The 57671-nt window shown below is 40.8% G+C and carries 41 protein-coding genes and 1 pseudogene; 20 read left to right on the forward strand and 22 right to left on the reverse strand.

Annotated elements, in window-relative coordinates:
• The 4 genes and pseudogenes from AACW45_RS35460 to AACW45_RS35475 all read left to right on the forward strand — a co-directional run.
• On the forward strand, positions 1 to 261 hold a 261-nt coding region (locus tag AACW45_RS35460), incomplete at its 5' end, for a GntR family transcriptional regulator (RefSeq protein ID WP_242045569.1).
• Between the two features lie 404 nt (positions 262 to 665).
• A pseudogene (locus AACW45_RS35465) lies at positions 666 to 2057 on the forward strand (cytochrome c oxidase subunit I); the annotation flags it as partial.
• A 371-nt stretch (positions 2058 to 2428) separates the two neighbouring features.
• Positions 2429 to 3031 carry a cytochrome c oxidase subunit 3 gene (locus AACW45_RS35470; RefSeq protein WP_190548659.1) on the forward strand — a complete coding sequence of 201 codons (603 nt, stop codon included), beginning with the start codon at positions 2429 to 2431 and terminating at the stop codon, positions 3029 to 3031.
• Positions 3032 to 3518: 487 nt separating this feature from the next.
• Positions 3519 to 4292, forward strand: coding sequence for a PEP-CTERM sorting domain-containing protein (locus AACW45_RS35475; protein WP_190630376.1), 774 nt, complete (start codon positions 3519 to 3521; stop codon positions 4290 to 4292).
• 395 nt (positions 4293 to 4687) lie between these two features.
• On the opposite strand, the gene AACW45_RS35480 is transcribed toward AACW45_RS35475, so the two are convergent.
• Positions 4688 to 4909 (reverse strand): hypothetical protein, encoded by a 222-nt coding sequence (locus tag AACW45_RS35480; RefSeq protein WP_190630706.1) that lies wholly within the window; start codon positions 4907 to 4909, stop codon positions 4688 to 4690.
• 854 nt (positions 4910 to 5763) lie between these two features.
• Entirely contained in the window at positions 5764 to 6393 is a 630-nt protein-coding gene (locus AACW45_RS35485) for a class I SAM-dependent methyltransferase (RefSeq protein ID WP_190630379.1), read from the reverse strand.
• 94 nt (positions 6394 to 6487) lie between these two features.
• Here AACW45_RS35485 and hemH point away from each other — a divergent pair, with 94 nt between their 5' ends.
• The gene (hemH, locus tag AACW45_RS35490) at positions 6488 to 7651 is read left to right on the forward strand and encodes a ferrochelatase (protein WP_190548662.1); all 1164 of its coding nucleotides are present in this window, start codon (positions 6488 to 6490) and stop codon (positions 7649 to 7651) included.
• 85 nt (positions 7652 to 7736) lie between these two features.
• The gene (locus tag AACW45_RS35495) at positions 7737 to 8789 is read left to right on the forward strand and encodes a WD40 repeat domain-containing protein (protein WP_190630381.1); all 1053 of its coding nucleotides are present in this window, start codon (positions 7737 to 7739) and stop codon (positions 8787 to 8789) included.
• 982 nt (positions 8790 to 9771) lie between these two features.
• Here AACW45_RS35495 and AACW45_RS35500 read toward each other — a convergent pair.
• From AACW45_RS35500 to AACW45_RS35510, 3 genes are all read right to left on the reverse strand, one after another.
• Positions 9772 to 10329 carry a DUF4126 family protein gene (locus AACW45_RS35500; RefSeq protein ID WP_190630660.1) on the reverse strand — a complete coding sequence of 186 codons (558 nt, stop codon included), beginning with the start codon at positions 10327 to 10329 and terminating at the stop codon, positions 9772 to 9774.
• A gap of 273 nt (positions 10330 to 10602) precedes the next feature.
• Positions 10603 to 11898, reverse strand: coding sequence for an adenylosuccinate lyase (gene purB / locus AACW45_RS35505; protein ID WP_190630383.1), 1296 nt, complete (start codon positions 11896 to 11898; stop codon positions 10603 to 10605).
• Between the two features lie 40 nt (positions 11899 to 11938).
• Positions 11939 to 12490 (reverse strand): DUF421 domain-containing protein, encoded by a 552-nt coding sequence (locus AACW45_RS35510; protein ID WP_190630385.1) that lies wholly within the window; start codon positions 12488 to 12490, stop codon positions 11939 to 11941.
• A 197-nt stretch (positions 12491 to 12687) separates the two neighbouring features.
• Between AACW45_RS35510 and AACW45_RS35515 the strand changes: the two genes are divergently transcribed.
• The 3 genes from AACW45_RS35515 to AACW45_RS35525 all read left to right on the forward strand — a co-directional run bounded on the left by AACW45_RS35515 (position 12688) and on the right by AACW45_RS35525 (position 17204).
• A complete protein-coding gene (locus tag AACW45_RS35515; protein ID WP_190630387.1) occupies positions 12688 to 13734 on the forward strand; it encodes a serine/threonine-protein kinase in 1047 nt (348 codons plus the stop codon).
• A 285-nt stretch (positions 13735 to 14019) separates the two neighbouring features.
• Complete coding sequence (locus AACW45_RS35520; RefSeq protein ID WP_190630389.1) at positions 14020 to 16062, forward strand: serine/threonine-protein kinase; 2043 nt, start codon at positions 14020 to 14022, stop codon at positions 16060 to 16062.
• Positions 16063 to 16175: 113 nt separating this feature from the next.
• Positions 16176 to 17204, forward strand: a complete 1029-nt coding sequence (locus AACW45_RS35525; RefSeq protein WP_190630390.1) for a WD40 repeat domain-containing protein — start codon at positions 16176 to 16178, stop codon at positions 17202 to 17204.
• A gap of 113 nt (positions 17205 to 17317) precedes the next feature.
• Here the strand turns inward: AACW45_RS35525 and AACW45_RS35530 are convergent, their stop codons facing one another.
• Positions 17318 to 18610: a PPC domain-containing protein gene (locus AACW45_RS35530; RefSeq protein WP_190630392.1), complete on the reverse strand. Its 1293-nt coding sequence runs from the start codon at positions 18608 to 18610 to the stop codon at positions 17318 to 17320.
• A 273-nt stretch (positions 18611 to 18883) separates the two neighbouring features.
• On the opposite strand from AACW45_RS35530, the gene AACW45_RS35535 reads away from it, so the two are divergent.
• Positions 18884 to 20899 carry a serine/threonine-protein kinase gene (locus AACW45_RS35535; protein WP_190630394.1) on the forward strand — a complete coding sequence of 672 codons (2016 nt, stop codon included), beginning with the start codon at positions 18884 to 18886 and terminating at the stop codon, positions 20897 to 20899.
• 232 nt (positions 20900 to 21131) lie between these two features.
• On the opposite strand, the gene AACW45_RS35540 is transcribed toward AACW45_RS35535, so the two are convergent.
• A complete protein-coding gene (locus AACW45_RS35540) occupies positions 21132 to 21932 on the reverse strand; it encodes an SDR family NAD(P)-dependent oxidoreductase (RefSeq protein WP_190630396.1) in 801 nt (266 codons plus the stop codon).
• A gap of 209 nt (positions 21933 to 22141) precedes the next feature.
• Here AACW45_RS35540 and AACW45_RS35545 point away from each other — a divergent pair, with 209 nt between their 5' ends.
• Both AACW45_RS35545 and AACW45_RS35550 read left to right on the forward strand, forming a co-directional pair.
• Positions 22142 to 22435: a WGxxGxxG family protein gene (locus tag AACW45_RS35545; RefSeq protein ID WP_190630399.1), complete on the forward strand. Its 294-nt coding sequence runs from the start codon at positions 22142 to 22144 to the stop codon at positions 22433 to 22435.
• 243 nt (positions 22436 to 22678) lie between these two features.
• A complete protein-coding gene (locus tag AACW45_RS35550) occupies positions 22679 to 22852 on the forward strand; it encodes a hypothetical protein (protein ID WP_190630401.1) in 174 nt (57 codons plus the stop codon).
• 345 nt (positions 22853 to 23197) lie between these two features.
• Here the strand turns inward: AACW45_RS35550 and AACW45_RS35555 are convergent, their stop codons facing one another.
• A complete protein-coding gene (locus AACW45_RS35555; RefSeq protein WP_190630403.1) occupies positions 23198 to 23356 on the reverse strand; it encodes a hypothetical protein in 159 nt (52 codons plus the stop codon).
• Between the two features lie 272 nt (positions 23357 to 23628).
• Positions 23629 to 26013, reverse strand: coding sequence for a penicillin-binding protein 1C (pbpC, locus tag AACW45_RS35560; RefSeq protein ID WP_190630405.1), 2385 nt, complete (start codon positions 26011 to 26013; stop codon positions 23629 to 23631).
• A gap of 350 nt (positions 26014 to 26363) precedes the next feature.
• On the opposite strand from pbpC, the gene AACW45_RS35565 reads away from it, so the two are divergent.
• Positions 26364 to 32084: an alpha-2-macroglobulin family protein gene (locus AACW45_RS35565; RefSeq protein WP_190630407.1), complete on the forward strand. Its 5721-nt coding sequence runs from the start codon at positions 26364 to 26366 to the stop codon at positions 32082 to 32084.
• 135 nt (positions 32085 to 32219) lie between these two features.
• Here AACW45_RS35565 and AACW45_RS35570 read toward each other — a convergent pair whose 3' ends face one another.
• Entirely contained in the window at positions 32220 to 35024 is a 2805-nt protein-coding gene (locus AACW45_RS35570) for a HEAT repeat domain-containing protein (protein WP_190630409.1), read from the reverse strand.
• 389 nt (positions 35025 to 35413) lie between these two features.
• Between AACW45_RS35570 and AACW45_RS35575 the strand changes: the two genes are divergently transcribed.
• Complete coding sequence (locus AACW45_RS35575; RefSeq protein WP_190630410.1) at positions 35414 to 35992, forward strand: hypothetical protein; 579 nt, start codon at positions 35414 to 35416, stop codon at positions 35990 to 35992.
• 125 nt (positions 35993 to 36117) lie between these two features.
• On the opposite strand, the gene AACW45_RS35580 is transcribed toward AACW45_RS35575, so the two are convergent.
• The 5 genes from AACW45_RS35580 to AACW45_RS35600 form a co-directional block, all read right to left on the reverse strand.
• The gene (locus AACW45_RS35580) at positions 36118 to 36603 is read right to left on the reverse strand and encodes a hypothetical protein (RefSeq protein ID WP_242045571.1); all 486 of its coding nucleotides are present in this window, start codon (positions 36601 to 36603) and stop codon (positions 36118 to 36120) included.
• Between the two features lie 447 nt (positions 36604 to 37050).
• Positions 37051 to 37824, reverse strand: a complete 774-nt coding sequence (locus AACW45_RS35585; protein WP_190630412.1) for a hypothetical protein — start codon at positions 37822 to 37824, stop codon at positions 37051 to 37053.
• A gap of 201 nt (positions 37825 to 38025) precedes the next feature.
• Positions 38026 to 38415: a hypothetical protein gene (locus AACW45_RS35590; RefSeq protein ID WP_190630665.1), complete on the reverse strand. Its 390-nt coding sequence runs from the start codon at positions 38413 to 38415 to the stop codon at positions 38026 to 38028.
• A gap of 559 nt (positions 38416 to 38974) precedes the next feature.
• The gene (locus AACW45_RS35595) at positions 38975 to 40678 is read right to left on the reverse strand and encodes a fasciclin domain-containing protein (protein WP_190630414.1); all 1704 of its coding nucleotides are present in this window, start codon (positions 40676 to 40678) and stop codon (positions 38975 to 38977) included.
• Positions 40679 to 41421: 743 nt separating this feature from the next.
• A complete protein-coding gene (locus AACW45_RS35600; RefSeq protein ID WP_190630416.1) occupies positions 41422 to 41559 on the reverse strand; it encodes a hypothetical protein in 138 nt (45 codons plus the stop codon).
• Between the two features lie 325 nt (positions 41560 to 41884).
• Here AACW45_RS35600 and AACW45_RS35605 point away from each other — a divergent pair, with 325 nt between their 5' ends.
• Positions 41885 to 42775: a 2OG-Fe(II) oxygenase gene (locus AACW45_RS35605; RefSeq protein WP_190630418.1), complete on the forward strand. Its 891-nt coding sequence runs from the start codon at positions 41885 to 41887 to the stop codon at positions 42773 to 42775.
• 428 nt (positions 42776 to 43203) lie between these two features.
• On the forward strand, positions 43204 to 45240 hold the full coding sequence (locus tag AACW45_RS35610; protein ID WP_190630420.1) for an FAD-dependent oxidoreductase: 2037 nt from the start codon (positions 43204 to 43206) through the stop codon (positions 45238 to 45240).
• A gap of 116 nt (positions 45241 to 45356) precedes the next feature.
• Here the strand turns inward: AACW45_RS35610 and AACW45_RS35615 are convergent, their stop codons facing one another.
• The 5 genes from AACW45_RS35615 to AACW45_RS35635 form a co-directional block, all read right to left on the reverse strand.
• Entirely contained in the window at positions 45357 to 46088 is a 732-nt protein-coding gene (locus tag AACW45_RS35615) for a hypothetical protein (RefSeq protein WP_190630422.1), read from the reverse strand.
• A 238-nt stretch (positions 46089 to 46326) separates the two neighbouring features.
• Positions 46327 to 46596: a hypothetical protein gene (locus AACW45_RS35620; RefSeq protein ID WP_190630708.1), complete on the reverse strand. Its 270-nt coding sequence runs from the start codon at positions 46594 to 46596 to the stop codon at positions 46327 to 46329.
• A 16-nt stretch (positions 46597 to 46612) separates the two neighbouring features.
• Positions 46613 to 48226, reverse strand: a complete 1614-nt coding sequence (locus tag AACW45_RS35625) for a hybrid sensor histidine kinase/response regulator (protein WP_190630424.1) — start codon at positions 48224 to 48226, stop codon at positions 46613 to 46615.
• Between the two features lie 60 nt (positions 48227 to 48286).
• Positions 48287 to 48895 (reverse strand): chemotaxis protein CheC, encoded by a 609-nt coding sequence (locus AACW45_RS35630; RefSeq protein WP_199331017.1) that lies wholly within the window; start codon positions 48893 to 48895, stop codon positions 48287 to 48289.
• Entirely contained in the window at positions 48892 to 49266 is a 375-nt protein-coding gene (locus tag AACW45_RS35635; RefSeq protein ID WP_096642065.1) for a response regulator, read from the reverse strand. Before AACW45_RS35635 ends, AACW45_RS35630 begins: the two co-directional genes overlap by 4 nt.
• Before the next feature lie 529 nt (positions 49267 to 49795).
• On the opposite strand from AACW45_RS35635, the gene AACW45_RS35640 reads away from it, so the two are divergent.
• The 3 genes from AACW45_RS35640 to AACW45_RS35650 are packed head-to-tail and all read left to right on the forward strand — an operon-like array spanning position 49796 to position 53720.
• Positions 49796 to 51931, forward strand: a complete 2136-nt coding sequence (locus tag AACW45_RS35640; RefSeq protein WP_190630426.1) for a chemotaxis protein CheA — start codon at positions 49796 to 49798, stop codon at positions 51929 to 51931.
• Entirely contained in the window at positions 51921 to 52394 is a 474-nt protein-coding gene (locus AACW45_RS35645) for a chemotaxis protein CheW (RefSeq protein WP_190630427.1), read from the forward strand. Before AACW45_RS35640 ends, AACW45_RS35645 begins: the two co-directional genes overlap by 11 nt.
• A 30-nt stretch (positions 52395 to 52424) precedes the next feature.
• Positions 52425 to 53720 carry a methyl-accepting chemotaxis protein gene (locus AACW45_RS35650; protein WP_190630428.1) on the forward strand — a complete coding sequence of 432 codons (1296 nt, stop codon included), beginning with the start codon at positions 52425 to 52427 and terminating at the stop codon, positions 53718 to 53720.
• 100 nt (positions 53721 to 53820) lie between these two features.
• Here AACW45_RS35650 and AACW45_RS35655 read toward each other — a convergent pair whose 3' ends face one another.
• A complete protein-coding gene (locus tag AACW45_RS35655) occupies positions 53821 to 54414 on the reverse strand; it encodes a hypothetical protein (protein WP_242045572.1) in 594 nt (197 codons plus the stop codon).
• A gap of 437 nt (positions 54415 to 54851) precedes the next feature.
• Complete coding sequence (locus tag AACW45_RS35660; RefSeq protein WP_190630430.1) at positions 54852 to 55733, reverse strand: 4-hydroxybenzoate solanesyltransferase; 882 nt, start codon at positions 55731 to 55733, stop codon at positions 54852 to 54854.
• Positions 55734 to 55984: 251 nt separating this feature from the next.
• Between AACW45_RS35660 and AACW45_RS35665 the strand changes: the two genes are divergently transcribed.
• Entirely contained in the window at positions 55985 to 57637 is a 1653-nt protein-coding gene (locus tag AACW45_RS35665) for a Ppx/GppA phosphatase family protein (protein WP_190630432.1), read from the forward strand.
• Positions 57638 to 57671 lie beyond the last annotated feature (34 nt).

Raw genomic sequence — 57671 nt, forward strand, 5'->3', positions numbered from 1 at the left:
CCAACGGAAACCAAGTTAGCGGAACAGTTTGCAGTCAATCGCCATACTATTAGACAAGCGATCGCACTCTTAAAAAATGAGGGATTATTACGAGTTGATAGGGGAAGAGGAACTTTTGTTGCAGCTAAAACTATCCGCTATGCGATTGGAAAGCGTGTGCGTTATAACCAAACTTTAAAAGCGCAGGGTTGGCAAGCGAGGTTTCAATTATTGCGTGTATTAGAATTACCTGCGGATAATGCGATGTTGACTGGTGACTGATGACTGATGACTGATGACTGGTGACGGTAAAGACTTGTTGAGTTAGTTTAGCAGTTAACTGTCAACCGTCAACCGTCAACTAAACCAACCACTTCCTAACTTTTGCAGAAACTACATCAATAGTGCCAGTAGCAACAATTAAAATAAGATTTTATATATTCCCCCATGTTGTCTTTACCTTGAGACAGCATGTTTAAAAGCAGAATTTTGTACTGTATACGAAAATATCTTGGAAAAACTCTGATCCAAAAAATTATTTGATAACTGGCGCTTAAAGTGACGTACTCCACACACTCCCCTTTCAGGGTGAGTGTGGGCTTCTCAATGACTTCTCTATGAGGACATTAATTGAGCTTTAAGACCGTTCTGTCTTGCAATATCTGGAGATGTCCCTTGTACGCTCATCTCTTGTAGGATTTGCTAACTATTTAGTGCCTCTGATGATTGGGGCGCGAGACATGGCCTTTCCCCGCCTAAATGCGATCGCCTTTTGGATGGTGCCAGTTGTTGGCATTCTCTTAATGGCTAGTTTCTTTGTTCCCGGCGGCCCTGCCCAAGCAGGTTGGTGGGCTTATCCACCAGTCAGTCTGCAAAATCCCACAGGTCATTTAATTAACGGTCAAGTCATCTGGTTATTAGCAGTTGCCATATCCGGTGTTTCCTCGATTATGGGGGCAGTTAACTTTGTCACCACCATCGTCAAAATGCGGGCCCCAGGCATGACCTTCTTCCGGATGCCCCTCTTCGTTTGGGCAGTATTAAGCGCCCAAATCATCCAACTTTTCGGTCTACCTGCCTTGACTGCTGGCGCAGTCATGCTGTTACTTGACCTCACTGCTGGTACAGCCTTTTTCGACCCCAGCAAAGGTGGGAATCCAGTTATGTTCCAGCATTACTTCTGGTTCTACTCCCACCCAGCCGTATATGTGATTATTCTGCCTATCTTTGGTATTTTCTCGGAAATCTTCCCCGTATATAGCCGTAAACCTTTATTCGGTTACAAAGTAGTTGCAGTTTCTTCTCTCTTAATTGCCGTAGTTAGTGCCATTGTTTGGGTACACCATCTATATGTCAGTGGTACACCTGCTTGGATGCGGATGCTGTTCATGTTGACGACGATGTTAGTATCCGTACCCACTGGTATCAAAGTCTTTGCTTGGGTAGCAACCATTTGGGGTGGTAAATTGCGACTCACCACACCCATGCTATTTGCCCTTGGGGGATTAATTTTGTTCGTCTTCGCCGGTATCGTTGGTATTATGCTTTCCTCCGTACCTGTAGACGTACATGTGAACAACACCTATTTTGTTGTCGGTCACTTCCACTATGTACTCTTCGGTACCGTGACAATGGGCTTGTATGCAGCCTTCTATCACTGGTTCCCCAAAATGACCGGTCGGATGTATTACGAAAGCTGGGGTAAATTGCACTTTTGGTTAACATTCATTGGCGTGAACCTCAACTTTTTACCCATGCACCCCTTAGGATTGCAAGGGATGTTACGCCGGGTTTCCTCCTACGCCCCAGAATATGAATTTTGGAACATCATCGCTAGTCTTGGTTCCTTCCTCTTAGGTATGTCTACTTTGCCCTTCATCTTCAACATGATTGTTTCTTGGATGCATGGGCCGAAAGCACTCAGCAATCCCTGGCGGGCGATTGGGTTGGAATGGTTAGTTTCTTCACCACCCCCAGTAGAAAACTTTGAAGAAATCCCCATCGTCATTAGCGAACCCTACGGCTACGGTAAGTCTGAACCCTTAACTCTTCAGGCTCATCAACAGTCCCAGTCATAAGTAATGCAATAGGGGCTAGTAGTCTGTCAGGGTTGAAATGAGGGACAGTAGTGTGAGCGTCTCGCTCACGCGGGCAAGACTTCGGCGTGAGCGCTCAGTCGAACGCTGCCCGCACTACCAAAAATTCCTCAAAACAAAATTGACAGACTACTAGTAGGTTGTGGAAAGTAAGCGCAACCCAACGAAGTTACGTAAATGTTGGGTTACCCTGCGGGAAGCCCCTACTCTACCCTTCGGGAACCCTCTTCGAGGGAACGAGAACGCTCCGCGAACAGGTCTACGTTCCTCAACCCAACCTACTAGCTAGCTCTGTTTCCTAGCCCCTAACCCCTAAATTGCCGCAGTCTGTAAGGTCAAGGAGAATTTAACCAATGGATAGTTATATTACCACTGAGGAGTTGCATCACCTAGATGGTGAGCATACTCACGATGAAGAAGGCAATAAAATGTTTGGCTTTATTGTCTTCTTAATCTCAGAAAGCGTCATTTTCTTGAGTTTTTTCGCTGGCTATATCGTTTACAAAATCACCACGCCTAATTGGTTACCAGCTGGGGTTTCTGGTTTAGAAATTAAAGACCCAGCAATCAATACAATTATTCTGGTTTCTAGTAGCTTTGTGATTTACCTGGCAGAACGCGCCCTACAACGCCATGATTTATTAAAATTTCGTCTGTTTCTCGCAGCCACAATGGCTATGGGTAGCTACTTTTTGCTAGGACAGGCGATTGAATGGCACGGACTAGCCTTTGGCTTTACTTCCGGGACGTTTGGTGGCATGTTCTATCTCCTAACAGGCTTCCACGGTTTGCACGTATTCACCGGTATTTTATTGCAGCTAATCATTTTGATTCGCTCTTTTCTTCCTGGTAATTACGACAACGGCCACTTTGGTGTAAATGCAACTTCACTGTTTTGGCACTTTGTCGATGTTATCTGGATTGTTTTGTTCATTCTGATCTATATCTGGCAATAAGCTTTACACTGTCTACGATCCAAGTCTTTCCCCCAAATCACTCCTCTGAGCTTAACTGCGTAGAGGAGTATTTTTTACCTTTTGTTAACTAGCAAATAACCTTCATATAACTAATTAATGGGTGCTAAACATAATTCAAAATTGTCTAAAAATAAAAAAATACTGTGTGTTTTTTTGATAAAGAAATTGTATAGACACAGTTTTATTGTTGTTAAACAAACGTACTTATCTATAAAATGATGTAAAGATACAGGGCTACCTGACCGAAATATTACTGAGATTCAGGAAATTTAGGTGAAACTAATTTTTTGGATTTATCTCAAACATCTCATCTACTTCACGACTTGCATCAAGATTTTCTCAGCCGTGATTTTTTGTGTAAGTAAGAAATTTTCTTACCACAGAATTGACAATGTATTTTCAGGTTACATATCAGCAGAATTTTCATTTCTGTTGTGAACAATTAGCAATTTGGAGAAATTAATTAATGATGAAACCCACTGTATTACTACAAGCTTTGGGTGTAAGTATCATGGCGATGTTCGCTGCATCTTCTGCCAATGCTGCTACCATCACCTTAACAGGCACAATTCGCGACTTTAACGATACCCATCCAGACTTTGAAAAATTAATTAAGAGCGATAAAGGTATTGTGCAATCAATACTAGGTGCAGACGGTAAGCCAGTATATGCAGGTCAAGCAGATAACCCAACAACTAGCGGTCAAGAAAACTTTGACCAATGGTATCGAGATGTTTCAGGTGTGAATCAAAGTAAACAGTATAGTATTACCTTAGACGATACTGGTAATCCTCCTGGTATTTACTCGTATACTAACAACAATTTCTTCCCCATTGATGGTGAGCTATTGGGTAATCAGGGACGTAAGCACAACTATCACTTTACTTACGAAATTGCTTCTAAGTTTACTTATCAACCTGGACAAATCTTTACATTTAGTGGAGATGACGATCTGTGGGTTTTCATTGATAAGAAACTAGCCATAGATCTCGGTGGCGTTCACCAAATACAGACAGGAAGCGTAAATCTTGATACTCTAGGTCTGATTGCTGGGAAAACTTATGATTTCAATCTCTTCTTTGCAGAACGACACACAACTAAATCTAATTTTTCAATTAGTACATCGATCGCGCTAGAACCACCATCGGTTCCTGAGCCTCTAACTATTGGTAGTACTATAGTTGCAGCTGGTTTGGGTTTGTGGATGAAGCGCAAGCAAAAAGCTGCGCACATAGCATAGTTGCGTAGTTGTTCTCATTTTCGTCAACAATTTTAATTTAATGCCCTTGGGGAGAACACAAGGGCAGTGAAGTACTCCGGCTTGCTTCGCTCTTTGCGTATCGCTCATCAAAACAACCATCAACGTTTCGCGTCTCATTCGCCGTTGCCACGTTGGGTATATCACAAGGATATTCGGGACTGAACCCGATTATGGTCTTACACAGCGTTTCTGGTATTGCTACCTTTATCTCCTCATGGGGAGAACCCGCGCAGCCGCCCGCCTCCCGCAGGCAGTTTTATTACTTGGACGTACACCTCTGTGTGGCTTATTTTTTACCGCAGAGCGCAATCATGCGAACCAGTGACCGAGGTCTTTCCCCCTTTCTCACGCTCTTAGACGAGGTCGCGATTAAACTAAGCCGCTCCGTCACCAGAGCGACTTGTCTTCAAAACCGGACGTGAAAGTTTCCCTTCATCCGGCTCCTCAGTAATTTGGTGCTTGTCCAAGTGCATACCTCCAGCTAAACCATCATTAACTGTTTTTGTGTCGTGGCAGTGCCCCAAGGCGTTCGCTTCTAATTCAATCTTTCCTAACTGTTGCATACGGTTAGCACCTGCTTGGTATCGACCATCCAAGAGCAAACAAGTAGGTTATTTCGTTCCGATTGACCATTGTTTTGAACTTTTAGAGTAATGCTCTATGCCGGGTTTATTGGGAGTGCTTGCTAGTCAATCTACGGTTGCTAGCCCTTTTATCCTTTGCCTTTTGGCTCCAGTGTGTAAGCCTTATTCCACTGGTTTAGCGTGACGACATCTCATATGCATTTTCGCTTGTGCTACTCTTAAGTTCCTGCTAGAAGGGAACCGATTTAGGCTATCAGTCTTACTCCTTTTCATCCCGCTTCAGGCGTTGATGGCTAGTCGCGAGCCTGGGGATGATGCTTTCACCTTTGCACCTAAGGGAAGGGACTTCTAATCCATACTTTAGGATTTCTGGGTTAGTCACCCTCATAGTCAATCAGTTATCAGGTTGTTTCTACCTGTCACTCATCCTTGAACATATATTCATTTCGAGTGAACGAATCGCACCGTCGAGCCGCTACTGTGACCGTTTGTTATGAGCCGTGTGGGTGGGTCAACAACCATTTATATATTAGCATAGAAATGGCGTAACGTGTACACACCCATGAAAGAGAAATCATTACGTTTTCGGATGTCTGAGCGTAGATACAACAAGCTTAAACTATATGCTAATAGCAAAGAAAAAACGATGACACAATTGATTGAAGACTGGATTGACCGACTACCAAGTCCAGCTATTGACGACTCCGACGCTCCTTCGTCGCTACCGCTTCGCTAACAACCATCTCACTCCCTAATCAACCTGACGGTTGATATCGCTCGGAGATGTTTTCGTCGTCGCAAGCGTCACTACCCCACCCTGCTGCGCTGAGGGTGGGGACTTCCGCGAACTGTTAAATTTTTGAGCTTCATGATGGTTTGTGTGCTTGAATTACCTGTAAACTACCACCTGCATATAACTTGGGTTCAGGGACTGTAAACCCGATTTCTGCTAATAAGCTAGGTAAATCAGTTTTTAATAACTGCCAAGCTGTCTCGGTTTCAAACAACAACAAAAATAGTGATAACCCAGGCCAAAATAGAGGATTAGTAGGAGCATGAAAATCTACTAAGGTAAATATACCCCCTGGTTTAAGTACTCGATAAACTTCCCTCAAAATATTGCCTAATTGCTCGCTTTCCATCTCATGTAGCGCCACACTCGTATGCACTACATCAAACTCACCATCTGTAAAGGGCATGTTTTCGGCAAAAGCTTCTACATAAACAGCACTAGGTACATTTTGCCGGGCCCGATTTAAAGATAAGGGAGAGGCATCTAATCCTGTTACATTTTGTGAAGATTTCACTAAAAATTGCGTCGCTTGACCGCTACCACAACATAAATCTAAAATTTGCGTCTGTGAGTTGATTGTTAACCCTTGCAAAGCTAATTGGCGAAACCGAGTTTCACCGCCTATACTTAACGCCGCTAAACCAGAAATGCCATCATATAGCCATTGATAGCGGTAACTCCATTCCCTTAAAATTGTTGCCATGACATCATTGCGTCCTGTTAACCTTTATATTTAATAAAGATATATTGTTAACATTAGTAAAAAAAACTGAAAAGGTTGGGGGAAAATAACTGCTATGGGTCGTGTAGGCGTCTTATTACTCAATCTCGGCGGGCCAGATAAGCTAGAAGATGTAGGGCCATTTTTATTTAACCTGTTTTCCGATCCGGAAATTATTCGCCTACCCTTTCGTTGGCTGCAAAAACCCCTAGCTTGGTTCATTGCTTCCCGGCGGACAAAGACATCGCAAGAAAACTACAAGCATATCGGGGGTGGTTCGCCACTGCGCCGGATTACAGAAGCGCAAGGCGAAGCGCTCAAAGAACAACTGAAAGATTTGGGGCAAGAAGCTAATATCTATGTGGGAATGCGTTATTGGCATCCTTATACCGAAGAAGCGATCGCGCTTTTAACTCAAGATAAAATTGAACAGTTGGTAATTTTACCTCTGTATCCCCAATTTTCTATTAGTACTAGTGGTTCTAGCTTCCGACTATTAGAAAGACTTTGGCAAGAAAATCCCAAACTTCAGCCTGCTGAATACACTGTTATTCCTTCTTGGTATAAACAAAGTAATTATCTCCAAGCAATGGCACAACTCATTGCGCAAGAACTCGATCAATTTCCTAACCCTGATGAAGTTCACATTTTCTTCAGCGCTCATGGCGTACCAAAAAGCTATGTTGAAGAAGCAGGCGATCCTTATCAGCAAGAAATTGAGGAATGTACAGTTCTGATTATGCGTACCCTCAACCGTCCTAATGCTCACACCTTGGCTTATCAAAGTCGTGTCGGCCCGGTAGAGTGGTTGCAGCCATACACAGAAGATGCGTTGAAAGAGTTAGGAGCCAAAGGCGTTCAGGATATAGTTGTCGTACCTATCAGTTTTGTCTCAGAGCATATTGAGACATTACAAGAAATCGACATTGAATATCGGGAAATTGCTGAAGAAGCGGGAATTCACAACTTCCGCCGCGCACCTGCTCCTAATACCCATCCCGTATTTATTAGAGCCTTGGCAGATTTAGTGATTGATTCCTTGCAGAAACCCAGTCTCAAGCTGTCCCAAGTCACTCAAATGAAGAAAAAGGTGAAAATGTATCCCCAAGAGCGTTGGGAATGGGGTATCACCACCAGCGCCGAAGTCTGGAATGGCCGGATTGCCATGCTCGGATTTATTGCTTTAATTATCGAGCTAGTTACCGGTCGCGGACTACTGCATATGATTGGACTGTTGTAACTGCAAAGCACAGTCAAGGTGACAACGGAACAGTGTGTTGTGGAATGAGTCGAGTCATATACAACCCTTGAGGTGCAAACCTACAATGACTCGCAACCAAATCTTTGGGAAAGTACTCACAGTATGGACTCTTACCTTAGTCACGACTACTGTTTGCGGTTGCACTACATTGACTGCCAAATTTCAGGACTCAGTTAGCCAATCTTCCCAAAATAGTCAACCACTACGCAAGCTTTCAACAGCATCAGATTCAGGTTACTCTGTTGCTTATTCTCCAGAAGTGGTGAAAGCAAACAATCCTGATGTTTCTACTCTTCTGGCCAGTGCTGGTACTAAAACCGTTAAACTTTGGCATCCCAGCACTGGAAAGCTTATCCGTACCTTTACCGGACAGGCTTGGGCTGTTAACTTTAGCCCAGATGGTAAAATTCTGGCTAGTGGGAGTCAGAATGGAAATCTAAATTTATGGAATGTTGACACAGGAAAACTAATCCGTACCCTTCAGCATTCCCAACCAGTCATTGATATAGTATTTAGCCCCGATGGGCAGACAATAGCTAGTGGTCTTGACCAAGGCGCTAACATAAGGTTGTGGAATTGGCGTACTGGAAAAATCATTCCTATCCCTGATGATTCTAATGCTGCCACAAAGGGATTTGATAACTTCAAATCTGTACCCATCGTTTTTAGCCCAGATGGTCAGACTTTATTTGCGAGAAATGGTTCAGGTAACGCGATTAATTTGTGGAATATTAATAGTGGTAAATTTCTCCGCAGTTTCGATGCTCAATCATTAATTAACGATGTCGCCATCAGTGCAGATGGAAAAATTTTAGCTATTGGTATTCGTGACAAGGCTATTAAGTTGTGGAATGTTAGTACTGGCAAACTTATCAATACTTTAACTGGTCATGAAGGTGAAGTGAGAGCGGTTGCTTTCAGTGCAGATGGAAAAACTCTCGCTAGTGGTAGCCAAGATGGAAGTATCAAGCTATGGAATCTTAGTACTGGCAAACTGATGAGTACGTTCATGGCGCAAAAAGAACAAGTTTGGTCTGTTGCTTTTAGCCCAGATGGAAAAACTCTTGCTAGTGGGAGTCAGGATGGCATCATCAAGATTTGGCAGGTATTACCATAGTCATACCCAATGCGATCGCTCAGTAGTAAGAAATCAAAAAATAAGAAACGCTTGTGGGATGAAAGTTACAACTTATTGATCGCAAGCATTTGGGGTAGGTAATGCTGGATAACCGTTTTGCGCGGTTGAGGTTTTCTCAGCAGTTTTAATGGTTTTTGGTTGACCTCAAAAAAATTATTGGGGCTACTTGACGGCGTTAGATTAATAATTTAGTATGTTTCTATTACCTGTATATTAGATAATGCCCTACGTATATCTTTTAAATTTATACCTAAATTCTTAGAAGCTTACGGTGGATTTCGCGTGTAATTTTTGGTACGGTAGTTTCTAGATAATTTTAAAGCAGAAACCCCGCTAAACTTGTGCTGCCAGGCTTTTGTGTAACGGGATTGCTTTAAATATTGTTTTTAACTTGCCCTGTCTATAAGGCAGAAGTATTTTATCATAGTGCCACAAAAATCAAAAAGAGTCAACCCTCGCGTGAGGGTTCGTTTTCGGCTGGTTGTCAGTAAAACTCTACTGAGTACAACCATTCCATTGCTGCTTTCGTTGGTTCGACCTCCGGCAACGACTCCACCTAATTGCCCTTGTCAAACTCCTCAACCGGAGAACGCAGAGGTACGTGTAATCAAGCCTAATAATTTTCAATAGGCTTTAATCTTTAGGTATTTGGGTTTACACTCAAATGCCTAACTTTCGTCATGCCCATTGCTGCTTTGACCTAAGATGCACATCGCTAACTGTTCTGTGCTTTCTAGCGCATAGGTTACAGCAGTTTTCACCTATTTGAACCACATCTGTGGTAGGGGCACGGCATTGACAATCTTTTGGTACACACAATAATTTTACTGGTGCCGTGCCCCTACAGCGTGGTCTATTTACAGGAAGATGCTGTAATATTTATTTAATGGAACCGCCAAGACGCCAAGTACGCCAAGAGAAAAGAAGCAAGTATTAAGTGCAAGTTTACAGAGAATTGGTATTACCTTTTTGACTGCTGACGGCGATATTGCCAATACCAGTCATACCATTGTTTAGCACTGTGAATTGCAAACCAAAGGAGGATAAAAGTAATTAATCCTCCTGGCCAAGGGGCACGAAAGGCAAAGATAATTAAAACTACACACAAAAAATCTTGCAGAAATGTTGCCCACAACGGTAAACCACGCAAGCGATAAAACCAGCCAACTTGCACGAGTTGGAATACCAAAGCTAATAAACCACAAATCACAGCAATTAGCCAATGGGGTAATATAGCTGTGGAACAAGCCGCTAAACCGAGAATTGCGCCGACAATTGGGGAAAATATTAACTCAAATATTTGTATAACTCTTTGCCCCAAGCGTCTTTTAGAAGCCACCAGTTCCACTAAAGACCAGATACTGAACAAGCCGATCAACAATGGTGGCGAAATATAGGACAAAATCGGGACTTTTGACCACAGCTGAACTCCGTGCAAAAATCCCATAATGAGTAGGGGTAAACCTATTCTGATGCCTGCTGCCGCAGAAGCAGAAAGTGCGGCTAGGATATCGATAATCACGGCACTAGAAGCGCTATTTAATAGGCTTTTAATAAAATTAATTGAAGTAGCAGATTTAAGCGGGTAAGTATATCAGCTATATAATATTTTACAACAAAAAATTCTGTTTGTGGGTAGAAGGGGGGAAGGGGGACAAGGGAAGGGGGACAAGGAGGACAAGGGGGACAAGGAGGACAAGGAGGAAAATAAATGATTATTGACTCTTGACCATTGACCATTGACCATTGACTCTTGACTCTTGACTCTTGACTCTTGCCCCATGCCCCATTCTTAAATCCCTAGTCGTTGATAAACTTGTTCTAAGTGCCGCAGATGTTGTTGGGGGTCAAAACATAACTCAATTTCTGCTGAGGTTAACTTTGCGGTGACGCGGGGGTCTTTGGTAATTAAGTCGTGGAAGTTTCCTTCTGGTTTATTCCAAGCGGCGTGTGCATTTGATTGGACAATCGCATAAGCTTCTTCCCGGTTAACTCCCTTTTCTACTAAGGCTAGTAGCACTTTCTGGCTAAATACTACCCCGCCATAGCAGTTGAGATTGCGTTGCATGTTCTCTGGATACACCAGCAGGTTGGTTACTAAGTCGGTAATTTCATGCAGCATGAAATGGGTTAAAATGCAAGCATCTGGCAAAATTACCCGTTCTACAGAGCTGTGAGAAATATCTCGTTCGTGCCATAGGGCTACATCTTCTAAAGCTGCACCTGCATGGCTTCTCACTAGTCGCGCCATCCCTGTTAGGCGTTCAGAACGGATGGGATTACGTTTGTGTGGCATAGCAGAGGAACCTTTTTGCCCTTTAGCGAAGAATTCTTCCACTTCCAGAACATCGGTTTTTTGCAGGTTACGAATTTCCACTGCAAACCGTTCAATTGATGCGGCGACTAAGGCTAATTGCTGTACATAGTCGGCGTGGATGTCGCGGGAGATAACTTGTGTAGAGGCGGTATCTGGTTTGAGTCCGAGTTTTTGACAAGCGATCGCTTCTACACGTGGTTCAATATTTGCATAGGTTCCCACTGCGCCAGAAATCTTACCTACAGCGATTGTTTTGCGCAGCGTTTGTAACCGTTCTTCGTGGCGCAATACCTCAGCTAACCACCCAGCTAGTTTAAAACCAAAGGTGATCGGTTCGGCATGAATCCCGTGAGAACGACCAATCATCACCGTATAACGGTGTTCTTTGGCTTTATTGCGAATAGCTTGAATTAAATCTTCTAGACGTTGCAGTATGACATCTAAACTGGCTACCAATTGCAATGCTAAAGCTGTATCTAACACATCCGAACTTGTTAAGCCCAGGTGAATATAACGTCCAGCATCACCAACATATTCATTGACATTTGTTAAAAAAGCAATCACATCGTGGCGGACTTCAGCCTCAATTTCTAACACCCGCTTGGGATCAAAATTCGCCTTGGCTTTAATTTCTGCAACCGCCTCAGCCGGAATGTAACCCAACTCAGCTTGTGCTTCACAAACAGCAATTTCTACTTGTAACCAAGTTTCTAGCTTATAGGCTTCACTCCAAAGATTACCCATTTCGGGCAAGGTATAACGATCAATCACAATCCGCCACAGAATACAACCGTCATATTTTACATTTTTATTAGGACAGATCGCTTTTTGATTTATTTTTTTCGGAAGTAATCAAATTAGTTTTGCTATCGGAGGTGATGACGCTAATGCTACCGTCAGCTTCCATAAATGCTAACTTCACATCTTCCAAATATTCGATACTTTGCTGGCGTAACTTACTCATTAACTCATCTTCTGTAATTAATTCTCGTTCGAGATGTCGGTGAATCATTTTGCCATTTTTTACCAACAGCAAGGGCGGGGGATTAAGTAAGCGCTGAAACTGCGGCAGTTTGTAACCCAACCAGTTAAGCAAATAGCTCCAAAAAATCACAGTTCCTACCAGAATTGCTCCTTCGGTAATCGATGTATAATTACTCGCCATTGCATTTTGGGCGGCTTCTGCAAACAATACAACTACCAGTAAGTCGGTAATTCCTAAAGTTCCCATTTGTCGGCTAGGTAGCCAGCGCAGTACCGAAAACAACGCCAAATAAACTAAAGATCCCCTGATAATCAATTCCAGCACGCTGATACTCGGAACAAAAATTGCGTGCCAATTGATAACTAACCAATTGTCCATTAGCGTACAATTCCTTTACTTTTCCACAGTTATATTTACAACCATAGTAAATTTACTCATGAATATGAATTTTTGATAGAGAATTTTGGCGTTAAGTGGGGGTATAAATCAGGATTCTGCAAAGATATAGTAATCATACTGACAGAGGATTACTTTTATAGATAAATTAAAGACTATCAAGATTGGCCTTTGTTGCGATGAATCGATTTCCGCCACAATTAACCCAGCTGCACGAGTGGATTTTACAGGAAACTCGGCTCGGTCGCATGTGTGGCTCTTCCGAAAGATTTCGCGATCGCTATGAAATTCTCAAAGTTTTAGGTAGAGGTGGCTTTGGGATTACCTTTTTAGCCAAGAATGCGGTATTACCTGGTAAGCCTTTGTGTGTAATTAAACAACTTTGCCCAAAGGTTACCAGTATCAAAAGTTGGGAAAGGGCTTGTCAGCGCTTTAAAAAAGAAGCCAAAGCTTTGGGCGAACTAGGTAGTCATCCGCAAATTCCCATGTTGTTAGACTACTTTGAAATTAAGGGAGAGTTTTATTTAGTTCAAGAATATATCCGTGGTTCTACTTTAGCGCGGGAAGTAAAGAAAAGCGGAACGAAGAGTGAAGCCGCAGTGAAACAATTTTTGCAGGAATTATTACCAGTATTAAAATATCTCCATCAACATGGCGTAATTCATCGCGATATCAAACCGCATAACTTGTTGCGTTGCGAAGATGATGAGCGAATTGTGTTAATTGATTTCGGTGCGGTGAAACAGGAATTAGTCAACGCTGAACAAAACTCAATTCATCGTCAAGCGACTACTAATTTTGTCGGCACAATGGGATATGCGCCACCAGAACAGTTTTCTTTAACTCCAGTTTATGCCAGTGATATTTATGCTTTGGGAGTGACTTGTATTTATTTACTCACTGGTAAAAGCCCTTTAGAACTTTCCTACGATCATGATACTGGTGAGATTTCCTGGCAAAAAGAAGTCAAGGTAAGTGATAGTTTTGCGCAGATATTGGGCAAAATGGTAAAAATTTCCCTAAAAGAGCGGTTTAAGTCGGCTCAAGAAGTACTGAGAGCCTTGGAATTAGAAAATTATTTACCGACTTTAACAAACTGTTTAACTACCCAACCACCGAGAACCAAGACATATAAACAACCAGAAGTTACGCAAACATACTTAACACCTGCGCAAAGAACTGCGATCGCTATTCGCGAATGGAAAGCGCGAGGAAATAAAAAATAAGGGCATGGGGCAGAGACGCGATTAATCGCGTCTCTACAAGTTGTCCTCCTAGCCCCTAACAAAAAATTTGATTATTATATCATCAACAAATAATTATTTTAGCTCTTGTAATTTTCCTCAATTAAGAGAAAATTGACTATAATCTACAAACGCTGACTATCTTAAGTAACTCCCCGTTTCCAAAACAGGGATAATCTACCATCAGTAAACAAAAGCTAGTCTAAAACTAGGGAAATTGCGGGTACAACTTAGCATAATTTGTCATGCAGTAGCGCCTGTCATCTCATGATCTGCTGCTTAAATCCTGATTGCTCAAATCCACTCAATGCCGATGAAAATAAGTTTTGCCAAGCCTGTAACACCCCACTCTCAGGACTGTTAAGAAATCGCTTCCGTGTTATTCGCGTCCTTTCGGATGAGGGGGGATTTGGTAGAACTTATTTATCTCAAGATGTCGATAAATTACACGAACGCTGTGTAGTGAAACAATTAGCTCCAAAGTTTCAAGGAACTTGGTCGCAAAAAAAAGCGATGGAGTTATTTGCTGAAGAAGCTAAACGACTACAACAACTCGGAGAACATCCGCAAATTCCGACTTTATTGGCTTATTTTGAACAAGACCATTGTTTGTATTTAGTACAACAATTTATCAATGGTCAGAATTTGTTAATGGAGTTACAGCAGGGTAAAACCTATAAAAATCAGGATATTCACGCATTTTTGCTGGATTTATTACCTATCCTGAAATATATTCACGAGCGCGGTGTAATTCATCGGGATCTCAAACCGGAAAATATTATTCGCCGTCACAGTGATGGAGGTTTATGTTTAATTGATTTTGGTTCTTCTAAGCAATTAACAGCTAGAGTCCAAAATAAAATTGGTACTTCCATTGGTTCTCATGGTTACTCCCCTATCGAACAAATTCGCGATGGGAAGGCTTATCCTGCTAGCGATTTATTTGGCTTGGGGACTACCTGTTTTCATTTACTGACGGGTATTTCTCCGTTTCAATTGTGGACGGAACATGGCTATTCTTGGGTGACAAATTGGCGACAATATTTGCGTAAACCCCTGTCTTCAGAATTAGATCGGGTAATGGATAAGCTGTTGCAAAAAGATATCCATAAGCGTTATCAATCTGCTGATGAAGTTATTCGTGATTTGTCACAAAAACAACAAAAGCGACTGTTACCTATAGTTAAATCTTCGGCTAAAATACCAAAGACTCAAACACAATATTTACCGAAAAAATATAGTTTTTTGAGGCTATTAGTCTTAACTTCTGCTGTTTTCTTGTTATTTGGCTTTGGTGACTTTTGGTATAAACCATTTCTCGATTTACAAAATATTTTATTGTCTCGCCTCAGTCAACAAAATAATCGTCCGCGAAATACCGAAGCTGTTTTAACTCAGCAGTCGCAAACATCGACCTCATTAGCGAAAATTTCTTTAGTTAATACCCTACAAGTCAGTACAAATGGGGTTTTATCGGTAGCGATTAGTCCTGATGGTCAATTGGTGGCTAGTAATAGCGATCGCATTATTAAATTATGGAATCTCGCCACAGGTCAAGTTATCTTTAACTTTAAGGGTCATTCCCAAAGAGTAAATGCGGTCATTTTTAGCCCTAATGGCAAAAAATTGGTCAGTGGGAGTGATGATAACACCATTAAAGTCTGGAATGTGGCAACAGGTAAGCTCATTCGCACCTTGGTGGGACATACTGACTCAATTCATGCTTTAACTATTAGCCCAGATGGTCACACTTTGGTTAGCGGTAGCGATGACAGCACCATCAAAGTTTGGAATTTAAACACCGGTAGAGAAATTACTACCTTGCTAGGACATGAATTCTGGGTGCGTTCTCTGGCTATGAGTCCAGATGGAAAAACTCTGGCTAGCGGTAGCTTTGATAAAACTATCAAATTATGGAATTTAGATAAAGGCTACATAATCCGCACTCTGAGAGGAGATAACAAAACGATTACATCTTTAGCGATTAGTCCTGATGGTCAAACTTTAGTTAGTGCAAACCGCGATTCCACAATTAAACTGTGGAATTTAACTACAGGTATGGAAATTCGGACACTAGTAGGGCATGATAATACAGTCACATCTTTAGCTATAAATCCCGATGGAAAAAGCCTTGCTAGCGGTAGCCGCGATCGCACAATTAAAGTATGGAATTTAACCACAGGTGCAGAAATTCTTACCCTAGACGCCCACACAAACACCGTCACTTCTCTCAGCTTTAGCCCAGATAGCAAAACCCTGATCAGTGGTAGCGAAGACAACAATATGAAGATTTGGCAAATGTCGCCATAGATAAAGTTAAGTAACCACACATCATAATAATTTAATATAATATTCAGTAATTTTAGCGATGTACCAGCTATGTTATTGTGCATTATTCGGGCAGTAATACTGGGAGATCTGCGATGTCTGTAAATCTCACTCACTCAAAATTAAAATTCTTAACAACCACAGCTTTCTTGGTGTTAGGATTCGGGGGGGTTTTGTCTTCGCAAGTTCCCTTAGCTGCCGGTAGTAGTTCGACTGATACTAATGAACGAGTATCAGAAATCTTAAATCTTAGTGAAAATTCTGGCTCAGTTAGAGCTGTAGCCATAAGTCCTGATGGTAACACCCTTGCTAGCGTCAGTACAGATAACACAATTAAATTGTGGAATTTGAATACTGGCTTGAAACTGCGTACCTTAGTTGGTCATACCAATTGGGTAAATTCCATCGCTTTTAGCCCTGATGGAAGTATCCTGGCTAGCGGTAGTATAGACAAAACTATCAAACTGTGGAATCTATCTACAGGTGCAGAACTTCATACTCTCACAGGACATAAACTTTCAATTCAGTCTGTCGCCTTCAGCCCCGATGGCAATACTTTAGCTAGTGGTGGTTGGGATCAGACGATTAAATTGTGGAATGTCACCACAGGAGAAGTTATCCGCACCCTAGAAGGGGATTGTGATATTATCAATTCCCTAGCTTTTAGCCCAGACGGCAACACCCTTGCTAGCACAAATCATTTTGAAAAGAAAATTAAACTATGGAATTTGGCTGATGGCTCTGTTAAGCAAAGTCTTGCAGGACATAGCGATGTAGTCAATGCCATAGCGATTAGTCCCAACGGCAAAATTATTGCCAGTGCGAGTTGGGATGGTACAATTAAACTGTGGAACTTGCGCACAGGGCGAGAACTCAGTACCCTCAAAGCCGATGCGAATAAAGTTTGGTCTGTAGCTTTCAGTCCCGATGGCAAAACCCTTGTCAGTGGAGGCTGGGATAACACTGTCAGACTCTGGAATGTGCTAGAAAGAAAACAAATCCGCTCTTTTAAAGGACATACCAATAAAATTTGGGCTGTAGCCTTTAACCCCAATGGTAAAACCATTGTCAGCGCCGGTAAAGACCGTCAAATTAAAGTTTGGCCAGTTGAGCAGTTAAATTAGATTAGGGACAAGAAATTTTAGATTTTAGATTTTAGATTTTAGATTCAAACCCAATCCAAAATCGCAAATCCAAAATCCAAAATTGTTTCAATGCCCAATGCCCAATGCCCAAATTAATATAAAGTCAATCTGTATCTACCCCTTTCCTGCGGATTAGCAGAGGTCACTACCACATAATAAGTATCATCTCCAGGTAATCTGGCACGGTCAATGAGGGCGCTAAATCTACCATCATTAGCATTATCAGCAGCGATAATTTGACCTTGAGAATTTAACAAAACTAAATAAGGGGAAAATTCCTCATACAAGCTATCTGCACGAATACTAACCAGTTGATTTTTTTTGCCCTCAAACTTGGTAATATCGTAAGGACTTTTATTTTGTTTTAAAGTCAGACTTTGGGCAGTTAGTTGCGCAGATTCGTCTAAAACATAGCTAGCGCGATCGTTCCTCAGTGCTAAACTATAGCGGCCTGTATCGCCAGGATTGCGACTAGTGACGGCGATAGTATAAGTACCGTCAACAGGTAATCTGACAAATACAAAGGCATCTTTAATACCATTTGTTGTTTGTGTACTGCTGCGCTTGACAATTACATTATTATCTGGGTCAAGCAGAAACATATAAGGATTGAGACTGAGATTATTTGAGCGTCGCGTATCAGTGCTACCACCAAGCCGAATTTGCACTAATTGATTTGCTCTGCCTTCAAATTGGTAGAAGTGATAATATCTACCTTGAGATTGAAAATCACCTTTGCTGAGAATCCCAAAAGCGAAATCAACAAAGTTAATTGGCTTGTAATTGAGATTTGCGGGTAGAGAAACAGGCGAAACTTCGCGAGTTGGCTGGTTATTTGTACGTGGTTTAGTTGTTGGTTGATACCGTCCTGACTCTGGACGGGGAGAACGATTATTTACAGGTTGAGATGGCGTAGTTTGTCTTGGTTGCGGTGCTGGATTTACAGGTTGAGATGGCGTAGTTTGTCTTGGTTGCGGTGCTGGATTTACAGGTTGAGATGGCGCAGTTTGTCTTGGCTGCGGTGCTGGATTTACAGGTTGAGGTGGTACAGTTTGTCTTGGCTGCGGTGCTGGATTTACAGGTTGAGATGGTGCTGTATTTGTAGTTGTCGGGGGTACGCGGGGAGGTAGAGGTGAATCAATAGATTGGCGAGGTTGCGGTGCTACAGGTGGTTGAGAGGTGGGAATTTGCTCAATTCCTTGTTCTACTGCTTCTGGTTGTCTTTCATCGGGTGGTTTAGCAATGATGAATTTTCGCAGAACTAGGGGAACTTCTACAGCATTGATAGGTAGAGAAAAACTACTTACCAAAAAACTGTTACCTATTGTCAAGAAAATCGCTAATTGAGCCAGGAAAGGGAATTTTTGATGTTTTGCTAGGGGCATTATCTCACACCTCTTAAATATATGTCTTTAGCAAGATGCGATCGCAGTTTGTTTAACCCCTGATTATTAAAAGTACATAGAAAGTTTCAATTAAATCCATAAGGATAGAAGATGCTATAAGCGATCGCTCTTTGACTAAGTTACTTTTAATTTTAAATTGTTGAGTTACCTATAGAATAATTTCTGAATGCAAAATAATCATTATCAGCAACTTTATAGCAAAATTATGTGTCATGAATTAATATATACACAATATGCATATGGATTTCCAGTATGCGCTGCTGTCTGAATCCCGATTGTCTCAGTCCGCAAAATCCTGACAGTAACAAGGTTTGCCAAAGTTGCAATACACCCTTGATCGAACTTTTACGAGGTCGTTATCGTGTAATAAAAGTCATTTCTGATGAAGGTGGATTTGGAAGAACCTATCTCGCGGAAGATGTAGATAAACTCAATGAATGGTGTGTAGTTAAACAATTCGCACCCAAAGTTCAGGGAACTGCTGCCTTAAAAAAAGCAGTAGAACTGTTTAAAGAAGAAGCGAAACAACTGCAAAAATTAGGCGAACATCCGCAAATTCCCACGCTTTTAGCTTACTTTGAACAAGACAATTATTTGTTTTTAGTCCAGCAATATATTGATGGGCAGAATTTGATGCAGGAATTACGCCGAGGTGCAATATATGATGAAACAAAAATCATCCAACTTTTGTTAGATTTACTTCCCATTCTCAAATTTATTCACGAGCGCGGAGTCATTCATCGAGATATTAAACCGCAAAATATTATCCGCCGTCAAAGCGATGGGCGATTAGTTTTAATAGATTTTGGCTCGTCTAAGCAATTAACAGCAACCGTACATACACAAATTGGTACAACCATCGGCTCTCATGGTTATACTCCGATGGAACAAATGCAGGATGGTAAAGCTTATCCATCAAGCGATTTATTTAGTTTAGGTGCAACTTGCTTTCATTTATTAACTAAAATTCGCCCATCCCAACTATTAATGCAAAAAGGCTATAGTTGGGTAAACTCTTGGCAGCAATATGTCAATCATAATCAGAGAAATGGTGTCTCTCCAAATGTCGATTTAGATCGAGTACTTAATAAGCTATTAACTACAGATATTAAGCAACGCTATCAATCTGCTGATGAAGTTATCAAAGATTTAACACCACAACAGACATCAGCAGCATTGCTACATACCATAATTTCCAGTTCTGCAACTACCCAAACAGCAAAGGTAAAAAATCCTTGGTTGATTGGTGCAGGGATTTTGCTATTGTTATTCGGATTCATTGGCTATTTCTACTCTCGCTCACAACCAGCAACTAGATTTTCTCAACCTATCAAGCCAATAAACATCACAGATAACCCTGAGCAAAGTAACACCCTTAAAGGACATGCTAGCGATGTGAATTCTGTCGCCTTTAGTCCTGATGGTAAAACCTTAGCTAGTGGGAGTGATGACAAGACAATCAAACTCTGGAATGTAGAAACTAAACAAGAAATTCGCACCCTAAAAGGTCATTTACAATGGATTTGGACTGTTGCCTTTAGTCCTGATGGTAAAACCTTGGCTAGTGGTGGTGCAGATAGAAATATCAAACTTTGGAATATTTCTACTGGGGAAGAGATTCGGACTTTAAAAGGACATAAAGATGGCATCGCGGCTGTAGCTTTTAGTCCTGATGGTAATACATTAGCTACAGCGAGTTTAGATAACACAATTAAACTATGGAATGTCTCTACAGGAGCAGTAATTAGTACCTTATCCGGACATAATAAAGCAGTTTCTACGATTAGTTTTAGCCCTGATGGACAGACTCTAGCTAGTGGCAGTTGGGATAATAAAATTAAACTGTGGAATGTCGCAACAGGTAAAGAAATTCGCACTTTTAGCGGACATACACAATTAATTCTGACCGTTGCTTTTAGTCCTGATGGTATGACTCTTGCTAGTGGTAGTAAGGACAAAACTATTAAATTATGGAATCTGGTAACGGGGGAGAATATGATAACCTTACAAGGTCATACAGATAAAGTTAATGCTGTTGCTTATTTACCGAAAATAGCAGTTAATAAAATATTCAATAATGGGAGTTTGATTAGTGGTAGTAATGATAATACAGTTAAATTATGGGATACAAAAACTGGCAAAGAAATTCGCACATTCAAGCGAGATTCGGGGTATATTTATTCTGTAGCTGCTAGCCCTGATGGTAAGAATATTGCTAGTGGTGGGAGTGCGGATAATATTATTAAAATTTGGCGTTTGTCAGATTAATTTCTAATTCGGGACTTACACATTATTTGGGCGGGCAAGATGCCCACCCCACAAGAGTTTGAGTAATGTTCTGTTTTAGTAGATGTAGGTTGGGTTGAGGAACGAAACCCAACATTTGCGGGAGTTTGTTGGGTTTACACAAGGTAATCCCAACCTATTAGTATGAATGTGGCGCTAACACCAAGGGTATTGGAATTAGTATTACAAATCAAATAAAATGTTTGGCATTCACTTATTTATTTGCTGAACCAGGTTCAGTCAGCTGACGGTGTTGTTCAGCATTCACGGTATCAGGTAAAACCTTGCTCACATTACCTTGAATCTTGGTTTTGAGAGAACCAGCAATTACATGATCCTTATCAGCCATTAATGCTTCAAAGCCTTGTTTCGCCACCAGCGCCGGATCATCTTTTTCATTTGCACCCGCCTTGGTATTATCCATCCCTGCACGATGGAAAAAATTGGTATCAGTGGGGCCTGGCATCAGTGCTGTTACTGTAATGGCTGTATCTTTTAACTCGTTGCGTAATGCTTCTGAAAAAGAATGTATAAATGCTTTGGAAGCTGCATAAACCGCCTCAAATGGCCCTGGCATAATGGCAGCAATTGACGAAGTGAAGAGAATTTTTCCTCTGTTTAGTTCTACCATATCTTTCAGCACTCGTTTAGCCAGATGAACTGAAGATACAACATTCAAGTTAATTAAATTTAGCTCATCGTCTAGGTTAGTTTCCCGCGCAAAGTCACCGCCAACACCTACACCAGCATTAATTGCGATCGCATCTACCGGGCGATGAATGTCTTTAATCTTGTGGTATAATTTTTCTACTCCCTCATAAGTAGCCAAATCTGCCTGCACTGTCTCAACTTTAGCACCCAACGCCGCAAAAGCTTGTGCAGCTTGATTAATCGTCGCTCCTGTTGATGTCACCAGCAAGTCAAAGCCGTTTTGGGCGAACTGTTTAGCTAATTCGTAGCCAATACCATTAGAAGCACCTGTAACTACAGCTAGTGGTCGGATTACACTGTTCATAATTGTCCAAACTCCTGGTTTAGTGCAGTCACCTTTCAACCCTTACCATCCTAAGTAGGCAGTAAATTGAGTGCGTCTTTCCACAGGAGTAACTGACACAAATGCGACTTATAGAAGAGATACATCTCCAGCTAACGAGTGATTTTAGTTGCGGGATAACTTCATAAACTGTGACTATTGCTTAAATAAATTTCAGTGGGGACTGAATTATGAAACGCTTTGATGTATCCAAAATTGTTGGGACTACTGTATTAGCGTTGAGTTTAGCGATCGCACCTACAGTTTTACCAGCTTCTGCTCAAACCACTACTAATGATGGTACAACAACAGATACCACCACCACAACAGACCGTCCTTTGACCGATGGTAACTATGCTGATGGTGATTGGGGTTTGCTGGGTTTACTCGGTTTGTTTGGTTTATTCGGACGTAAAAGTCGCAGAGATGACGATACTGCTTATAGCAACCGTGATGTCGTTAGTTCTTCTCGTTCTAACTTTTAATACTCAGGGCTTCTGCAATCTTACGTAAATTCTTCCAATAAGTTTAAGTTGCAGCCTGCAAAAGCAGGCTTTGTTTTGTCATAAACTCTTACAAATGAAAATTGTACAGACGCGATTCATCGCGTCTCTAAAACCAATAATTTCACAAAGCTAAAAAATGTTACTTAAAGTTTACTTATTCTTGAACCTAGCGATAATTGAGAGAAAATAGATTTAAAGAGAAACCAAGGCTAACAAATAACCTTGGTTTCCCTATCACCTCAATGTTTTTGGTCTGATGGAGACACACCAAGAGAGGTAATTATGTATCACGATACTTTAGTAGCCGACTTCAGCAATTACCTAATCGTCAAAATTTCGCTATTGATGATGGTACTAATAGTACTGATGATTGTGGCTGCTGCCCCTGCTATTTAAAATCAACATTCCCACTCTGATACATCTGTGCTTGGCAAAATTGTTATTTGCTGAAAAATTACTGTATCTGTACAGAGAGTACAGTTGATGGCAATTGAATCGCAAGTGAAGCGGTAGCGATATTATGGGACTTAGTTCAGCAGAATCAAATACCTGAATTTGGGTTGAGAAAGAATTCTGATTAACGTCTGACAATAAGCCTAGTAAGGATCTTTCGTACTGCTAAAAGATAGAGAAGATTCTATATCGCAATGCTTTGGTGAATATCGATAGATTCGATCAATATAATTGTCCTCGCATGACAACTGCGGATCAACTGTTTAATTAGGGATTTCCATGAGGTGATTAACTCGCGTGTTCCCAATCGCTGAGTGACTCATGCTGCTGTTTTACTGGACGTTTTTTCAGGGGAACTCTTGGCGAACCAATATCTGTCTTAGGGAAAGACTGTTTTTTCTTGGTGGATTTACTGTCTTGGGTGGGAGAATTCGTGGTGTTTGTCATGGCTATTTAAACCTTTAATGAAAACTTCAGCACTAATGTATATCATCAAATTGAAAAGTGCAAATTTCGCAAGAAATATCTTATTTTTTTCAGTATTCCTACGGGAATAGCAATCTCTTCAATTAGTGACTGTATTGGGGTAGATATAAGACTCAGTTAACAACTGCTTAAGGATTTACGGACTTATATTTGCTGTCCCATTGTTGATAATTGGTATCAATGTCATCCAGTATCTTCATGTCAGCATTAGGTGATAGCTTCCGCAATAACACTTATGGGCTGCCATGATTTACCTGAGAATTAACAATTGAAAAACCTCGTCTTGTAGATTTACTCTTGGATAACTGTACTTGAAAGCTGACGCGATCGCTACTATTTTTACTTTTCACTTCCAATGTCCAGTTACCAGGACGAATCTGCCAAAATAAAGAATCAGCTGTATCCATAGCAAGCTTTTCCCCATTTAACCGCCACTCTACAGGTTCAGCTGTCTTTCCTATTAGCTTAAACTCTAGTTTTTGGCTTGTTTGTTCCCCTGGATACAGCAAAAACAAATCGCCATTATTCGGAGATATAATTCGTAAATTGCTAGTATTAAAAGTTGCTGGTTTCTGTTTGGCTAACCATTCATCATATTCTGGCGATAAACCTCCTGGTTGTGGGTTTTCATAGGCGATTTTGTCTGCTGGATAAAAATATTCCTGCACCACGGAAGCACAATCTGGTGTAGGTTTTAACCCAGAAATGGCACAGATGGGTAATTGCACTAAACCTTGAGGTGAAGGGAAATTTTCTGGTTCGTGATGTTCGTGCAAATGTAACATGATACGATTCCACAAAGGCGCAGCCCCAGTTACTCCTGATACTTGGCGCATCGGTTCGCCTGTGAAATTGCCTACCCAAGTAGCGACAGTGTAATCTGTTGTGAATCCTACCGTCCAAGTATCGCGGAAATTGGAAGAAGTACCGGTTTTAACTGCTGTGGGGAAAGGTAAATGTAATACAGAATCTACACCAAAAGCTGTAGCGCGGGCATGATTATCACTCAACATATCAATAATTAATTGCCATGTTGTTGGGTTGGGGTTTGATGTTTGGGGTTTGCTGTTTGATGTTTGGGGTATGGTACTAACCAGCGATACAGCTTCACCTTGTCGCGCCATCGTCACGTAAGCCTTAGCTAATTCCCACAGACTGACTTCTCCACTACCCAAAGTCAAACCTAAACCATAATATTCCGGGGTTTGATTGAGATGTTCAAAGCCTAATTGACGCAGATGTTCTAAAAAAGCGGGTACGCCTACCTTTTCTAACACCCTAACTGCGGGAATATTCAAAGAATTCGCCAACGCCACCCGCACCCGCACCGGGCCTTGAAACTTTTGGGTATAATCTGTAGGGCTATATAGTTTCGCACCGGGAATCGCGTAATGTGCCGGCACATCTGCCAAAATTGTATTTGGGCGAATTATACCTTTAGCTAGCGCCAACTCATAAACAAACGGCTTGAGGGTAGAACCGGGTTGACGTAGCGCCTGTACGCCATCATTACGTCCGAGTTTCGCTTCATCAAAATAATTGGGCGAACCCACATAAGCTAAAACTTCCCCAGTGTGGTTATCGATTACCAAAGCGGCTGCATCTTGGACATTATTCGCTGCTAAAGAAGCAAGTACTTGTTTTACCTGTGCTTCCACAAATTGCTGTAAAGGTCTATCTATTGTAGTGTGAATTTGTCCTGCCAAACCCCACCCCGGCTGCGCCACCCCTCCCCGCAAGCGGGGAGGGGTTGGGGGAGGGGTACTTTGCTGACTGGCTAACCAAAATAAAAAGTGAGGTGCAGCAATAATTCCGCGTTGACGGGATTGAAATACTACCTTTTCTGTATAAGCGCGTTCAGCTAAGGCAGAATTAATATAACCATCCTCTACCATGCGGTTGAGAACATATTTCTGACGCTGCTTTAACCGTTGCCAATGGGCTAACGGGTCAAAATATGTGGGATTATTAGGAATAGCAGCCAATAGACTAGCCTGAGCAACATTTAAATCCTGAGCGGGGATAGAAAAATAAGTACGAGATGCTGCTTCCACACCGTAGATATTTCCCCCCATTGGTAAACGATTAATATAAGCTGCGAGAATTTCATCCTTATTCATCCCCGCAGCTAACCGCCAAGCTAACCAAATTTCTTGCAGTTTACCAGAAAGATTGCGGGGAACCGGATCTAACATCCGTGCTAACTGCATTGTCACCGTCGAAGCACCAGAGACAATTTTTTTCGCGTGAATCGCTTCCTTAATCGCGCGGGCGATTGCTTTTAAATCCAACGCCCCATGATGATAGAAACTGCTATCTTCCGCCGCCAAAATCGCCTGAATAAACTGAGGCGAAACCTGATTTAATGGGACTACAGCAGTATGCTCTTGGTCGCGAGTCAGTATAGTTCCTAAAGGTAGCCCATTGCGATCGCTAAATTGCAACGCTAGCTGATTTTGTTGAATATCTGTAGCGCGAACTGGCGCAAAATAGGGCATTAAGCGCACCGCCAAGCACATCAGCAGCAAAGCTAGAATAACCTTCCCCCAGCGACTGCGATTCAACCGTCGCCAAAACTTTTGCGTAATTTGGATTAGCCTGCGTGAAGTTACTTGCATCAGCGAATGCTCTACCCTGTCAAAGTTACTTTAATTTTGACGTAGCGATCGCACTTTAATCAGGAAATATTACTAACAATTTACAACTGATTTGTCAGTTGTCATTAGTCATTTATCATTGGTATTTATTCCCCAATTATCATCTGCAAAAAAACAATACTTCTTAATATAATTTCCTCCTCTTCCTCCTCTCTTCGTGTCCTTCGTGTCTTCGCGGTTCGTTTAAAAACCATCATCCATCATTAAGAATTGTAGTTATTACTAGGAACAATCCCCTCTCATTGGTTATCTATAGAATAATCTCACGCAGAGACGCAGAGGCGCAAAGACAAGAGATATCTATATTAAATATGATTATTAAAACTTTAATTAAATTTCTACTTACCCTCACACTAATGCTAGGCATAGCAGGGTGTAACTTTTTCGGGATTAATTCAGGAAAAGAACCACTACCAACAGTTGCGCCTCTCACACCGCCTAAATTACCAGATTGGATAGAACAAATTAGTCCCATTGGCGATGCAAAACCCCTCAATCAAATCCGCATCAGGTTTAAAGAAGCATTAATTCCCGTTGAAAGCCTCGATAGTCCAGAACAGCAAAATTTACTGCAAAAATTTGAACTCACCCCACCTATCCCCGGAAGATTTCGCTTTTTAACACCGCGCATGGTGGGTTTTCAAGCCGATAAAGCCTTACCCCAAGCCACAAGATTTCAAGTAACCCTAAAATCTGGCTTATCTGACTTAAAAAAACATCGTTTAAATCAAGATTTAGCTTGGACTTTCAACACAGAACCGATTAAACTGACGAATTTACCAGGCGTTAACCCAATGGAAAAGGCTGACGATCAACCAATTGATTTACAGCCTAAATTAGAATTTACCTCGAATGTGGAATTAGATGTTAATTCTGTCGCCAAAAATTTACAGCTAATTCCCGAAGGTAAAACAGAAAAGATCAGCTTTAAAGTAGAACTAGTTAAAGAAGATAAACCCCAAGAAACCGAAGATCCTTTAGAAAAATTCGATCCGTCACAACGCAATTGGGTTTACAAACTGATTCCCCAACAAAATCTCAGCACAGCTACTCATTATCGCCTAAACTTTGCGCCGGGAATTCGTCCCGCTTATGGTAATTTAGCTAGCGAAAAAGAATTCGCGACTAAATTAGCTACCTATTCACCTTTAGCATTACAAAAAATTAATTATTACGGACAACCAGACGCCGGGGGAACTTACGGGAGATTTGTTAAAGGTAGTCCGCAATTAGAATTTAATAACATCATCCTTCCCGATTCAGCTAAAGAAAATATCACCATTACCCCAACACCAAAAGATATTCCCCGACTCATCCAAGTTAACGATGAAGATAGAGTAATTAATATAAATCCCTATGCCTTAGCGCCAGCAACTAGCTATACAATTACTATCGGGGGAAATCTCAAAGATAAATTTGGACAAACTTTAGGTAAACCCGTTACCGTTAATTATGACACTGGCGATGTAGCTGGAGATATTTGGCTTCCTTCAGATTTAAATATTTTCCCTGCTGGTAAAGATTTACAGTTAAATATCAATACAATCAATTTACCAGAGGCGAAATATAAAGCCGCTTATAAAGTCGTTCAGCCAACAGATTTAGTTTACGATAATTACGCAAGTAATTTATTACCTAAACCAGGTGAATGGCAAAGTTTCTCTGTAGCCAGAAAGAATAACCAAGCCGTTGATATTAACGTCCCTCTGCGAGAAAAACTCTCTGCACCTACAGGAATGTTAGCCTATGGCGTGCAAGCCAGGACTAATAAATATCAAGAAAATGGTAAAGAACTCTGGCGGGAACCTACAACTTACGGCTTAGTACAATTAACCAATTTAGGTGTATTTTCTCAATGGTTTCCTGATTCTGGTTTAATTCGCGTTCATCATTTAAGTGATGGTGCGCCTGTGAAAGCTGCATCTGTAGAAATTTATCAATCACAATTAAATGCAAAATCTCGTTTGTCAGTTTCACCTTGCGCAACTGGGAAAACAGATGATAGGGGTAATTTAAATATTAAAACTGAAGATTTACAGCAATGTTTTCCTGGTAGTCAAAGATTAGTAAAAGCACCAGAATTATTAATAATTGCCCGTGAAAATCAAGATTGGGCATTTACGAGAACCGAAGAATATAGCGGCGTATATGGTTATGGTATTGATGCAGGTTGGCAAGATGGTAAACCAGAATCGCGGGGAATTATCTTCTCTGATAGACAGTTATATCAGCCTGGTGAAAAAGCTTGGTTAACTGGTTTCGCCGATTATTTACAAAATGGTAACATTCAGCAAGATAAAAATGCAGCTTACCAAGTAACTTTAGTCAATCCTGATGGACAAAGAACGAATTTAGGCACAAAAACGACTAATGAATTTGGGACATTCTCTTTAGAATTACCAATTAGTAAAACTCAACGCTTAGGCTATTATACAGTCGAGGCGAAGGGGAAAGCTGGGCAAGAAATTTCGGGAGAATTCCGCGTTGCTGAATTTAAACCGCCTAATTTTAAAGTGGAACTGAATTTAGATAAAGAATTTGCCTTCATTGGCGATACCGTTGCGGCGAAAGCTGCTAGTAATTATTTATTTGGTGCGCCTGTACAAGGAGGGGAAGCCAAATATTTTGTGACTCGCCAGCAAGCTAATTTTATCCCTAAAGGTTGGGAAGAATTTAGTTTTGGTAGACAATGGTTTTGGCCGGAAGAAAGTCCGAATGTTACTAGCGATGTTTTACAAACTACTGCTACACTCGATGCAAATGGGAAAAGCGAACAAAGTTTCACGGTAGCGAAAGATTTACCTTACCCCATGACTTACCGGGTAGATGTACAAGTTGCAGATGTTTCTAATTTATCGGTAGCAAATTCCCAAAGTTTTACCGCTTTACCGAGTAATCGCTTGATTGGGTTAAAAAGTAATTTTGTGGCTGATGCTGGTAAACCATTTAATATTGAAACCATTGTTACTGACCCTAGCGGAAAATTGCTCACAGGTCAACGACTAAAGCTGGAATTACAAGAGATAAAATATAGTAGCGTTACCAAAGTAGTTGAAGGTAGCCGCACTCCAAAAAATCAAGTTGAATATAAAACAGTCGGACAAGTAGAAGTCACATCTGCAAGTAATCCCCAATCGGTAACTTTAACGCCAAAAGCATCTGGTTCTTATAGAATTAGGGCAAATTTTAGCGATACCAAAGACGAAATCAGCGCCACAGATTTACAAATTTGGGTAACTGGAGATAATCAAGTTTATTGGGGTGCGCCAGATGAAAATAAGCTAGAAGTTAAATTAGATAAAAAAGAATTTAAACCGGGGGAAACTGCAACAGCATTAATCCAATCTCCCTACCCAGAAGCAGAATTGTATTTTGCAGTCATTAAAGACAAACCTCTCTTTCAACAAATTACCAAAGTCAAGGGAGGCGCACCACAAATTCAATTTACAGTTACCCCAGAAATGTTACCCAATGCAGCAGTACAAGCTGTATTAGTCAGACAAGGTAAACCAATTCAGGAAGTAGAACCGGGAAGTTTAGATAAATTAGTCAAAATTGGCTTTGCACCTTTTAAAGTCAACTTGCAAGATAAATATTTAACAGTACAAGTTAACCCACTGCAAGCATCATTAGAACCTGGTGCGGAGGAAACTGTACAACTAGAATTGAAAGATAACCAAGGTAATCCCACCTCCGGACAAATTACAGTCATGGTGGTGAATGAAGCTGTATTGCAACTATCCGGCTATCGTCCGCCAGATTTAGTAAATACAGTATACGCCGAACAAGCGATCGCAACTCGCTTCAGTGATAATCGTCCCGATGTCGTCATTCAACCCGAAGATATCCCCAAACCCAAAGGCTGGGGTTATGGCGGTGGCTTTTCCTCAGGTGCAGCAAATACCAGGGTGCGCACAGATTTTCAAGCCTTAGCTTATTACAATGGTGCTGTACTCACCGACACCACAGGGAAAGCACAGATAACCTTTAAACTTCCCGATGACTTGACTACATGGCGAGTTATGGCTGTAGCTACCGATGGTAATTTGCGATTTGGCAATGGCGATCGCACTTTTATCACGACAAAACCATTACTCACTAACGCCATTTTGCCACAATTCGCCCGTCCAGGCGATCGCCTGCTCGCAGGTTTATCAGTTACCAATAACACGGGAAACGGCGGAAACCTCTCAATTAACGGCGAAATTAGCGGTACAGTCAAATTTGCCGAGAATAACCCCACCTCCACCAATTTACAAACCCCAGCACAAACCACTACCCAAGCTTATCGCTTCCCCATGTTGGCGGAAGATGTGGGAGAGGCGAAAATCCGCTTTACCACACAGTTAAATAATGCAGCCGATGCATTTGAATTACCTTTAGAAATTAAGCCGCTAGAAATTAGCGAACAAGTTGTAGAAACAGGAATTACCGAAAAGCAAATCAAGATACCTTTAAATGTAGATAAAAATACCATCCCCAACGCGGGAGGTTTAGATATTCAACTGGCTAGTACCTTAGTTCCAGAAATTACAGCACCAGCCAAACAAGTTTTAGGCGATGAAGAATTACCCTTCGCTGAACCAGCAGCCAGTCAGTTAATGATTGCAGCACATTTGCAAAGTTTATCCCAAAAATATGGACAGACATTTGCAGAATTCAACACAAATCAACAAGCCAATCAAGCCACAGAACAACTGCAAAAGCTGCAAATAGGCGATGGTGGTTTTGCTTCCTATCCCGAACAAGAAAAATCAGATCCTTGGATATCTGCTTATGCAGGGGAATCCTTAGCTAAAGCCAATCAAGCCTTTCCTGGCGCGATTAATTCCGCAAAGCTGTCTCGCCTCAAGAGTTACTTGCAAAAAGTCCTCGCTAACCCCGGACAATATGACTTTTGTAAACAGCAAGTCTGTAAAACTCAACTTCAACTAAATACCTTAATCGCACTAGCAGAATTAGGCGACAAACGCAATAGTTTCTTAGCAGATATTTACCAACAACGTAATAATTTTGATGTAGTTAATCAAATCAAATTAGCGCGGTACTTGTCCCAATTTCCCGAATGGCAAGATGAAGCCAAAACCATGTTTAACCAGTTACAAAAAAGTATTTATGAAACTGGACGAACAGCAGTAATTAGTATACCTAATAGTTGGGGATGGATGAGTTCGCAGACAACAGCACAAGCACAAGCTTTGCGGTTATTTATTGCTAATAAAGCTAAACCGGAAGTTGTCGATAAATTATTCCAAAGTTTGCTAGCTCAAAGAAGAGATGGTACGTGGCAAACTAGTTATAACAACGCGCAAGCACTCACAGCCTTAGTAGAATATAGCCAACTCCAACCCACACCACCTAACTTTGTGGCTTCCGTACAATTAGCGGGTAAAAAATTAGGCGAAAACCGCTTTGAAGGGTACAGCAATCCTAGCTTACAGATTAATGTGCCAATGGATAAATTACCACGCGATCGCCACGATTTAATCTTACAAAAATCAGGGAGAGGTAAATTACATTATCTAGTGGCTTATAATTACCGCTTGCAAGGCAATCAACCGGGTAAATTTAACGGTTTAAGAGTCAGCAGAGAAATTCAGAAATTAGGCGAAGAGAAAAACATTCTGCAAAAATTTGGACTTTACGCCTTTGATAAACCCTTAACCTTAAAACCTGGACAAGTATTTGATATTGGTGTAGAAATTATTACCGATCATCCTGTAAATCATGTAGTAATTACAGATCCCCTACCAGCCGGATTAGAAGCAGTAGACGCCAGTTTCCAAACTACAACCGCCGCCTTGCAAGCTAAAGCCGATAGTTGGCAATTAGGATTTAGGAATATATATCGCGATCGCATTATCGCCTATGCTGACCACTTAGATCCAGGGGTTTATAGCCTGCATTACTTAGTCCGTTCTGTTACCCCTGGTAAATTCCTCTGGCCTGGTGCCCAAGCACATTTACAATATACACCAGAAGAATTTGGGCGTGCGGCTGATTCTACACTGATAGTGGAGGAGAAAAACTAGCTAAAAGAGAGATCGCTTATTTAATCAAAAACAACTGGCGATAAGCGATCGCACTACTACAAGGTTAACAACAACAGGCGATCGCATTATCGCCTACAACAACCACATTTTCTAAATCAACGAAACGCTATGGTGCTAGGTGGAAGGCTCGGAACCATTGCCTAACTGACCTAACAGTTCGGCAGCACTGTGACGCACAAAATCATCCTTGTCGTTGAGTAGTGCTAGTAGTCCTTCCAAGACTCGCTCGGAACCATTGCCTAACTGACCTAACGCATTGGCAGCACTGCGACGCACAGAATAATCCTGGTCTTTGAGTAGTGCTAGTAGTCCTTCCAAGACTCGCTCGGAACCATTGCCTAACTGACCTAACGCATTGGCAGCACTTTCACGCACAAAATCATCCTTGTCTTTGAGTAGTGCTAGTAGTCCTTCCAAGACTCGCTCGGAACCATTGCCTAACTGACCTAACAGTTCGGCAGCACTGTGACGCACAAAATCATCCTTGTCTTTGAGTAGTGCTAGTAGTCCTTGCAAGACTCGCTCGGAACCATTGCCTAACTGACCTAACGCATTGGCAGCAATGCCACGCACAGAATAATTCTTGTCTTTGAGTAGTGCTAGTAGCCCTTGCAAGACTCGCTCGGAATTATTGCCTAAATGATGACCTAACAGTTCGGCAGCACTTTCACGCACAAAATCATCCTTGTCGTTGAATAGTGCTAGTAGTCCTTGCAATACTGGCTCGGAAGCATTGGTGGCTAACTGACCTAACGCATAGGCAGCTTTGCGACGCACAGAAAGATTCTGGTCGTTGAGTAGTTTTAGTAGTCCTTCCAAGACTTGCTTGGAATCATTGCCTAATTTACCTAACGCATCGGCAGCACTTTCACGCACAAAATAATCCTGTTCGTTGAGTAGTTTTAGTAGTCCTTCCAAGACTTGCTTGGAATCATTGCCTAATTTACCTAACGCATCGGCAGCTGTGCTACGCACTAGAAAATGTAGATCTTTCAAAGCTTTAACCAGATCAAGAGCAGCAGATTTAGCTGCCACGCCCATCTTTTCTAATTCTTTAACAGCACGTCGCCTATCTTCTACTTCTGGAACAAACAGATCGTTAATTAGGCGGCGAATACGTCGTTTGAGTTGTTCTTGTTTGAGTGCTTCCACATCCAGCCCTGCGAGTTTACCTAGTTCCTCCTCCACAAAACTGGGTACTTTTGCTTCTATGCCTTTGGCAATACAACATTCTCTGACTGCAAGCAGGAAACCTTTAATTTCTTCTCGTTTATCTGGATTGCTGCCTACTTTTGCTAAAAACTCGCGCCAGCTTGCTTCATTTTCTTTGTGACGTTCTACTAAATATAGTCCTGCTAAGTACTCAGCTAACGGGTCTAAAGCAAACCTAATTGTACCTGATTTTCCAGACTTAATTAAATAAAGTTTTTTCTCAAAATGTTCCAGGGCTTTATCAGCTTTTTCTTGCCCCAAGGCATCAATTACAGACTTTCGCTCTACATAACTTGGCTTATAGTTCTGCTCAAGACATTTCCACGCAATCAGCTTTGCATCTGGCTCAAGTGTGTGATATTCCTCAGCAGTGCTTCTTTCCACTTCTCGATTTAGCTTTTTTAAGTGGTCAATTATTAAATCAGGGATATTGTCAAGAGAACGTTCCCTAACTAATAAATTCTCCTTAGCATTAATCATCCGCTCTGCATAAAGCTTGGCTAGCAAAACTGTAATTGTTTGCTTGTCACCTACTATGCGTTTAAGTTTGCCACATTCTTGCAAAAATTCGTCCTCATCGTCCTCAAAAAGTTGCCATTTTTTACATTGTTCTATATACTGCTGAATAAAATATTCCAACTTCACACCATTAAAACGTAGGGTTTTTATCTTGGTGTCGATTCCGTTAAATTTTTCCTCAATCCGTGAAGTAACTACCAAAGCGTTAGCTGGAAACTCTCGGAGGTTGGGATTAATCTGCTCGCGGGTTTGTTGATTCATCTCCGAGAAATGATCCACAATTAAGAGAATCCGGCGTTTTCGTAGCAGTTGTTCTACTAGCAATTCATCAACAATCTTTTGTTCGCTGTCGCTCAACTCTTGGATATGTCCTACAATTTCTTCTATTAGAGGCTTGATACCTTCACCTAATTGCAATTTCAGTTCTTGCTCAATTAAAATCGGCAACATTAAGTGTTCTTCGTTCAGGCGTTCAGACTTGTCTTTAATCATTGCCCATTTAGCAATTTGACAAGCAATAGTTGTTTTTCCCGAACCTCCCTCACCCCAAATCAGCAACCTTACTCGTTTTTCTATTTGCTTTTCTGTTTTAAAAGTTCCTCTCAAGTCTGTTGCTGTCAGTTCTTTAATATCTTGATTGTTGAATTTCACGGGGAGAGAAACGTAATCCTTGCGTTCATCAACCGTTTCATTTTGTAAAAATTTCTTCTCGAAAGTATGAATGTGTTTATCAACCCAAGCATCAAGAACTCTAGGACGGTACTTGAGCCAAATTACAAAAGTAACTGGTACTTTTAACTCTGGTGTGATTGGTGTTTTAGGAATTTTCAATTCCGCAGGTAGCCGCAGCAGCAATAAGGGATAAAAACGCAGTAATCCCAGGTACAAAATTACTATAACCGCTAACACACCCGCCGTTACTGTCCAAGGTAAATCCTGATTTTTTTCATCAGATTTATCCTCTTTTTCTGGCTCTTTTTCCTCAGCCGATGTATTTGTCTTTTTTACCTTCGCAGATTGCTGAGGTTGAGGTGTAGATTGCGCTAATACTTGTGCATATACCAGACTACTCTCTTGCTGAATATTTGCCTTCTCCCAATTCTCACTTGTCAATAACAAGGGTAATGAAACTCCCAACAAGACAAATTTCAGCAATCCTAAGAATGGTTGTCTAGTCTTCTTATTCATGAATCAAATTAAGCGCAAAGAGCATATTATCGATATTTTAGGCTATTTTTTCAGTTTTGCCTTGGTAAACTAACCTAGATTAACTTCATACAGCATATTTCAGGTAAATGAGGTACGCGCTTCGGGGCATGGCAGTGCCAATGCCCCTACAATCAACGATTATCTGTACACTCACCAACTTGCAATTCGCTGTATATGGCTTATAGTCCCTTCAAAATAGATTGATAAACGATAGTCTTTATTAAAATCAAACGCAATCTATCAGCTATTATCGGCACTTTCTATCTTCTCATATCGTCAATATATCTAAATCGGCTGCAAAGCTTAAGATTAATTAATTCTAACTGCTCAGTTTGTTTAACTCAGCAATATAGATATATAGACAAATTATGAAACTCAAGTATATCTTCCTCACAACTGTCTTAACAGGCGTAACTTTTGCTATTCACCCGCATTTAGTACAGGCTCAAGTTTGTCCGCAAAATAATGTAGTGTCCCCTGCAAATCAAAGCAGAGTAATTCGTCAAGCAAGATTTGGCTATCAATTTAATATTCCCAAAAATTACAGAACTTTAGCGGTGCGCGAGAATGGAATTTTGGTATTTGACCCTAATAGTTTTCAACTTGCACAATGTTTGTTAAAAAACAAAGCACCTACAGAATATCCTAAAAATATTTCTATTTATACAACACCCATCAATTCACCAAATCGTAGTTTAACAGAAATTATCAAGCAAAATGACCCCACAGTAGAGAAATTGACTAATATTAAAGTAGCGAATCAAGCTGCTATTAGTTACATTTCCAGCACTTTAGGGGTAGAGAAAAAGGTGGCTTTATTAAGTCGCGATCGCAAATATTTAATTACTATCTCCACTCCCTTTAATTTTAACCAAGGACGACCGACAACTGTCTTTAATCAAGGCGTATTCAATCGGGTGGTTTCTAGCTTTGCTTTTAAGCAATAATAAAAGCGCCAGTGAATACGGTGTAAAGCTGGCGCTGGTGTTATCGGTATTTGTGGAAGCATAATCTTACGAAAACTGTGGATGATGCGCTAGGATGCCTACCCCCCAAGGGGTATTACCCCTAACTAAGGCTGCATCTGTGAATACAAATTCAACTGAGTTAATTCAATAAAAGATTCGCTGGTACTGGAGTTAGGAAAGATTTTAGCGTCAAATTGGACTACGCCAATGGCTTCAACAATTTTATCGTTATATTTTTCGACTTCTTCAGGCGATCGCAATGATTGTTTATTCCAAGAAGGAAAAATACTAACTTTAGTACCATCCTCAAGCACAATTTGCGCCTTGATATAAAGTCCAGTAAAACCAGGGATTCCTGTTAATTGGGGGTTAGGTTTCCTGCTGGTGGATGTGTAATTTCCAATGATTTTCACTCTTTGATTCTGGAGACGAATTAAATCAGCACGGTTTTTTACTATTTCCAATGTATTATTCTCAGCTTGTTGGTTACTTTCCTGGGATACATTGCTAGTGCTGGGTTTTATATCTATAAATATAGCTAATGCCGCTATAGTGAAACTCAAAGCAACAGCAACAGAACGCAATTTCATTTTCTCCTCACTTTATAAGTATTGGCGAATCGATATCTATAGCAATCATAAATGATTTATGAGAAAACACGTAAATATTTAAGCGTGATTTATAAAACTTGTTTTTAGTCTATATATTATGCAAAGTATATAATTTTAACCTCAAACTTCAATTAATACGAGTATTTGAAAAGACATTAGCATGTTCAGTGTTTTCTCACGTATGATTCCGGATTGCTATAAAATCCAATTTTCATCAACAAATTCTAGATTTTCATTGTAATATCGATTCTATATGAGGTTGCAAATTAACGCCCTCAGGCTGGAAGCCTGGGGCTATAATTACAAAGCCTGCCTGCGCAGGCTAGATTATATGCATCTTCATATTGGTATTAGTTAAGTAACTAAGTTACTTAATACTCAATGTTTATATTTGCAAAATGTTGCTGGAAGACTTACAAATTAACACTATGCTGTTTTAAAGAAGCGGATAATTTCGCGGACATGATCGAGAAATTGTCCATCGGTAGAAAGTTGCGCGATCGCATTTCTGGCTTCTCTAGATAACCGTTCGTGTTCGGTTTGATTGGTAGCGCGTAATTCTTCTAAATTGGCGATAATTCTGGCTATTTCCCGGCGGGTTTCATCGCTAAAGCGTTTTTGCTTCGCCACAATCGAGTCAGCTTCTTCTGCATCCAGTTGTTCTTCTAGGCGCTGTACTTTATATTCCAATGCAGAAAAGCGATCGCGCAATTCCATAATATCTTCACGGGGATATTGCCATTCTTGGCGAATCATCGCTAATCTGGCATATAAATATTCATAGGCGCGGATAGAGGGACGGAGAATAGTTAATAACAAAGCTGCACCGGAGCTAATATAACCTACAGTACTAATCCCCGTTGCCGCTAGGGTATAAAGACCAATAGCCGAAAATAAATGTAAGGCTAAAGCCACCCAAAGCGATCGCTTCGCCAACAATTTGACATACTGTACTTGTTTATTATCTACAGGAATACCTTTTTCTATCGAACGTGCTGCTTCTGCTAACACTTCTTTGGCCTGAAAATGCACATTCCAGGGGACGGTAACAATTACCAACAACCACCAAAAACTTGCACCGCCAATTATCCAGTCAAGAAAGCTACCTGCTGGTATATGCAACCATTGCAACAAGCCAAAAGCCACCAGCACTAATACGACAATTCCCGCAATGGAACTGACGAAAAAATTAATATACATCTTCCCTTACCCTCCATCAAACTATTAAGCTAATGCGCATCTAAATTGCATAACTAGTCAACAGTCAACAGTCAACCGTCAACAGTCAACAGCCTTCACAATGGATTGTGCAACTTAAAAGCAGATTAGCTTACCTTGATGATGGCGATACCTGGGCAATTATACGGGTATAATGTGATAGTTTTTTTAGCTGCACAGCAACTATAGAATTAAATAGCTATGCCAAATAGGTTCAGTATTTTTCCCCACCCTCTCTGGTAGCAGCAATCGCCAAGTTTTCCCCTCTTGCTGAATTTGCAGATAAATATCAAAGGGTTGTTGCAGTTGCGTCAAGCGTCTTTTAGGTAACTTAATTGTTAAATCATACTTTCCCTGCACCCGAAAAGCTGGTAAATTTTCGATAGTCAGGGGTTTTTGCTCGGTAATCGCGAGCTTTTGAATTTCAAAGCCTTGCAAATCTAAATCTAGCTTTTGGCTAAGTTGTTGTTGCGTTTGTTCTAGTTGGAGAGCGATCGCTTTTTGCACTAATTGATTAGTTGGTAGTAACCCAATCGTACCGCAAGCACTCAAAAGTATTAACAAGCCAGCCATCAACAATAATTTAGCTTGACGAAGATAGCTATGATGGCGTTTCTCATTCAGATGCGGTACAACATTATATCGCGGGCTATGTTCTCTACCTTCTAGCATCTTACTTTCTTACACAATACTCTCCAGCGATAGTATAGCCGTTGTTGCCTCAATTTCTCCCATCACCCAATCAAATTGTAGGGACGGGGTTACCCCGCCCCTACGAGTCGCGGCCTTGGTAAGTTAGGCATTGCTGAATTAGGGGATGAATTTTGACCTATTGAAATTTTCCACTCCTTATTCTCTCTGCGTCTGGTGCGCCTCTGCGTGAGATAAATCATCCCGCAATTATGCAACGCCGTAAGTTAATAATTGGGATATTTTTTGATTTGGAAGTCCCAAATGGGGGCGTTGCTGAATCGAGGTATGAAAGTCAAAAATTCGATTTCTCAAACTCTTACTCTCTGCGCCTCTGCGTCTCTGCGTGAGACAAATTAATACTTTTACTCAGCAACGCCCAAATGGGAAATAGCCTAGAAATCCTTACCAATGACCAATGACCATTGACAAATGACAGCTACTAGAAGTTATAACCAACACCTAGTATTAACCCAACACTAGTTTCATCAAAAAAGGCTGCATTCACAGAACCTGTGACTGTAAAGCGATTGGCAATAGGAATATCCACACCACCAGTTGCCATAAACGCAACATCTGTATCGCCAGAGGTATCAATAGCCACACCAGCACCGACGAAAGGCGCGATGGGGAAGCGGCGTTGTCCGGTTACTGTATCTGGTTGTTGCGCAAAATCTAAAGTTACAGGAACCAACACTAAGGTATTATCGCCAAACACAGCCGATGGACGCACGGAGATATTACGTGTCAAGCCGATTTTACTGATAACTGAGAAGTTACCCACACTAAGAGCATTAGCACCAGTTAAACCAATGTTACCAGCCACACCGATATAGCTAGGGCCGCCAAGGGTAGTTCTACCAGGAGAGACTTCACCAGTAGTAGGAGTCCCACCTGGATCGGTAGTACCTGTACCCGGTTGCTGTCCAGGTTGCTGTCCAGTCAGATTTGGGGGAATTAAGACTTGGTTAATCGCGTGGATGACACCATTACTAGCTTGGACATTCGCCTGAATTACTTGGGCATCATTCACCACAATTTGATTATTAGCTGTATCAACTTTAACATTGACAGATTGGTTTTCAATGGTATTTAGTTCCCCGGTGGAGAGTTGATTAGAAGTTAATTGTCCAGAAATCACGTGATATCTCAACAGCTTAATTAATGTTTCGCGATTTTCTGGTAGCTGTAACTGCTGTAGAGTCCCGGCTGGTAACGCCGCAAATGCTTGATCGGTGGGAGCAAAGACAGTATAAGGGCCTGGTTGTTGCAGGATATCTGTTAACCCTGCGGTTTTTAATAAAGAAGTTAAAGTCGTAAACGAACCGCTAGATGCAGCTAATCCAACAATATCTGTACTACCAGGTTGAGTAGGGGTAGAAGAAGCAGCAACAATATAACTCGCAGCTGGAAGATTGCTGGCAATGGGTTGTAACTGTCCCTGTCTTACCAAAGCTTGATACAATATAGCTGCGGCTTCCGCTCTGGTTAAAGTCCGTTGGGGATTGAGTTGTCTAACTTGGGGATAGTTAACTACTATATTGCCTTGTGTAGCAGCTGCAACAGCATTCACCGCATAATCTGGAGTGGCTGACGCATCTGTATAGTAAGTATTCAACACAGTAGCTGCATCGGTGCTACTAGTTAATGCTAAACCGCTACTTATAGCAACGATCGCCTGTACTTTAGGAATTTGTTCGTTAGGTAAAAATCTGTTTCCGGGATAACCTGACATAAAGCCAGTTTCGTAGGCTTCTCGAATCGCATCCGCAGCCCAATAATTAGCGGGAACATCTGTAAATCCGCCTGCGGCTAATTGTCGCACTGGGTTCTGGTTGAAAGCTTTTTGGATCATAGCGGCGAATTGGGCGCGAGTCACAGCCTGATCGGGTTTAAAGGTACCATCAGGAAACCCGGCTATGATGTTTCTTTGCGCTAAGGCGACAATAAACGGACTCGCCCAGTAATTAGAACCAACGTCAGATAAGTTAGTTGTAGCTGCTCCTGGTGTAGTTGTATCTTGGGAGATTATAGTATTTTGCGCCAATCCCGGACGCGCGATCGCCATCGGACTTAAGCTAGCAAATAATACACTCAAAGCTAACAAACTGCTTTTGACAACTGAACCCCGAAACCAAGTAAACATGAAAGTCTCCTCCAAAAATTAATCGAGTTGGTTCTCAATGTTGAATGCAATTTAGGAAAGTGCTAACGATTTGGTTGACATCGAGAAGTCTAAAAATTTACCAATCTAGCCACTTTCCTGAAAATTTCTCACTCCTGTGTAAATTGTGAAATTTCGCCTTGGCGATCGCTACAGATAAAATTTAGCTAAAAAAGCTACTCAAGATATCTGAGACTGGGCAATGGCCAAGAGAATTTTAGTATAAATTCATCACTTTATCAGTTTTATTAATGTGGTCTAGGAGAAAGGAGCGATTTATGGGCTGTCTTCCGCCTTCAGCCAGCCTAATTACATCTATTTTGAGTTGCATGAGCCTGTTATTAACATACAAGAAAGTAGCGGATTGCCATAGTTAATATTTTTAATCTGTTACATAAATCCAACAACTAGCTAAAGGCTAAATATTTAGACTTTCTTTTATTTCTTTAGGTAGTTGACAACAGCAGTCATTCTTTGAGCAAGCAAGCGAATGGACAAGCTTAGACTAGCAACGCGCGATCGCATTTCCTTACTTCCAGGATAATTAATCTCTCAGACTGGGAGACAAAATTCCCGGCGTTTACCTCCCCAACTTCTTGCAGCAGTTGGGGGAGTGAATGCTCGCAAATGATTTAGGACTGATGTAGATACTCAAATCTCATATTTCTAGTTAATTCTTGTCCTTATTATTCTCTGTAGAAAAAATTTACGTAAAAAACCCATTCTCATGTAACCACCATGAGATTAATTTGCCATCCTACTGGAGATTGGTAAAATTTATTGCCAATATCTGATGTAGTGAGGAACATCCAGCTAAATATATTACTTAAGAATGTTGGCAAGCAATAAATAAAGATAATCATCACAGTAATTTAGTGCTGGTTATTGTAACAATTTAATGTGATATATGTATTCAAAAAAAGTAAAATTATCCAATAATTTTACTGGTTATTAAGTAGCATATTTAGCAATTAATTCTTATCTATCTACCCAATAACAGAACTTACAAAACCAAAAACCAAGTAACTTTTATTAACCTGAAGACAACTTTTGAGTAATCAAAAGTTTATGAAGCTAGAATAAATTTTTGCTAATTCATCAAGAAGTGCTTGGACAAATCAAGATAAATAGATTAAAACTGCATATCTCATCCTTATATAGCTGATATATCGGCTAACCAAAAACAATATGAGTATCCTTTTGCAAAAGATACAAAATCGCTTAATTAGAAATATTTATAATTTGCCATTCCTGCAACATCAAGCTGAACTTGAATATCAGGAAGCTTTGGCTAAACATATTGTAAATTTACCTATCATTTCTCCTGATGAGATGAATCTCATCGAAACTATCAACAATGAAGGAGTAGCAATTACCTCCCTAGAAGCTTTGGGAATTGCATCAACTACCAGCATGTTTGAATCAGCAAAAAGCTTGATGTATCAAATACCCAGTCCTAGCGAAGATAATAGCAATGAATTCGTAGTTCATGCTAACCCGCAGCAAATTATGGCATACCCAGAGCTTTTTTTATGGGGATTAGAACAACGATTAATTAATTTAGTAGAAACCTATATCGGCTTACCAGTAGCCTATCACGGGGCATACCTGCGGCGAGATATTGCTAATCAAATAGAACAAAAATCTCGGCTATGGCATATAGATAAAGAAGATAGAAAAGTCCTGAAAATTATTGTTTATTTGCAAGATATGTCTGAAGATAGAGGGCCATTTCAATATATTCCCCTCGCGTTAACATCATCATTAAGCCAATCATTAAAATATCATCATGGTTACATTCAAGATGCAACCATGCAAAAAGTTATCTCGCCAACTGAATATAAATCCTGTCTAGGTGCTGCGGGTACAGTGATTATTGCATCTACTGGGAGTATCTTTCACCGGGGAAAAGTCCCTGTAGCTGGTGATAGATTTGCCCTCTTTTATGATTACACTTCGAGAATACAAACACAGTCATTCTATGGCTATTTATCTTTATCACATGAGGATTTATTGTTGTTGTCTCAACATCTTTCACAACCACAAAAAGATTGCATATTTTGGCAGCAAAAACCCTAAAATGGCTGATAACATCTAAATTGCATAACTACTAATCAGGGCTGTCAACAGTCAGTAGGGGCGGGTTTATGGGAGATATTCATGAATCAGTGAGAATATCTGTGAACCCGCCCGTACAACAGTCAACAGTCCTCACAATGATTTTGGAGAATTGATATTACTTCTTCCAGGGTAGCTTTGTTCCCATCTCTGTCCAAGCGGAGAACACCAGATAAACCACCAGCAACCCAGCACTCACAAGAAAAATTACCACGTCGTTATTCATCACCAAACCTCTCTTTTCTAGCCCCTAGCCCCTAGCCCCTAGTCCCTATCCTATACCAACAGTCCGCACATGTTATCGGTATATGTTGAGAAAAATACTTGGCTAAACATTTATCAAGTGCTACCGTCTACAGGTGATATTGGATTTGAAGGGATTCTCCAAAATGAAGTATAGACGAAAACTAGCTTATGGAAGGAAATCATTAATTAGTTTCAGCTTGATATCGGCTGTGATGGTACCGAATGCGGCGATATTCGCCACACCACCGCGAACGCCAGATAAAACTGTAAATTGCGAAATCTTGGTTGTCGGTGGGGGATTATCTGGTGCAGCTACAGCTTACGAGGGTTTGCTAGCTGGGAGGACTGTTTGTTTAACAGAAATTACCGATTGGCTGGGAGGACAAATTTCCTCACAGGGAACATCTGCGTTAGACGAACGCCCTACCCAACGGGCGCGTCAATTCTATTCTCGCGGTTATTTGGAATTACGCAACCGCATTGAGCGCAAGTATGGCGAACTGAATCCTGGGGATTGCTGGGTAAGCGATTCCTGTTTTTTGCCCCGCGATGCACATAATATTTTGTCGCAGATGCTCAAAGATGCGGAGAAAAGAGGTAAGGGTAAATTAAATTGGTTTCCCAATACTGTAATTAAAGATTTAGAAATTAGCGCTGATGGCAAAATAATTAATAGTGCGATCGCTATTCAACATCAACCAGCCAAAGGTGCAGCACCTCTCAATAGTTATACTTTATCCCAAACCATTGAAGATGCTTATACCTATGCAGATTCATCGCGCCTGACGAAAAGTATTATCCGGCTTGTACCGCAACAAAACCCGAAAACCGCTACAAAAAATTGGTATGTTGTCGATGCTAGCGAAACCGGGGAAATTATAGGTTTGGCTGATGTTCCCTACCGTTTAGGGATTGATGCACTTTCTTACCTAGAACCTTCAGCATCTAGTACAGAAAACGATCCCTATTGTACTCAGGGTTTTACCTATACCTTTGCAATGGAGGCAACAAAAGATCCACAACCCCAAACCATGCCTCCCTATTATCCCCAATATGCGCCATATTTCAGCTATGAATTGGCAAGATTGGCGAATTTTGACTTGGTTTTTACCTACCGTCGGATTTGGAGTCCCAAAAAAGGACAACCCACAAAATTTGGTGGTGTAAATTTTACCGCTTCTCAGCCTGGGGATATCTCCATGCAAAACTGGACTTGGGGTAATGATTACCGTCCAGGAACTGCGGTTGATAATTTGATATATTCTCGCCAACAGTTGCAAAGTACCGGACAATTACAGCCTGGTGGTTGGATGGGGGGACTGAGAACCGAAGCTTTAAGCAAAGGTGAAGAAAAATCCCTTTCCTATTACTATTGGTTAGTTGCGGGAACCACAGATTCCCAATTAGGGGATGGGGTGAAGCAGCCACAACCCAATCACCGCTTATTATCAGGGCTAGATTCCCCAATGGGAACTGCATCTGGCTTGTCGAAATACCCTTATATGCGGGAAGGACGGCGGATTATTGGACGTCCCAGTTGGGGACAGGCTTCGGGTTTTGGAATTTGGGAAATTGATATTTCTCGCCGTGACTACAACGATGAATATTACCGCAATACATTGCCCGCAGATATGTATCGGCAGTTAAGAGCAGCACTAGCAGGTTTAGAAGCTACTTCGGTAATTACGGGGCAAATTGACCCAAATAAAGCTTTAAGGCGGACTCGTTCAACTATTTTCCCTGATTCTGTAGGTATCGGTCACTACGCGATTGACTTCCACCCCTGTATGACAGAAACTCCACCAGAGAAACCTGGTAATACAGAACGTGCAGGGGAAAGAAGGGGCGCTGGTCAAGCTTATCCCTTCCAAATTGCCCTGAGAGCCATGATTCCCCAAAAAATTGACAATTTAATCGTCGGCGGTAAAAGTATAGCCACTAGCCACATTGCAGCAGCAGCTTATCGCGTCCATTCCTTTGAATGGTCTGCTGGTGCGGCTGCGGGAACTGTGGCGGCGTTTGCGTTAAAAAATGCGATCGCACCCTATGAATTAGTGGATGATTTACCCAAATATGAACCGCAATTAGAAGCACTCAAACGGTTATTAAAGGAAAACGGCAATCCTACTGCTTTTCCTGATACTTCCATTTTTAACCAAAAGTGGGAAGATTGGAAGTAATTGAAAGCGGCGGGAAACTTCATCCTTTTGTGGGTGGAGAAGGATAGCCGCCCCGCCGCTTTGGGCATTGGGCATTGGGCATTGGTGATTTCTTCCCCATATTTTAAAATCTCAAATTAGATGATTGAGTTCCAATGCTTTAATGCCCCAACAACCCAAGACCCAGTAGTTTGAGTGCAATGTAGATTAAAGGTTGTAGTTACATGAAAATATCCCAGCAGAGAATGTCCAATTGTGATTTTATAATCGGGTAGGAATTGTCCATTTTCCATAGTCCAAAATGACTGAAGCTTACCTGTAACAGTTAAACTATGATCTCGTTTATAGATGATTGTTCGCCGCCAAAATAATGCATATTTGATAACTATCCCTATGCAATTTGGATATAAATCGATTTGTAAAACGAGATTGCTACTTTGCAAGCACAACCAGCCTAAGCTTAACAGTAAAAGGTAGACTAGAAGCCGATCAAAAGAAAGGATTTCAGTAATTGTTTCTGTTTGGCAAGAATGCAAAAACATGAAAATGGTGTTTCCAATTAGAAAAACACCTGCCAAATGGGCTATGAAATGAGAAATACGAATTTCTTCTGGAAAAATAAAACTACTGACACCTACTGCATTTTTAATGCCTAGATGACTTTTGCCGTCATAGGGAATTCTCAGTTTAATATTCGGTTTTCGCCAACGCCAAGGATCTATGTTTTCTTGAGAATTTTCCAGATAGTCAATGGGTTGATAAAAATTTGCCTGTTGATCGTATGTCGATTTCCCCAGGTTTAATATCATTACACTTAGTACACAGAGCATTACAAAGAAGACAAAGCCAATCACTTTTGTCAAGAACATAGTTTGAATTGAATTGGGATTTAATTTATATTGCCCAGTAACTAACTGCCGATTATCTTAACAGTGTGTGATATTAAGTCTGGTAAATCACTGACGATTAAAAAATCTCCGCATCATTGTGATCGTAAGTATTTAGGCGAACCTGATATGACATCGGGGTTGCTAAACTAGCTATGTGCGCTCAAAAAACAAAAGTTAACATTAAACTCTGTAAGCATGAATTGAGTAAAAGCTATTGTTAATTGCTCCTCCCATAAGCTTCATAAAAGTGTTGCGTAAGGCGACAGCATAAGGAGTTGCTAATTCTCCCATTTTCCCCGATCGCAAGGACTGTTCGACAATGGATTTTTAATACATGGGTAGCATTTGCCCAAAGGGCAATTCCCGCACCGACTTCTTTTAATTCACAAGCGCGTTCGTAAACAGTCACATCAAATCCAGCCTGATGCAGTGCTAATGCTGTGGCTGCGCCGCCAATAATCATAATTTTTGGGGGTTTCTGCATCATGTTTGCTACCCTCTTCTCAACGTTTAACAATTGCGGCGATCGCGGCTACTAATTTTGCGGGATCGGCTGGTTTGGCGATGTGCAGTTGAAATCCCGCCGCAAATACCTGTTGTTGGGTGGTTTCGGCGGCGTAGGCTGTGAGGGCGATCGCGGGAATTTCGCCGCCGCGATCGCCTGGTAAACTGCGGATTTTACGGATTAGGGCGTAGCCATCGACATCTGGCATACCTAAATCACTTAATAATAAATCTGGTATGGATTGAGCGATCGCGTTTAGTGCTTCTGCGGCTGAGGCGGCGCTGGTAATGATTGCACCATGCTGTTCTAATAAAAAAGCGAGAAATTCTCTGGTATCAACATCATCATCAACAATTAACACCTTAATTCCTTCTAAAGGTGCGTAAGGTACAGATAAGGTATAGGAATTTTCGGATAAATCGCTATCTCTATCTGCTAATTTCCGCGTTTTGGGTATCCCTGGCAGCGAAACAGTAAATGTCGCACCTTGATTTTCTCCGAAACTTTCTGCCCAAACTCTACCGCCATGTAATTCTACCAGTTGGCGGACAATTGCTAAACCTAGTCCTAAACCCCCCGATCTGCGGGTGATGGTACTATCGGCTTGGCGAAAATATTCAAAGACATGGGGTAAAAAATCTGCACTAATACCTTTACCTGTATCTTTGACTTGAATTTCTACCTCATAATTAACCTGTTGTAATTTGACTGCTATTTTTCCTCCATTGGGGGTAAATTTAATGGCGTTTGATAGTAAATTCCAGACAACTTGTTGCAGACGGCTACTATCACCTTTAACTGGGGAGACTTGGCGATCTAAATTTAACTGAATTTGCATTGATTTAGCTTCAGCAGCTAAACGTACTGTCTCTAAAGCGGATTCAATGGTTGTTGCTAAATTCACTGTTTCTAAATTTAGCCCTAATTTACCTCGGAGAATGCGCGAGATATCTAATAAATCATCAATTAATTGCGCTTGTAATTCGGCGTTGCGTTCAATAGTTTCTACAGCGCGTAAGGTAGCGGCTTCATTTAAGGTGCGTTTTTTGAGTAATTTTGCCCAACCTAAAATAGGGTTTAAAGGCGATCGCAATTCATGGGAAACTATCGCCAAAAATTCATCTTTGATGCGGTTCGCAGCTTCGGCGGCTTCTTGCGATCTCTGGCGGGCTTCGGCTTCGGCTAAAGCTTGATCGCGCAGGTGTTTATATTCGTGAACGCGGAAGGTTAAATCTGTTACATCTTGAATAGAAAATAAAGCATAAAATTCTTCACCCTCAGCTTGTACTGCTGTCACTGTTGTGTGTTGAATGCGGTATTTTTCTTGGGGTAAAGGTACGGGAATAATAAATTTATGTAGTTGAGAAGAAAAAATTGTTGGGGGACCACCTTGAAAAATTGGCTCAATGCGGCTGAGGTAACGCGGCTGATTGAGATGAGAATAATAATCCAGAATTGAATCGCCTAAAATGCGATTGCGGGGAATTTGTGTCCATTCTTCTAAACTACAATTCCAGAATAAAACACTGTAGTCTGACTGTAGAACAAAAGCTCCTAAAGTAATTTTATCTAATAGGGCAAATTTTTCTTGAGCTTGTTCAATTTTGTTCATATTTCCATCAGATCACTGTGAATTTTTTCCTAATTGGTATTTGGTTATGGTTTTTGCTTTTTAAATTCCCATTTCTTGATTAATAATATTAATCAAGGCATCAAAGGTATCTAACTCAAAGATTAAAATAATATCGCCAATTAATTCTAATTGTTCCACCGTAAATCTCGCTTGAGCTAGCAATATTTTTGACTCGCTGACATTGGCAGATGCGAGTAAATTCTCAATTCTATCTTCTAAATAAACTGGTAACGTATAATTCATGTGCTGTTTCAGCACGTTACCAATCGAACCCATTACCCCATTAATAACTATGTTCCCAATTTCGCTTAAAGTACCAATTTTGACTGCATCTAAATCTGTCGATCCTGGTTCTTCTCCCGTTAAAACTGCAACTAATGTAGAAGCGCTTTCTGTGGGAAAAATTAAACCAGCATTTCCATAAAAGGGGCCGGTAAAACCGAGTCTCACTGCTGCTAAACTATCATCATGAAATCTTGTCGCTAATTCTTCATAAGCATCGGCGGCTGTAAATACTTTCACATACGGAATTTCTAACCGAATGTGCGAATTTACCATTTCATTTAATAAACTTGCTGCTCTCCCTACTCCTATATTAATTAATTCTTGCAAGGCGTCCAGTTGTTCGGCTGTTACATTCACATTCATCTGTTGCTTGATTCCTTATTCACAACTTCCTGAACGGCTGCGCGTAATTCGGTTTCTTTCGGCGGTTTATTAATAAAATTCACTGCTCCTAATTGATAACTTTGATGGCGCGAACCTTCTTGAATATCTGCTGATATAATAATGGTAGGAATTTTTAATTGTTCATCTTGTAAAGCTTGCAAAAATTCAAACCCATTCATATCAGGCATTAAAATATCAGCTAAAACGCAGTTTGGCTGATGTTTGTGAACCATTTCTAATCCCTCGCGTCCATTAGTAGCTTCGAGAATTTCATAACCATCTACTTGCAAAAATTTGCGAATCATTCTGCGAGAGAAGGCGGCATCATCGATAATTAACACCAATGTCATTAGCTTAACCTCTTACTATCTATCAAGTGCAAAAATTGTGCAATTAGGCTTTTAGTTATTTGCCTAAAAGTTTCTGTGGTGTGATTTTTCGTAACTTTCGCGTAAGTTCTGATAATCATTCTTGCCTGAATGTAGAAGTTGCAAAAACCCTCGTGTGGATATTTTACCTTTTTTGATGCTAGCTTTTTTACATTTTGCTTCGTTGCTGGTTCTTGCTGACATTCATCCACCGCAGATACATTAAAAGACACAGTTTCTGGAGAGTGGGTGTATAAATCCAAAAGTTAGATAATTTGATTAACTAACAATTTTATTGTTTAGACTTGTAAAGTTATCTATTTTTACGCCAACCATTCTTAAAAGTTTTACATGAATAGCAAGCAGGACATTCCATGTCTTTACTTTCGTTTTTGAATGTAGCATTATATTTTCAGCATTTAGTCAGATAAACATCTCTCATAAGAGAGATATACATTGATTTTAGCGGATAATTAGGATTAAAATAATAAATTTACCATTTAGCAATCCAATGGAGTTAGCCGAAATTGATGATGATATAGAAGCATTTCTCGTTGACAGCTACGAGAATTTGGATCGTCTGGAACGAGACATTATTCAATTAGAGAAAGACGGGGGAAATGGCGAGGAATTAGTCAGAATTTATCGCTCGCTCCATACCATTAAAGGTAACTGTGGATTTTTACCGTTTCCGAAGTTAGAAGCATTGGCTCATAGCGCGGAAAGTTTGCTTTCGAGTCTGCGCGATCGCAATTTAGCAATTACTCCCCAAATCATCAGCACTTTACTGCAAACCATCGACAGTATCCGAGAAATGTTGTCTGTCATTGCCGCTACCAGACAAGAAAGCGATCGCGATTATACAGCACTGACGCAAACCTTAACAGCATTGCAACAGCCGCAAGCAGATACAGTTACATCCCCATCAGCGCCAATTGGAGAGTCAGTAGAGTCATTCGATAGCGATATCGCCTCCGAATCTCATATCCGCGTTCATGTAGGATTGTTAGATCGGGTAATGAACTTGGTAGGAGAATTGGTGTTAGCTCGCAACCAAGTGATAGGATTATCTGCCAAACTCAAAGATAATAGCTTAAATACAGCTTGTCAGCGCTTAAATTTAATTACAGGCGAGTTACAAGAACAAGTCATGAAAACTCGTCTCCAACCAATTAATAGTATTTGGCAAAAATTTCCGCGCTTAATTCGCGATTTAGCGATCGCATCTGGTAAACAAGTAGAAGTAGAAATGTTAGGGGTAGATACAGAAATCGATAAAAGTATGATTGCAGCCATTAAAGATCCCTTAACTCACTTAATCCGCAACTGTATCGATCATGGCATTGAATCACCAGCAGAACGTACTGCTCAAGGTAAACCCAGCCTCGCCAAAATATCTCTGCGCGCCTTTCATGAAAGCGGTAAAGTTAATATAGAAATTAGCGATGATGGGAGAGGAATTAATCTAGAAAGACTGAAACAACGCGCCCAACAGCTAGGATTAATTACCGCTAATCAAGCTCAAACTATGAGCGATTCCCAAGCCATAGATTTAATTTTCTTACCCGGTTTCTCCACTAGCGAACAAGTTACCAGCTTGTCGGGAAGAGGGGTAGGAATGGATGTTGTCAAGACAAATATTGAAAAAATTAACGGAATTATTGAAATTGAGAGTCAATCGGGAAAAGGCACAAAATTTAAAATTCAAATGCCTTTGACATTAACAATTATTCCCGCCTTAATTGTGACTAGTAGTGGCGAGCGCTATGCAATTCCTCAAGTAAATTTACAAGAATTAATTCGTTTACAAGTAGAATCAGCAACTCAGCAAATTGAGATAATTTACGATGTACCTGTATATCGCTTGCGGGGAGATTTAATTCCTTTAGTTTATTTACATCAGGTATTACAAAATCCAGAAAATCACACCTATTTAGAAACCTTGAGTATTGTAATTTTGCAAGTAGATAACTATCGCTTTGGGTTAGTAGTAGACACCATCGAAGATATCCTCGATATAGTTGTCAAACCGCTAGGACAGCAATTAAATATGATATGTTTATTTGCTGGCGCTACAATTTTAGGTGATGGCAAAGTGGGATTAATTATTGATGTCGTCGGTTTAGCAAAACAAGCAGGTGTCAGTCAAAAACAGCAGCAATTAGTCAGTAAATCGGCTGGAGAGATTCCCGATGCAGAAAGCGATCGCCAAATGATATTACTATTTACCGGGCCAGAAGCTGCACCGATGGGCATTCCTTTAACCAAAGCCTTGCGGTTAGAAAAAATTCCCCCCTCATCTGTAGAGAAAGTAGCAAATCAATATGTTTTTCGCCATCACAGCCAAATTTTACCCTTAATAGATTTACACAATATATTTAGCGATCGCCATCATCGAGAATTAGAATTAACAACCGAAACATTAGAAATTGCCATTGTCGCCCCTAACCCAAATGTAACTGTCGGTTTAGTAGTTGATAGAATTGTTGACATTGTTACCGAACCATTAACAATTACAGGTATTCCTAGCAGACCAGGCATACTTTTTTGTACAGTAATTCAAGGTAAAATTACAGAAATTATTGACATTGATGCAGTAATTCAAATTGCCAACCCTTATTTATTGTCAGCGAGTTATGGTAGCTGAACAACAACTTTGCACCTTTTTGATTCAGGAAATTTTATTTGGAATTAACGTAAATGATGTCCAAGAAGTGATTCGTCCCCACACATTAACACCCGTACCTTTAGCACCGCCGGATATTTGTGGCTTAATTAACCTCAGAGGACAAATTTTAACTGTTATCGATTTACAGCAAAGATTAGATATGGGTAAATCAACCATGGGTTTACCCGCTAAACTCATAGACGATCCGCTAGGATTTTATATAGTTGTTTGTGTAGATGAGCAAATAGTCAGTTTATTAGTTGATGATGTTGGCGATGTTCTCACATTACCAGCAGATACATTTCAACCCCCACCCGCCACCCTCACAGGAAGAATGCGTCAGTTCCTAGCAGGTGCTTACCCATTAGCTACAGGATTTTTGTTAGTTTTAGATACAGCCAAAGTGCTGAATTTTAATTTGAAGAATTCCTTTATTCAGTAATTTTATCCATAATTTTAGGAGTGCTAGATAATGGCGATAAATCGAACCAGAAAAAAACCCAATAATCTAGATAACAATCCAGAGACAGGAGAAATTAATTATGGAACAACAGAACCCCAACTGCAACCATTACTAGCAGCCATGATAGCCGCCAAAAATGGTGATTTTACTGTGCGTCTCCCAGTAGAAAATAATGGCTTAGGTGAAATCGCCACAGTTTTTAATGAATGGGTAAATTTAAATCAAAACTTCGCCAATGAAGTTAACAGTTTCGCGAATGAAGTCGGTAAAGAAGGAAAATTAGGTGTAAAAATCAAGCTAAAAGCCGCAGCAGGTTCTTGGCAAGAATTATTAGATAATTTAAACCAAATGTCTGCTAACTTAGCCCAGCAAATTAAAAGTATTAACGAAGTTACCCTAGCAGTCGCCCAAGGAAATTTAGCCAAACAAATTAAAGCTCGCAACGCTGGCGAATTTCAACAACTCAGCGATAATGCTAATCAGATGATTAATAGCTTAAAATCTTCCATCAGACAAATGGCTGATGTAGCGATCGCAGTTGCATCTTCTGCTGAACAGCTTACCGCAGTTAGCCAAGAAATGAGCGCCAACGCCGAACAAACCTCAGAACAAGCCACCTCTGCATCCGCCTCAGCAGAACAAGTCAATCAAAATAGCAGTACAGTAGTAACTGCGGTGGAAGAAATGAACGCCAGCATCCGCGAAATTGCTAAAACCGTCGCCAATAGCGCCACCGTAGCCGCCAAAGCCGTAAAAACAGCCGAAAGCACCAACCAAAACATTGCCAAACTCGGTCAAAGCAGCGTAGAAATTGGTAAAGTCATTAAAGTAATTACTGCGATCGCGCAACAAACCAACCTCCTAGCTTTAAATGCTACCATCGAAGCCGCCAGAGCCGGAGACGCAGGCAGAGGATTTGCAGTCGTCGCCAATGAAGTCAAAGAACTCGCCAAACAAACCGCCAACGCTACCGAAGATATTAGCCAGCGCATTGAAGCCATTCAAACTGATACCAAAGGTGCTGTAACCGCCATCACCCAAATTACAGACATCATCAACCAAATCAACGACTTACAAAGCACCATCGCCAGCGCCGTAGAAGAACAATCACTTACCACCAACGAAATTGCCCGAAATATCGCCGAAGCCGCCCAAGGAACCTCAGGTATTGCCAAAAACATCGGCATAGTCGCCATCAATGCCCAAACCACAACCATTGGAGCCAATAACACCTCCCAAGCCGCCACAGAACTAGCCCGTATGGCTGTAGACTTGCAAAAAGTCGTCAATCAGTTTAAATATTAATGGTCAATAGTCAGTTGTCAGTTGTCAGTTGTCAGTTGTCATTAGTCATTAGTCAACAGTCAACAGTCAACAGTCAACAGTCAACAGTCAACATTATTCCTTACCACTGCTCACTCCAATAAACAATATCTGAGGTGGAACTATCAATAGCTACCCCATAGCTATAACCATGATTCCATTTAAAGCCAGGTTTACCCCTATCTTGGGCATCCAATACTAAGATTTCGTAGCTGGGGGGAAAAGAATCTGTTGATGTTTCGCTAGTATAAAAAAACGTCGTGGGCACTCCGTTTGGTTGGTTGGTATGGTCATTTGTATCACCACCAAGATATCGGTATTTAGCCACACTTTTATATTGAGACAGTAATTGTTTTACCTTGTCTGGTGACTCTTTCAACCTGACTTGAAAAAAACTCCCACCCTGTAAAAACCCTGGAGAATAAGCAATTTTTACATCTTTTGAATTATTAGGAAGAGTAGCCGGAAAATGTTTGATTGGGTAGCTATAACCTATGAGTTCATTACGTATTGCTGCATAACGTGATGTATCGGTGACTATCTCCGGAAAATTAGAACTGCTAAAAGCTTTTCTGAGTAGAAAACTCCCTCCAACTACACCAAGGCTACCAAGGGAGAATAAAACTATCATGGCGATTTTTACAAAATGCGATCGCTTCGTCAGTGTCGGGTACATAAGACATTCATCGTTATATATCCAACTACTAAACTAAAGCCGTAGAATTTCGGATATCACTACCCAAACTTGATGAAATCTTTATCTATTTTCTGTAAAAACTTTGTATATATGAAATTTTTATGAAGTTATTCACCGTAAAATAGTAAAAATATCACCAGCAAAGCAATTAATAATTTGTAATTTCTAGTTATTAATTCGTAATTATTAAAGGCGCACAGGATATAAATTTAAATCTGCATTATTAAAAAATAATTTATGCTTCATGAAATTTTGTCATGATTAAATTTCATAAAAAAATTATTATTCACCCAATTTAAAATCGTAGGGGCGGGGTTTCCCCGCCCTTGCGAAGGTTTCCCCGCCCTTGTGTAGGTTTCAATATTAAGTTTGAGATTGCATAATATGAGGAATGCACAAACCAAATATCAGCCAAATTAAAAACAGCCGGCAATCATCCCCGCCAGTAAAATAAAACCAATCCAAACATTTTGTCTGAACATTTCACCATAAGCAGGGTTAGGTAAATCTGGCTGACTTAAACGTACTGATTGCCAAATCCAAGCAATTGTGGCGATTACAAGACTAATCCAAAAGGTAATGTGTAAATGAATGACAATACCTAAATAACCCAGTAAAGCAATTGTGCCAGCAAAGAAGATACCAATGGCTAAAGGAGCGTAATTACCAAAAAATAAGGCGCTAGAATTAACACCAATGCGTCTATCGTCTTCCTTGTCGCTCATGGCATAAACAGTATCAAATCCCAAAGTCCATAATACAGTTGCACCCCACAGCAACCATGTAGGTTGAGAAATATTTTGGGTAACTGCACTCCAGCTAATTAATACCGCAAAACCCCAAGCAATAGATAATACTAATTGGGGTACGGGAAACACTCGCTTCGCCCCTGGATATAACAAAATGACAGGTACAGCCGCAGCAGATAACCAAAAAGTTAAGGGATTGAGGTAAAACGCCAGCACAGCCGCACAAGCTAGCGCAACTATCCCCACCGCAATCCCGACTTTAATTGACAGTGTACGGGCTGCTAGGGGGCGATCGCGCGTTCTTTCCACCTCTGGATCGATATCCCGATCCCACAAATCATTGACAACACATCCAGCTGCGCTGGTGGCGAGAGTTCCTAAGATAATTACCCCCACCAAAGGTAGAGGTGGTTTACCTGCGGCTGCTAAAAACACAGCCCAAAGGGCAGGAATCATCAAAATTAACCGTCCTTCTGGTTTATGCCACCGCAAAAGCCGAATAATCACCAGCCATATCGGTTCTTGGTTGCTGAGGGGCGTTTTTAGCATAGAAATGAAGAAGAAATAAAGAAATTGCCTACAGTCGATGAATTTACACATCTTTACATCTATAGAATATCTTTATTTGCTATTTGTAAAAACACAACCTAAACTTGCATCTTTAGATACTTCTAAAAGGTCAATTGAGTTGTGAGTAACAGAGTAAATCTTCTGAACTTAGGTAAAGTTGCTAACCAAGTAACTTTAATTCTGCTAAAGCACCAGTTTTTAAAATTTTTCTTTAAAAGAGAGAAAATAAGATGCTCAGTTTAGTTTCCGCTAACTGTGTGAGCCTTCCGACTCAGACTGTGAAGCAAAACCGGATTATTGCGGCTATTGACTTAGGGACAAATTCTCTGCACATGGTAGTAGTCAAAATTGACGCTACACTACCGGCTTTTAGTATTATTGCCAGAGAAAAAGAAACGGTGAGATTAGGCGATCGCAATTTAGTCACCGGCGATCTCAAACCAGAGATAATAGAAAAAGCGATCGCGGCTTTAGGACGCTTTCAGAAAGTTGCCAAAACTTTTAACGCGGAAACAATTGTCGCTGTAGCCACTAGCGCCGTCCGCGAAGCGCCCAATGGTAAAGACTTTCTCCAGAAAATCGCAGTTGATTTAGGTTTAAGCGTTGACTTAATTTCTGGACAAGAAGAAGCGCGACGCATCTACCTGGGTGTACTCTCAGGGATGGAATTTCACAACCAACCGCACATGATTGTTGATATTGGCGGTGGTTCTACAGAATTAATTTTAGGGGATAGCAACGAACCCCGCACCCTCACCAGCACAAAAATCGGTGCAGTGCGCTTAACTACCGAGTTAATCAAAACCGATCCTATTAGTAACACAGAGTTTCAGTACCTCCAAGCTTACGCCAGGGGAATGCTAGAACGTTCCGTAGAAGAAGTATTAGCAAACCTCAAATTTGGCGAAACACCGCGTTTAGTTGGTACATCCGGAACCATTGAAACCTTAGCCCTAATTAATGCTAGAGAAAAATTAGGTTTTGTTCCTTCCACACTCAACGGTTACCAATTAACCCTCAAAGATTTACGAGATTGGGTAAACCGCTTGCGGAGACTAAGTAACATCGAACGCAGTGTGATACCAGGTATGCCAGAGAAACGGTCAGAAGTTATACTAGCTGGCGCAGTAATATTACAGGAAGCCATGACGCTTTTGGGTGTAGAATCAGTGACAATTTGCGAACGGGCGCTGCGTGAAGGTGTAATTGTAGACTGGATGCTAGCCCACGGTTTAATTGAAGATAAACTGCGGTTTCAAAGTTCAGTTCGCCAGAGGAGTGTACTTAAACAGACAAATAAATACCAAATTAATTTAGAACATTGCGATCGCATCGCCAAATTCGCCCTCAGTATATTTGACCAAACGCAAAATAAATTACATTTTTGGGGTACAGAAGAACGACAATTACTATGGGCAGCAGCAATTTTACATAATTGCGGTCACTATGTCAGCCATTCATCTCACCACAAACACTCTTACTATTTAATTCGTAATAGTGAATTACTCGGTTATACCGAAACCGAAATTGAAATCATCGCCAATTTAGCTAGATATCATCGCAAATCCCCACCCAAGAAAAAGCACGAAAATTTCCGCAACCTCCTAACTAAACAGCAACGCCAAATCGTTAGCCAATTAAGTGCAATATTACGATTAGCAGTAGCCCTAGATCGAAGACAAATTGGCGCAATTCAACGCATACAGTGTGAATATTATCCCCATATTCAGGAAGTACAATTGCGTATTTTCCCCGCTCATCCTGATGATGATTGTGCCTTAGAACTCTGGAGCTTAGATTACAAAAAGCCTGTATTTGATGCAGAATTTAATGTCAAATTAATTACCATTTTAGAACCTTTTGCAGTTGCCGTTAGCTCATAGATTAGTCAGTTGATATTAACAGCAAAATGTGAAT

The sequence above is a fragment of the Calothrix sp. FACHB-168 genome, assembly GCF_963889195.1.
GTDB lineage: Bacteria > Cyanobacteriota > Cyanobacteriia > Cyanobacteriales > Nostocaceae > Aulosira > Aulosira anomala_A.

What these genes read in the sequence shown, in the direction of transcription:
- AACW45_RS35470 (WP_190548659.1), top strand. Translation starts at nt 2,429, where the DNA reads ATGGATAGTTATATTACCACTGAGGAGTTGCATCACCTAGATGGTGAG.
- AACW45_RS35475 (WP_190630376.1), top strand. Translation starts at nt 3,519, where the DNA reads ATGATGAAACCCACTGTATTACTACAAGCTTTGGGTGTAAGTATCATG.
- AACW45_RS35485 (WP_190630379.1), bottom strand. Translation starts at nt 6,393, where the DNA reads ATGGCAACAATTTTAAGGGAATGGAGTTACCGCTATCAATGGCTATAT.
- hemH (WP_190548662.1), top strand. Translation starts at nt 6,488, where the DNA reads ATGGGTCGTGTAGGCGTCTTATTACTCAATCTCGGCGGGCCAGATAAG.
- AACW45_RS35495 (WP_190630381.1), top strand. Translation starts at nt 7,737, where the DNA reads ATGACTCGCAACCAAATCTTTGGGAAAGTACTCACAGTATGGACTCTT.
- AACW45_RS35510 (WP_190630385.1), bottom strand. Translation starts at nt 12,490, where the DNA reads ATGGACAATTGGTTAGTTATCAATTGGCACGCAATTTTTGTTCCGAGT.
- AACW45_RS35515 (WP_190630387.1), top strand. Translation starts at nt 12,688, where the DNA reads ATGAATCGATTTCCGCCACAATTAACCCAGCTGCACGAGTGGATTTTA.
- AACW45_RS35520 (WP_190630389.1), top strand. Translation starts at nt 14,020, where the DNA reads ATGATCTGCTGCTTAAATCCTGATTGCTCAAATCCACTCAATGCCGAT.
- AACW45_RS35525 (WP_190630390.1), top strand. Translation starts at nt 16,176, where the DNA reads ATGTCTGTAAATCTCACTCACTCAAAATTAAAATTCTTAACAACCACA.
- AACW45_RS35530 (WP_190630392.1), bottom strand. Translation starts at nt 18,610, where the DNA reads ATGCCCCTAGCAAAACATCAAAAATTCCCTTTCCTGGCTCAATTAGCG.
- AACW45_RS35535 (WP_190630394.1), top strand. Translation starts at nt 18,884, where the DNA reads ATGCGCTGCTGTCTGAATCCCGATTGTCTCAGTCCGCAAAATCCTGAC.
- AACW45_RS35540 (WP_190630396.1), bottom strand. Translation starts at nt 21,932, where the DNA reads ATGAACAGTGTAATCCGACCACTAGCTGTAGTTACAGGTGCTTCTAAT.
- AACW45_RS35545 (WP_190630399.1), top strand. Translation starts at nt 22,142, where the DNA reads ATGAAACGCTTTGATGTATCCAAAATTGTTGGGACTACTGTATTAGCG.
- AACW45_RS35555 (WP_190630403.1), bottom strand. Translation starts at nt 23,356, where the DNA reads ATGACAAACACCACGAATTCTCCCACCCAAGACAGTAAATCCACCAAG.
- pbpC (WP_190630405.1), bottom strand. Translation starts at nt 26,013, where the DNA reads ATGCAAGTAACTTCACGCAGGCTAATCCAAATTACGCAAAAGTTTTGG.
- AACW45_RS35565 (WP_190630407.1), top strand. Translation starts at nt 26,364, where the DNA reads ATGATTATTAAAACTTTAATTAAATTTCTACTTACCCTCACACTAATG.
- AACW45_RS35570 (WP_190630409.1), bottom strand. Translation starts at nt 35,024, where the DNA reads ATGAATAAGAAGACTAGACAACCATTCTTAGGATTGCTGAAATTTGTC.
- AACW45_RS35575 (WP_190630410.1), top strand. Translation starts at nt 35,414, where the DNA reads ATGAAACTCAAGTATATCTTCCTCACAACTGTCTTAACAGGCGTAACT.
- AACW45_RS35580 (WP_242045571.1), bottom strand. Translation starts at nt 36,603, where the DNA reads ATGAAATTGCGTTCTGTTGCTGTTGCTTTGAGTTTCACTATAGCGGCA.
- AACW45_RS35585 (WP_190630412.1), bottom strand. Translation starts at nt 37,824, where the DNA reads ATGTATATTAATTTTTTCGTCAGTTCCATTGCGGGAATTGTCGTATTA.
- AACW45_RS35590 (WP_190630665.1), bottom strand. Translation starts at nt 38,415, where the DNA reads ATGGCTGGCTTGTTAATACTTTTGAGTGCTTGCGGTACGATTGGGTTA.
- AACW45_RS35595 (WP_190630414.1), bottom strand. Translation starts at nt 40,678, where the DNA reads ATGTTTACTTGGTTTCGGGGTTCAGTTGTCAAAAGCAGTTTGTTAGCT.
- AACW45_RS35600 (WP_190630416.1), bottom strand. Translation starts at nt 41,559, where the DNA reads ATGATTATCTTTATTTATTGCTTGCCAACATTCTTAAGTAATATATTT.
- AACW45_RS35605 (WP_190630418.1), top strand. Translation starts at nt 41,885, where the DNA reads ATGAGTATCCTTTTGCAAAAGATACAAAATCGCTTAATTAGAAATATT.
- AACW45_RS35610 (WP_190630420.1), top strand. Translation starts at nt 43,204, where the DNA reads ATGAAGTATAGACGAAAACTAGCTTATGGAAGGAAATCATTAATTAGT.
- AACW45_RS35615 (WP_190630422.1), bottom strand. Translation starts at nt 46,088, where the DNA reads ATGTTCTTGACAAAAGTGATTGGCTTTGTCTTCTTTGTAATGCTCTGT.
- AACW45_RS35620 (WP_190630708.1), bottom strand. Translation starts at nt 46,596, where the DNA reads ATGATGCAGAAACCCCCAAAAATTATGATTATTGGCGGCGCAGCCACA.
- AACW45_RS35625 (WP_190630424.1), bottom strand. Translation starts at nt 48,226, where the DNA reads ATGAACAAAATTGAACAAGCTCAAGAAAAATTTGCCCTATTAGATAAA.
- AACW45_RS35630 (WP_199331017.1), bottom strand. Translation starts at nt 48,895, where the DNA reads ATGAATGTGAATGTAACAGCCGAACAACTGGACGCCTTGCAAGAATTA.
- AACW45_RS35635 (WP_096642065.1), bottom strand. Translation starts at nt 49,266, where the DNA reads ATGACATTGGTGTTAATTATCGATGATGCCGCCTTCTCTCGCAGAATG.
- AACW45_RS35640 (WP_190630426.1), top strand. Translation starts at nt 49,796, where the DNA reads ATGGAGTTAGCCGAAATTGATGATGATATAGAAGCATTTCTCGTTGAC.
- AACW45_RS35645 (WP_190630427.1), top strand. Translation starts at nt 51,921, where the DNA reads ATGGTAGCTGAACAACAACTTTGCACCTTTTTGATTCAGGAAATTTTA.
- AACW45_RS35650 (WP_190630428.1), top strand. Translation starts at nt 52,425, where the DNA reads ATGGCGATAAATCGAACCAGAAAAAAACCCAATAATCTAGATAACAAT.
- AACW45_RS35655 (WP_242045572.1), bottom strand. Translation starts at nt 54,414, where the DNA reads ATGTACCCGACACTGACGAAGCGATCGCATTTTGTAAAAATCGCCATG.
- AACW45_RS35660 (WP_190630430.1), bottom strand. Translation starts at nt 55,733, where the DNA reads ATGCTAAAAACGCCCCTCAGCAACCAAGAACCGATATGGCTGGTGATT.
- AACW45_RS35665 (WP_190630432.1), top strand. Translation starts at nt 55,985, where the DNA reads ATGCTCAGTTTAGTTTCCGCTAACTGTGTGAGCCTTCCGACTCAGACT.